The sequence below is a fragment of the Geodermatophilus sp. URMC 64 genome (genome assembly GCF_053502555.1).
Window position 1 is genome coordinate 4049713 of record NZ_CP199955.1, and the last position, 55199, is coordinate 4104911.

At 70.5% G+C, this 55199-nt stretch carries 58 protein-coding genes, 1 tRNA gene and 3 pseudogenes (2 of these 62 only partly in view); 26 read left to right on the forward strand and 36 right to left on the reverse strand.

The window, feature by feature from the left end; all coding sequences use genetic code 11:
- The 12 genes and pseudogenes from ACWIYF_RS19680 to ACWIYF_RS19735 all read left to right on the forward strand — a co-directional run.
- Nucleotides 1-1266, forward strand: the 3' portion of a protein-coding gene (locus tag ACWIYF_RS19680) for a 2-oxoacid:acceptor oxidoreductase subunit alpha (RefSeq protein ID WP_448624517.1). Its footprint begins 615 nt before the window's first position; 1266 of the gene's 1881 nt are visible here — the last part of the coding sequence; its start codon lies beyond the left edge, outside the window; it ends in the stop codon at nt 1264-1266.
- Complete coding sequence (locus tag ACWIYF_RS19685) at nt 1263-2345, forward strand: 2-oxoacid:ferredoxin oxidoreductase subunit beta (protein ID WP_448624518.1); 1083 nt, start codon at nt 1263-1265, stop codon at nt 2343-2345. The genes ACWIYF_RS19680 and ACWIYF_RS19685 overlap by 4 nt, the downstream gene beginning before the upstream one ends.
- A 35-nt stretch (nt 2346-2380) precedes the next feature.
- A complete protein-coding gene (locus tag ACWIYF_RS19690; protein WP_448624519.1) occupies nt 2381-2614 on the forward strand; it encodes a hypothetical protein in 234 nt (77 codons plus the stop codon).
- Nucleotides 2615-2682: 68 nt separating this feature from the next.
- Complete coding sequence (locus ACWIYF_RS19695; protein ID WP_448624520.1) at nt 2683-2904, forward strand: hypothetical protein; 222 nt, start codon at nt 2683-2685, stop codon at nt 2902-2904.
- Nucleotides 2905-2983: 79 nt separating this feature from the next.
- Nucleotides 2984-3310: a ferredoxin gene (gene fdxA, locus ACWIYF_RS19700; RefSeq protein ID WP_448624521.1), complete on the forward strand. Its 327-nt coding sequence runs from the start codon at nt 2984-2986 to the stop codon at nt 3308-3310.
- Between the two features lie 293 nt (nt 3311-3603).
- Nucleotides 3604-4956: a 3,4-dihydroxy-2-butanone-4-phosphate synthase gene (ribB, locus tag ACWIYF_RS19705; protein ID WP_448624522.1), complete on the forward strand. Its 1353-nt coding sequence runs from the start codon at nt 3604-3606 to the stop codon at nt 4954-4956.
- 114 nt (nt 4957-5070) lie between these two features.
- Complete coding sequence (locus ACWIYF_RS19710) at nt 5071-5283, forward strand: dodecin (RefSeq protein WP_448624523.1); 213 nt, start codon at nt 5071-5073, stop codon at nt 5281-5283.
- A gap of 151 nt (nt 5284-5434) precedes the next feature.
- On the forward strand, nt 5435-5896 hold the full coding sequence (locus ACWIYF_RS19715; protein ID WP_448624524.1) for a Zn-ribbon domain-containing OB-fold protein: 462 nt from the start codon (nt 5435-5437) through the stop codon (nt 5894-5896).
- Complete coding sequence (locus ACWIYF_RS19720) at nt 5896-7077, forward strand: thiolase C-terminal domain-containing protein (protein ID WP_448624525.1); 1182 nt, start codon at nt 5896-5898, stop codon at nt 7075-7077. The genes ACWIYF_RS19715 and ACWIYF_RS19720 overlap by 1 nt, the downstream gene beginning before the upstream one ends.
- A 65-nt stretch (nt 7078-7142) precedes the next feature.
- Entirely contained in the window at nt 7143-7292 is a 150-nt protein-coding gene (locus tag ACWIYF_RS19725) for an MFS transporter (RefSeq protein ID WP_448624526.1), read from the forward strand.
- A pseudogene (locus ACWIYF_RS19730) lies at nt 7264-7998 on the forward strand (MFS transporter); the annotation flags it as partial. The gene ACWIYF_RS19725 and the pseudogene ACWIYF_RS19730, both read left to right, overlap by 29 nt.
- 73 nt (nt 7999-8071) lie before the next feature.
- Nucleotides 8072-8320, forward strand: coding sequence for an MFS transporter (locus ACWIYF_RS19735; protein WP_448628774.1), 249 nt, complete (start codon nt 8072-8074; stop codon nt 8318-8320).
- Here the strand turns inward: ACWIYF_RS19735 and ACWIYF_RS19740 are convergent.
- The 7 genes from ACWIYF_RS19740 to ACWIYF_RS19770 all read right to left on the reverse strand — a co-directional run bounded on the left by ACWIYF_RS19740 (nt 8252) and on the right by ACWIYF_RS19770 (nt 15710).
- Nucleotides 8252-9226, reverse strand: coding sequence for a FadR/GntR family transcriptional regulator (locus tag ACWIYF_RS19740; protein WP_448624527.1), 975 nt, complete (start codon nt 9224-9226; stop codon nt 8252-8254). The genes ACWIYF_RS19735 and ACWIYF_RS19740 overlap by 69 nt on opposite strands.
- A gap of 279 nt (nt 9227-9505) precedes the next feature.
- A complete protein-coding gene (locus ACWIYF_RS19745) occupies nt 9506-9796 on the reverse strand; it encodes a hypothetical protein (protein ID WP_448624528.1) in 291 nt (96 codons plus the stop codon).
- Between the two features lie 440 nt (nt 9797-10236).
- The gene (locus tag ACWIYF_RS19750) at nt 10237-11922 is read right to left on the reverse strand and encodes a CocE/NonD family hydrolase (RefSeq protein ID WP_448628775.1); all 1686 of its coding nucleotides are present in this window, start codon (nt 11920-11922) and stop codon (nt 10237-10239) included.
- 1339 nt (nt 11923-13261) lie between these two features.
- Nucleotides 13262-13936 carry an SDR family oxidoreductase gene (locus ACWIYF_RS19755; protein ID WP_448624529.1) on the reverse strand — a complete coding sequence of 225 codons (675 nt, stop codon included), beginning with the start codon at nt 13934-13936 and terminating at the stop codon, nt 13262-13264.
- Nucleotides 13937-13982: 46 nt separating this feature from the next.
- On the reverse strand, nt 13983-14135 hold the full coding sequence (locus tag ACWIYF_RS19760; RefSeq protein WP_448624530.1) for a zinc-binding dehydrogenase: 153 nt from the start codon (nt 14133-14135) through the stop codon (nt 13983-13985).
- A gap of 620 nt (nt 14136-14755) precedes the next feature.
- Nucleotides 14756-15262: a cupin domain-containing protein gene (locus tag ACWIYF_RS19765; protein WP_448624531.1), complete on the reverse strand. Its 507-nt coding sequence runs from the start codon at nt 15260-15262 to the stop codon at nt 14756-14758.
- Nucleotides 15263-15509: 247 nt separating this feature from the next.
- On the reverse strand, nt 15510-15710 hold the full coding sequence (locus ACWIYF_RS19770) for a hypothetical protein (protein ID WP_448624532.1): 201 nt from the start codon (nt 15708-15710) through the stop codon (nt 15510-15512).
- 11 nt (nt 15711-15721) lie between these two features.
- Here ACWIYF_RS19770 and ACWIYF_RS19775 point away from each other — a divergent pair, with 11 nt between their 5' ends.
- Nucleotides 15722-16339 carry a transposase gene (locus ACWIYF_RS19775; RefSeq protein ID WP_448628776.1) on the forward strand — a complete coding sequence of 206 codons (618 nt, stop codon included), beginning with the start codon at nt 15722-15724 and terminating at the stop codon, nt 16337-16339.
- Between the two features lie 75 nt (nt 16340-16414).
- Here ACWIYF_RS19775 and ACWIYF_RS19780 read toward each other — a convergent pair whose 3' ends face one another.
- The 3 genes and pseudogenes from ACWIYF_RS19780 to ACWIYF_RS19790 form a co-directional block, all read right to left on the reverse strand.
- Complete coding sequence (locus ACWIYF_RS19780) at nt 16415-17224, reverse strand: HpcH/HpaI aldolase family protein (RefSeq protein WP_448624533.1); 810 nt, start codon at nt 17222-17224, stop codon at nt 16415-16417.
- Between the two features lie 183 nt (nt 17225-17407).
- A pseudogene (locus ACWIYF_RS19785) lies at nt 17408-18522 on the reverse strand (IS630 family transposase).
- Nucleotides 18523-18576: 54 nt separating this feature from the next.
- A complete protein-coding gene (locus ACWIYF_RS19790) occupies nt 18577-18867 on the reverse strand; it encodes a hypothetical protein (RefSeq protein ID WP_448624534.1) in 291 nt (96 codons plus the stop codon).
- Nucleotides 18868-18943: 76 nt separating this feature from the next.
- Between ACWIYF_RS19790 and ACWIYF_RS19795 the strand changes: the two are divergent.
- From ACWIYF_RS19795 to ACWIYF_RS19805, 3 genes and pseudogenes are all read left to right on the forward strand, one after another.
- Nucleotides 18944-19276: pseudogene (locus tag ACWIYF_RS19795) on the forward strand (transposase family protein); the annotation flags it as partial.
- 286 nt (nt 19277-19562) lie between these two features.
- Nucleotides 19563-20372 (forward strand): FadR/GntR family transcriptional regulator, encoded by an 810-nt coding sequence (locus ACWIYF_RS19800; protein ID WP_448624535.1) that lies wholly within the window; start codon nt 19563-19565, stop codon nt 20370-20372.
- Between the two features lie 199 nt (nt 20373-20571).
- A complete protein-coding gene (locus ACWIYF_RS19805) occupies nt 20572-21621 on the forward strand; it encodes a glycerate kinase family protein (RefSeq protein ID WP_448624536.1) in 1050 nt (349 codons plus the stop codon).
- Nucleotides 21622-22027: 406 nt separating this feature from the next.
- On the opposite strand, the gene ACWIYF_RS19810 is transcribed toward ACWIYF_RS19805, so the two are convergent.
- Nucleotides 22028-23269: an NAD(P)/FAD-dependent oxidoreductase gene (locus ACWIYF_RS19810; RefSeq protein WP_448624537.1), complete on the reverse strand. Its 1242-nt coding sequence runs from the start codon at nt 23267-23269 to the stop codon at nt 22028-22030.
- 783 nt (nt 23270-24052) lie between these two features.
- Between ACWIYF_RS19810 and ACWIYF_RS19815 the strand changes: the two genes are divergently transcribed.
- Nucleotides 24053-24583, forward strand: coding sequence for an HtaA domain-containing protein (locus tag ACWIYF_RS19815; protein ID WP_448624538.1), 531 nt, complete (start codon nt 24053-24055; stop codon nt 24581-24583).
- Nucleotides 24584-25399: 816 nt separating this feature from the next.
- Here ACWIYF_RS19815 and ACWIYF_RS19820 read toward each other — a convergent pair.
- From ACWIYF_RS19820 to ACWIYF_RS19835, 4 genes are all read right to left on the reverse strand, one after another.
- Nucleotides 25400-25609: a hypothetical protein gene (locus ACWIYF_RS19820; protein ID WP_448624539.1), complete on the reverse strand. Its 210-nt coding sequence runs from the start codon at nt 25607-25609 to the stop codon at nt 25400-25402.
- Nucleotides 25610-25620: 11 nt separating this feature from the next.
- Complete coding sequence (locus tag ACWIYF_RS19825) at nt 25621-26256, reverse strand: antibiotic biosynthesis monooxygenase (protein WP_448624540.1); 636 nt, start codon at nt 26254-26256, stop codon at nt 25621-25623.
- A gap of 951 nt (nt 26257-27207) precedes the next feature.
- Nucleotides 27208-27495, reverse strand: coding sequence for an STAS domain-containing protein (locus ACWIYF_RS19830; RefSeq protein WP_448624541.1), 288 nt, complete (start codon nt 27493-27495; stop codon nt 27208-27210).
- 256 nt (nt 27496-27751) lie between these two features.
- The gene (locus ACWIYF_RS19835; RefSeq protein ID WP_448624542.1) at nt 27752-28201 is read right to left on the reverse strand and encodes a helix-turn-helix domain-containing protein; all 450 of its coding nucleotides are present in this window, start codon (nt 28199-28201) and stop codon (nt 27752-27754) included.
- Nucleotides 28202-28724: 523 nt separating this feature from the next.
- Here ACWIYF_RS19835 and ACWIYF_RS19840 point away from each other — a divergent pair.
- Nucleotides 28725-28946, forward strand: a complete 222-nt coding sequence (locus ACWIYF_RS19840; RefSeq protein ID WP_448624543.1) for a helix-turn-helix domain-containing protein — start codon at nt 28725-28727, stop codon at nt 28944-28946.
- A 566-nt stretch (nt 28947-29512) separates the two neighbouring features.
- Here ACWIYF_RS19840 and ACWIYF_RS19845 read toward each other — a convergent pair.
- Nucleotides 29513-29585, reverse strand: a tRNA-Asn gene (locus ACWIYF_RS19845).
- A gap of 134 nt (nt 29586-29719) precedes the next feature.
- Here ACWIYF_RS19845 and ACWIYF_RS19850 point away from each other — a divergent pair.
- On the forward strand, nt 29720-29929 hold the full coding sequence (locus ACWIYF_RS19850) for a hypothetical protein (RefSeq protein WP_448624544.1): 210 nt from the start codon (nt 29720-29722) through the stop codon (nt 29927-29929).
- Between the two features lies 1 nt (nt 29930).
- Here ACWIYF_RS19850 and ACWIYF_RS19855 read toward each other — a convergent pair whose 3' ends face one another.
- The 6 genes from ACWIYF_RS19855 to ACWIYF_RS19880 are packed head-to-tail and all read right to left on the reverse strand — an operon-like array spanning nt 29931 to nt 35873.
- On the reverse strand, nt 29931-30509 hold the full coding sequence (locus ACWIYF_RS19855; protein WP_448624545.1) for a hypothetical protein: 579 nt from the start codon (nt 30507-30509) through the stop codon (nt 29931-29933).
- Nucleotides 30506-32395 carry a DNA primase gene (gene dnaG / locus ACWIYF_RS19860; protein WP_448624546.1) on the reverse strand — a complete coding sequence of 630 codons (1890 nt, stop codon included), beginning with the start codon at nt 32393-32395 and terminating at the stop codon, nt 30506-30508. Before dnaG ends, ACWIYF_RS19855 begins: the two co-directional genes overlap by 4 nt.
- Complete coding sequence (locus ACWIYF_RS19865; protein ID WP_448624547.1) at nt 32395-32898, reverse strand: hypothetical protein; 504 nt, start codon at nt 32896-32898, stop codon at nt 32395-32397. The genes dnaG and ACWIYF_RS19865 overlap by 1 nt, the downstream gene beginning before the upstream one ends.
- A 10-nt stretch (nt 32899-32908) precedes the next feature.
- On the reverse strand, nt 32909-33538 hold the full coding sequence (locus tag ACWIYF_RS19870) for a YdcF family protein (RefSeq protein WP_448624548.1): 630 nt from the start codon (nt 33536-33538) through the stop codon (nt 32909-32911).
- A 56-nt stretch (nt 33539-33594) separates the two neighbouring features.
- Nucleotides 33595-34266, reverse strand: coding sequence for a response regulator (locus ACWIYF_RS19875; protein ID WP_448624549.1), 672 nt, complete (start codon nt 34264-34266; stop codon nt 33595-33597).
- Nucleotides 34263-35873 carry a sensor histidine kinase gene (locus ACWIYF_RS19880; protein WP_448624550.1) on the reverse strand — a complete coding sequence of 537 codons (1611 nt, stop codon included), beginning with the start codon at nt 35871-35873 and terminating at the stop codon, nt 34263-34265. The genes ACWIYF_RS19875 and ACWIYF_RS19880 overlap by 4 nt, the downstream gene beginning before the upstream one ends.
- 173 nt (nt 35874-36046) lie before the next feature.
- On the opposite strand from ACWIYF_RS19880, the gene ACWIYF_RS19885 reads away from it, so the two are divergent.
- Complete coding sequence (locus tag ACWIYF_RS19885) at nt 36047-36640, forward strand: hypothetical protein (RefSeq protein ID WP_448624551.1); 594 nt, start codon at nt 36047-36049, stop codon at nt 36638-36640.
- Between the two features lie 49 nt (nt 36641-36689).
- Here the strand turns inward: ACWIYF_RS19885 and ppdK are convergent, their stop codons facing one another.
- The 6 genes from ppdK to ACWIYF_RS19915 all read right to left on the reverse strand — a co-directional run bounded on the left by ppdK (nt 36690) and on the right by ACWIYF_RS19915 (nt 43436).
- Complete coding sequence (gene ppdK / locus ACWIYF_RS19890) at nt 36690-39407, reverse strand: pyruvate, phosphate dikinase (RefSeq protein ID WP_448624552.1); 2718 nt, start codon at nt 39405-39407, stop codon at nt 36690-36692.
- Nucleotides 39408-39638: 231 nt separating this feature from the next.
- Entirely contained in the window at nt 39639-40085 is a 447-nt protein-coding gene (locus tag ACWIYF_RS19895) for an Rv0361 family membrane protein (RefSeq protein ID WP_448624553.1), read from the reverse strand.
- 76 nt (nt 40086-40161) lie between these two features.
- Nucleotides 40162-41319, reverse strand: coding sequence for a tRNA dihydrouridine synthase DusB (dusB, locus tag ACWIYF_RS19900; RefSeq protein WP_448624554.1), 1158 nt, complete (start codon nt 41317-41319; stop codon nt 40162-40164).
- Between the two features lie 78 nt (nt 41320-41397).
- A complete protein-coding gene (locus ACWIYF_RS19905; RefSeq protein WP_448624555.1) occupies nt 41398-42813 on the reverse strand; it encodes a glycine--tRNA ligase in 1416 nt (471 codons plus the stop codon).
- Between the two features lie 81 nt (nt 42814-42894).
- Nucleotides 42895-43161: a hypothetical protein gene (locus tag ACWIYF_RS19910; protein WP_448624556.1), complete on the reverse strand. Its 267-nt coding sequence runs from the start codon at nt 43159-43161 to the stop codon at nt 42895-42897.
- On the reverse strand, nt 43158-43436 hold the full coding sequence (locus tag ACWIYF_RS19915; RefSeq protein WP_448624557.1) for an antibiotic biosynthesis monooxygenase: 279 nt from the start codon (nt 43434-43436) through the stop codon (nt 43158-43160). Before ACWIYF_RS19915 ends, ACWIYF_RS19910 begins: the two co-directional genes overlap by 4 nt.
- A 65-nt stretch (nt 43437-43501) precedes the next feature.
- On the opposite strand from ACWIYF_RS19915, the gene ACWIYF_RS19920 reads away from it, so the two are divergent.
- The 3 genes from ACWIYF_RS19920 (at nt 43502) to ACWIYF_RS19930 (ending at nt 45350) form a co-directional block, all read left to right on the forward strand.
- Nucleotides 43502-43930 (forward strand): Fur family transcriptional regulator, encoded by a 429-nt coding sequence (locus tag ACWIYF_RS19920; protein ID WP_448624558.1) that lies wholly within the window; start codon nt 43502-43504, stop codon nt 43928-43930.
- The gene (locus ACWIYF_RS19925; protein WP_448624559.1) at nt 43927-44670 is read left to right on the forward strand and encodes a hypothetical protein; all 744 of its coding nucleotides are present in this window, start codon (nt 43927-43929) and stop codon (nt 44668-44670) included. The genes ACWIYF_RS19920 and ACWIYF_RS19925 overlap by 4 nt, the downstream gene beginning before the upstream one ends.
- Nucleotides 44671-44888: 218 nt before the next feature.
- Nucleotides 44889-45350, forward strand: a complete 462-nt coding sequence (locus ACWIYF_RS19930) for an ester cyclase (RefSeq protein ID WP_448624560.1) — start codon at nt 44889-44891, stop codon at nt 45348-45350.
- 137 nt (nt 45351-45487) lie between these two features.
- On the opposite strand, the gene ACWIYF_RS19935 is transcribed toward ACWIYF_RS19930, so the two are convergent.
- The 3 genes from ACWIYF_RS19935 to era are packed head-to-tail and all read right to left on the reverse strand — an operon-like array spanning nt 45488 to nt 47912.
- Nucleotides 45488-46252 carry an isoprenyl transferase gene (locus tag ACWIYF_RS19935; protein ID WP_448624561.1) on the reverse strand — a complete coding sequence of 255 codons (765 nt, stop codon included), beginning with the start codon at nt 46250-46252 and terminating at the stop codon, nt 45488-45490.
- On the reverse strand, nt 46249-46995 hold the full coding sequence (recO, locus tag ACWIYF_RS19940) for a DNA repair protein RecO (RefSeq protein WP_448624562.1): 747 nt from the start codon (nt 46993-46995) through the stop codon (nt 46249-46251). The genes ACWIYF_RS19935 and recO overlap by 4 nt, the downstream gene beginning before the upstream one ends.
- On the reverse strand, nt 46995-47912 hold the full coding sequence (gene era / locus ACWIYF_RS19945; protein ID WP_448624563.1) for a GTPase Era: 918 nt from the start codon (nt 47910-47912) through the stop codon (nt 46995-46997). The genes recO and era overlap by 1 nt, the downstream gene beginning before the upstream one ends.
- A gap of 61 nt (nt 47913-47973) precedes the next feature.
- Here era and ACWIYF_RS19950 point away from each other — a divergent pair, with 61 nt between their 5' ends.
- Together ACWIYF_RS19950 and ACWIYF_RS19955 are read left to right on the forward strand one after the other, a co-directional pair.
- On the forward strand, nt 47974-48567 hold the full coding sequence (locus ACWIYF_RS19950) for a hypothetical protein (protein ID WP_448624564.1): 594 nt from the start codon (nt 47974-47976) through the stop codon (nt 48565-48567).
- 215 nt (nt 48568-48782) lie between these two features.
- Nucleotides 48783-49193: a DUF1801 domain-containing protein gene (locus tag ACWIYF_RS19955; RefSeq protein ID WP_448624565.1), complete on the forward strand. Its 411-nt coding sequence runs from the start codon at nt 48783-48785 to the stop codon at nt 49191-49193.
- Nucleotides 49194-49243: 50 nt separating this feature from the next.
- Here ACWIYF_RS19955 and ACWIYF_RS19960 read toward each other — a convergent pair whose 3' ends face one another.
- The 5 genes from ACWIYF_RS19960 to ACWIYF_RS19980 form a co-directional block, all read right to left on the reverse strand.
- A complete protein-coding gene (locus ACWIYF_RS19960; RefSeq protein ID WP_448624566.1) occupies nt 49244-49576 on the reverse strand; it encodes a cytidine deaminase in 333 nt (110 codons plus the stop codon).
- Between the two features lie 6 nt (nt 49577-49582).
- Entirely contained in the window at nt 49583-50917 is a 1335-nt protein-coding gene (locus ACWIYF_RS19965; protein ID WP_448624567.1) for a hemolysin family protein, read from the reverse strand.
- Nucleotides 50914-51417: an rRNA maturation RNase YbeY gene (ybeY, locus tag ACWIYF_RS19970; protein WP_448624568.1), complete on the reverse strand. Its 504-nt coding sequence runs from the start codon at nt 51415-51417 to the stop codon at nt 50914-50916. Before ybeY ends, ACWIYF_RS19965 begins: the two co-directional genes overlap by 4 nt.
- 5 nt (nt 51418-51422) lie before the next feature.
- Nucleotides 51423-53471 (reverse strand): PhoH family protein, encoded by a 2049-nt coding sequence (locus tag ACWIYF_RS19975; RefSeq protein ID WP_448624569.1) that lies wholly within the window; start codon nt 53469-53471, stop codon nt 51423-51425.
- Nucleotides 53472-53738: 267 nt separating this feature from the next.
- Complete coding sequence (locus ACWIYF_RS19980) at nt 53739-54560, reverse strand: enoyl-CoA hydratase/isomerase family protein (RefSeq protein ID WP_448624570.1); 822 nt, start codon at nt 54558-54560, stop codon at nt 53739-53741.
- A 222-nt stretch (nt 54561-54782) separates the two neighbouring features.
- On the opposite strand from ACWIYF_RS19980, the gene ACWIYF_RS19985 reads away from it, so the two are divergent.
- Nucleotides 54783-55199 carry the 5' portion of a hypothetical protein gene (locus ACWIYF_RS19985; RefSeq protein WP_448624571.1) on the forward strand. 90 nt of this gene lie beyond the right edge of the window, so the window shows 417 of its 507 coding nt (coding positions 1-417); the start codon lies at nt 54783-54785; its stop codon lies off the right edge, out of view.

Below are 55199 nucleotides of genomic sequence, written 5' to 3' on the forward strand. Positions count from 1 at the left end.
GAGGCCAACATCGTGGCCTTCCGCACCGGGCACGCCTACGCCGAGACGACCGAGTCGTTCGCGGTGACCTACGAGGTCGCGCCGGCCGCGCTGCCGGACGGCACCTATCGGCAGATCACCGGCAATACCGCACTCGCCTACGGCATCGTGGCGTCCGGCCGGAGGTTCGGGCTGCCCGTCTTCCTCGGCAGCTACCCGATCACGCCCGCCTCGGACATCCTGCACGAGCTGTCGAAGCTCAAGCGGTTCGGCGTGACGACGTTCCAGGCCGAGGACGAGATCGCCGGCGTGGGTGCGGCGATCGGCGCGGCCTACGGCGGCGCACTGGGGGTGACGACGACGTCGGGCCCCGGCATCTCGCTGAAGTCCGAGGCGATCGGGTTGGCGGTGATGACGGAGTTGCCGCTGCTGGTCGTCGACGTGCAGCGCGGCGGCCCCTCCACCGGCCTGCCGACGAAGACCGAGCAGTCGGACCTGCTGCAGGCGATGTTCGGCCGCAACGGTGAGGCTCCGCTGCCGATCGTGGCGCCGCGGTCCCCGTCCGACGCCTTCGACGCCGCGCTGGACGCCGTCCGGATCGCAGTCACGTACCAGACGCCGGTTCTGCTGCTCTCCGACGGAGCGATCGCCAACGGCTCCGAGCCGTGGAGGCTGCCCGAGGACGGTGACCTGCCCGAAACGCCGGTGCGGTTCGCCACCGAGCCGAACGGCCCGGACGGCAGCTTCCTGCCCTACCTGCGCGACTCCGACACCCTCGCGGTCCCGTGGGCGGTCCCCGGCACACCCGGGCTAGCGCACCGCATCGGCGGGCTGGAGAAGGCCGACGGCACCGGCAACATCTCCTACGACCCGGCCAATCACGAGTTCATGGTGCGGGTGCGCCAGGCCAAGATCGACGGCGTCACGGTGCCCGACCTGGAGGTCGAGGACCCGGACGGCGACGCCGACGTCCTCGTCCTCGGCTGGGGCTCGACCTACGGCCCGATCGGCGCCGCGGTCCGCCGGCTGCGAGCTCGCGGGCACTCGGTGGCGCAGGCGCACCTACGGCACCTCAACCCGTTCCCGGCCAACACCGCGGACGTACTGGGCCGGTACCGGAAGGTCGTCGTCCCCGAGATGAACCTGGGCCAGTTGGCCTTCCTGCTCCAGGGACGGTTCTGCGTCCCCGTCGAGTCGATCACCAAGGTCGCCGGCATGCCGTTCGGAGCAGCCGAGCTCGCCGAGCTCCTGGCACCGCTGATGACGAAGGAAGGGGTGTTGGCATGACCGCGATCGACCTGGGGCTGCCGGTGCTCGGCGGACTGGACCGCGTGCCCACTGAGGACGAGGTGCAGCGGGCAAAGGACTTCACCAGCGACCAGGAGGTGCGGTGGTGCCCCGGTTGCGGTGACTACGCGGTGCTGGCCGCCGTCCGCTCGTTCCTGCCGACGCTGCACATCAAGCGGGAGAACATCGTCTTCGTGTCGGGCATCGGGTGCTCCTCCCGGTTCCCGTACTACCTGGACACCTACGGCATGCACTCGATCCACGGCCGCGCGCCCGCGATCGCGACCGGGCTGGCCGTCTCCCGCCCGGACCTGTCGGTGTTCGTGGTGACTGGGGACGGCGATGCCCTGTCGATCGGCGGCAACCACCTGATCCATGCGCTGCGCCGCAACGTGAACCTGACGATCCTGCTGTTCAACAACCGGATCTACGGGCTGACCAAGGGCCAGTACTCGCCCACCTCCGAGGTCGGGAAGGTCACCAAGTCCACGCCGCTGGGCTCGCTGGACCACCCGTTCAACCCGGTGTCGCTGGCGCTCGGCGCCGAGGCGACGTTCGTGGGGCGGGCGATGGACTCCGACCGAGCCGGCCTGACGGAGGTGCTCGATGCCGCGACGCGGCACCGCGGCGCCTCGTTGGTCGAGATCTACCAGGACTGCCCGATCTTCAACGACGGCTCCTTCGACGTGTTGCGCAAGCCCGACCAGTCCGAGTCGCGGGTGATCACCGTGCGGCACGGCGAGCCGATCCTTTTCGGCAACGAGGGCGGCTATGCCGTCGTCCGGAAGGGCTTCGGGCTGGCCGTGGCGCCGACCGCGGAGGTCGCGCCGGAGGACGTCGTCGTCCACGACGCCACCGACACCGAGCTCGCGTTCGCGCTGTCCCGGCTGTCCGACCAGGACCTGCAGCACGCCGTCTTCGGCGTGCTGCGGCAGGTGCAACGGCCCACGTACGACGACCTCGCACGAGCCCAGGTGCAGCAAGCGGTACAGGCCGGGACCGCCGACCTGCACTCCCTCCTGCACGGCAGCGACACGTGGGCTGTCCAGGGCGGCGTCGTGCAGCTCCCGCACGGTTGAGCGCTCGCTGGAGCGAGAGAGTGAGAGGAGCCGACGTGTCCGAGGAGGGTTCCGTTTCTGCGGACCTGTTCCAGTGGCTCTGCCGGGAGCTGGGACACACGGCGGACGAGGTCGTGAGCGTCCGGATCAACCGCGAGCGCGTCGTGGTGGTGGAGGACCCCCCGGCAGGGTCGCTCCAGATGTTCACGTACAAGCCTCACGGCGGTCGGCTCAGGCTCGTCGACCCGGAACCGACCACCGGCCGGGACGAAGAACGCAGGCGGCGATGAGGACTCCCGCCGGCGATCAGGGGCGTGAGCCCCTGCGGTCGTTCCACCCCATCTCGATCGGAGCTGTCGTGCCCCGGTATCGCCATATCTCCCCCTGGCCGGAGGTCTTCTCGGACCTGGAAGTCGGCCGTGACGCCCGGGTGCTCCCGACCGATGGCCGGGCCCTGCCTCCCGCCGGATCGACGGTCATCCTCGTCCCCGGGGACGAGATCGAACTCAAGCAGCCGTACACCCACCCTCACCTCAGGGAGGTGGCCGGACCCCCGGATGGCGATCAGGAGATCCGCTGACCGGTCCAGATCTGCTCGTCAGCAGTCCGCGGCGCCGCACGCACCAGGGGGCGGTCCCGCTGTCGAAGAAGGAGCCGTCATGCCATACGTCATCGCCGAGCCGTGCGTCGATGTCCTCGACAAACGGTGCATCGACGAGTGCCCTGTGGATTGCATCTACGAGGGTGATCGGATGCTGTACATCCATCCGGACGAGTGCGTCGACTGTGGCGCCTGCGAGCCGGTCTGCCCGGTGGAGGCCATCTACTACGACACGGACCTCCCGGACAAGTGGAGCGACTTCCAGGGTGCCAACGCCGAGTTCTTCTCGGCGCTCGGCACCCCAGGAGGCGCAGCCAAGATCGGCCGGATCGGCCGTGATCATCCGATGGTCACCGCTCTCCCCCCGCGGAGCGCGAGTCACTGATCGGAGACGACGGTTTCCTGGCGCCTACGGACCGGTGTTCGTCCCGCTTGCGGCGGGGCCGGGCCTGCACGACTCGCAGCATTTCGACCATTAGTCCGTCAAGCAGTTCCCGGGGCGGCAGCGGTGGGTTGCAAAGGAAAGATCATGATGAATACGATGTCGCCGTGAAACTCCACAACCGACCGTCCCCGTCCGGAGGGGAGGCAGCTCACACGCCTGTGAACGCGCCTCGTGCGCAGCCCGGGACGGTGCCGCCCCACCGTGGCTCAGGCCCGACCCGGACGGAGCCGGCCATGCTCGTCGAAAATGGATCCCTTGATCTCCCAGCGCCCGCCCCGCGGGTGTCGCTCGACACCGTGGAGGCGGCGCTCGCGGAGATTGCTGCGGGTCGCCCGGTGATCGTCGTGGATGACGAGGACCGCGAGAACGAGAGCGACCTGATCATGGCCGCGGATGCCGTGACCCCGGAGTGGATGGCCTTCATCGTCCGGCACACGTCAGGTCTGGTGTGCCTGCCGATGACCGGAGCGGTTCTGGACCGCCTGGGCATCCCAGCCATGGTGCACGAGAACGAGGACGGGATGCAGACCGCCTTCGCGGTCAGCGTCGATGCGAGATCCGGTGTCACGACGGGCATCTCTGCGCGGGACCGAGCCCGCACGGCGCGGCTGCTGGCCGATCCGCGAACTGAGCCCGGGGACCTGACCCGACCGGGTCATCTTCTCCCCCTGCGGGCGAGGGAAGGTGGCGTCCTGGTTCGCCCGGGGCACACCGAGGCGGCTGTGGACCTGGCCCGGCTGGCCGGTCGGCAGCCGGCCGGCGTGATCGCCGAGATGGTCGAGGACGACGGCAGCATGCGGCGTGCCGACAGCTGCCGGGCGTTCGCCGACGAGCACCACCTGGCGATGATCTCGATCCAGGACCTCCGCGACCACCGCCTTCGGGAGGAAGGAATCGTCCGTCGGGTGGTCTCCACCCGGATGCCGACTCGTCACGGAGTGCTCACCGCCGTGGGCTACGTTGACCGGCAGTCTGGGACCGAACACCTCGCACTGGTCGCCGGACTGGACGCAGACGGACACATTCCCGACGGGGACGACGTTCTGGTCAGGATCCATTCTGAATGCCTGACCGGTGAGTCCCTGGGCTCGAGCCGCTGCGACTGCGGCCCGCAGCTGGATGCGTGCATCGAGAAGATCGCAACCGCGGGGCGCGGCGTGGTGATTTATCTGCGTGGCCGCGAGGGAAGAGGGACTGGTCTGCTCGCCACACTGATGGCCTGTTCCCAGCAGGACCAAGGACTCGACACCGTCGAGGCGGGCACCGAACAGGGACTACCCGTCGACGCCAGACACCGCCAGGCGGCTGCCGACATCCTGACCGACCTCGCCGCCCCGAGGATACGACTGCTCACGAACAACCCCGCCGAGGTGGCGGCCATGAGTCGTCACGGCATTCACGTGTCTGCACGGCTACCCCTCACCGTCGGGGCACCTCGGGAAAACGTCCGGTCTCTCGGGACGAAGCGGGACCGGACGGGACACCACCTCGTGGAGGTGGTCACCGGTGACCCGCCCCTCAGGGCGGGCAGACTGCCCCTCCCCACGTGGAGCCGCCCCGACGATGCGGTTCCGGGACTCGGATGAACGGGGCCACCCCTGCCAGAGTCATGCCCGAGCAGGGCTCCTGGAGATCTCCACCGAGGACTGCGTCCCCCACAGGGTGATGCAGGACAGTGTCTGCCCAGATAGGAGCAATGGATGAGTGACCACGTATACGGCCTCAGCGAGATCGTCGGTAGCAGCAGGACCAGCGTCGAGGACGCCATCCGGACGGCCATCCGACAAGCGGCGCAGACCGTGCGCCACATCGAGTGGTTCGAGACGGGAGAGATCCGGGGGCACGTGGTCGACGGCGATGTCGCGTACTTCCAGGTGAAGCTGAAGCTGGGGTTCCGCATCGAGGATCGGTAGCCGAACGGCCTCGTGTTGAGGCGGTGAGAGCCGGCGTCGCACACCACGCTGTTTCTGCAGAGGGCCGCTCTGGCTCACGGACCATTCTTCCCGTAATCCCGAGCAAGGAAGGGTCCAGCATGGGCACAGTTCAGTCAGCGCGCGGACAGTCATGACGACCATCGAATCCTTGTCGGACACTTTCGTCGCTGCTCCAAGCCTTTCGACTTGGACAGGTCCTGTGCCTGTTCCAGATCGGGATTCCGCGTTCTATTGGTCCGGCCTGAGTGAGCGGCGACTGCTGGTATCGGCTTGCAATACCTGCTCCTATCTGATCCATCCGCCAGTGGCCGGTTGCCCCAGGTGCTCGGGTACGGATCTAGGTCAACACCAGCTCGCTGGGACCGGAATCGTCTACTCATTTACGGTAGTGAATCGAGAATTCGCACCTGGGATCAAGCCGCCATTCATCGTCGCCATCGTCCAGATGGACGAGCAAGCCGATCTTAGAATGCTCACGAATTTGGTTGACGTGAAGATCGGTGACGTTCGCGTGAATCAGCGCGTACGGGTTGTCTTTCAACAGGTCAGTTCGGACGCCGTTCTCGCGTTCTTCACGCCAGAGGAGCCTTAGTGCCTTCCAGGACCAACGCTGTCGACGGCAAGGTCGCCCTGGCCGGCGTGGGGTACAGCCAGATTGCGCGTAGTACGGGGCGGAGTGAAGGGTCGCTGGCAGTCGAGGCGTGCAAGAACGCCCTGGCGGACGCGGGCCTCACGATCGACGACGTGGACGGCATCTCCGTGTGGCCCGACCGGATCTCCAGCGCCTTCGAAGGGCCGTCCATTGCATATATGCACAGAGCGCTTGGCATGAAGAACACCAGGTTCTGGCAGGCCTATGGCGCTGGACCTGCACAGCTGTCGTCAATTGTCGGGGCAGCGTATGCCATCGTCGCTGGCGCAGCATCGACCGTCGTGTGCTTCCGCGCGCATCTACGGCAGGAGCAACGGTTCTATGTTGCAGGGGGAACGGGCGCGAGCGGCAATCACGCCACGGGCGATCAGGCTTTCAAGGCACCTTATGGAGTGCCGGCCGGTGCGCCGCGTTTCGCACTCTGGGCTCAGCGCCAAGCCCATGAATTCGGCGTGTCGGATGAAGACCGAGGTGAACTGGTGCTGCTCACCCGAGAGCATGCGCAGCTGAATCCCCGGGCTGTATGGCGCGGAAGCCCTCTTACGATGGACGATTACCTCTCCTCAGATCTGATCTCCAGCCCTTTGCGGATCCTGGATTGCGATATGCCGGTAGACGGTGCCGTCGCCGTCGTCCTTACTCAGGCCGAGCGAGCGCCAGATCTGCGCGCTGCGCCCGCAATCATCCGCAGCATGGGTCACGCCACAGGACCGACCATCGACTTCGACATCTGGCCGGACATGAGTCACATGGGGTCGCGCTACGCCGCTGAGCAGCTCTGGGCTGGGACTGATCTGAAGCCGGCTGATGTGGATGTCGCTCAGGTATACGACGGTTTCTCCACGCTCGCCCTCGCCTGGTTGCAGGACATGGGCTTTGTCGACCAACGCGACGTGGGCGATTGGCTCCGGGAGGGAAACGGCCGGCTGGGAAGCGCAATGCCCATCTGTACTGACGGTGGCCAACTCGGGGGCGGGCGCCTCCACGGCTTCGGAAAAGTCGCCGAGGCAGTGCAGCAACTGCGGGGAGAGTGCGGCCCAAGACAAGTCCCGGGCGCCGAGGTGAGCCTGGTCTGCGCCGGGGGTGGTCCGATGGCTACAACATTGCTCCTGTCGAAGTAGCGCGACTGCTCGTGCTGCTACCCATGGCAACGCTCATGGCTGCGCGGGCTTTCTAGGAGGGCGCGATGAGTGACACGCCCGCCGCACAAGTGACGTCGTTGTGGGCGCCGCTGCGCGTGCGTGCGTTCACGGCGATGTGGCTGGCGCAGTTGGTCAGCATGCTGGGCATCTGGATGCAGACTGCGGGTGCGCAGTGGTTGCGGATACGAACCTGACTCGTCGGCCCTGGTCGCGCTCGTCCAGGTGGCGTCGATCCTGCCGATGTTGCTTTTCGCCCTTCCGGCCGGTGCGCTGGCCGACATCCTCGACCGGCGCAGGCTGCTCATCGGCGTGCAGCTCTTCCAACTGGTCGTAGGTAGCTCGCTCAGCATCCTGACGGCCGTGGATCTGATGCCGCCCGCGCTGCTGCTCTTCTTCACCTTCCTGCTCGGTACGTGCATGACCGCGTCCCTGCCCGCCTACCAGGCCCTGATCCAGTCGTTCGTGCCGCGCGAGCAGGTGCGGATGGTGGCCGCGCTCGGTGGCGTGGCCGTGAACGGAGCGAGAGCCGTCGGTCCGGCGCTGGCAGGGGCGTTGTTGTCCCAATCCGCGCCGGCCGTCGTGTTCGGGTTCACGGCCGTGTCGGCTTTCGCCTTCCTCGTCGTGCTGGGTGTCGTGCGCCGTCCACCGGTCCCGACCGGCATGCCGCCCGAGCGGTTCGCGAGCGCCATGCGGGCGGGTGGGCGATACGTGCGCAACTCGCCCGCCGTGCGCCGGTGGCTGCTGCGGGTCTTCCTCTTCGTGCTGCCTGGCGCCGCGATGTGGGCGTTGTTGCCGCTGGTTGCCTCCGAGCTGCTCTCCAGCGGTTCCACGGGCTTCGGCGTGCTGCTCGGTAGCCTCGGGGCGGGTGCGGTTGCCGGCGCCGCGGTGCTGCCGCGCCTGACTTCCCAGCTGCCGGGCCAATCGGCTGCTGGTCCTGTCGACGGTGCTCTTCGCCGTCTCGCTCGTAGCTTGCGTGACGGTCCCGGTCCTGGCCGTGGTCGCGGTGCTCCTGGTACCTGGCGGCATGGCGTGGCTGTGGGTGCTCATGGGCGTCAGCGGGGCGTTGCGGGTGCTCTTGCCCCAATGGGTGCGCGCCCGCGGTCTGTCCACATTCAACATGGTCTTCGCGGCCTCGCAGGCGACGGGCTCGCGGTCACAGCCAGCCGACCGGTCCCTCGAGCAGGGAGCCAAGTTCGCCCCGGTTGATGCCGATGCCCTCTGAGAGGTGCTCGTCCATGAGTGTCGAGGCGGCCTCGCCGTCGCCGTCGACGATGGCCTGAGCGACCTTGAGGTGGTCCTCGACCAGCAGCTTGTGGAGCTTGCGGACGTCCCCGACGGTGGAGAGGCGGTGTGCGACCAACTGACCGTACGCGCGGAACGTGAGCTGGAAGACCCGGTTGCCGGCCAGCCCGGACACCGCACCGTGGAAACCCTCATGGCCGGTCACGTAGACGTCGAGGTCGACGTGCTCGTCCGCCTCGACGTCACCGGACAGATACGGGGCCATCACCTGCTCGCGCAGCGCAGCGTCGGGATTCCTCGCGGCCATCCGGGCGAGCGTCGACTCCGCGAACACCCACGCCTCGAACAGCTCGTCATACGTCGCCCCCGCGAGGTGGAAGAACAGCGCCTCCATCCGGCCCAGATTGGCGGAGTCGACGGTGCCGACCACCGGGCCGCCGCCGGGGCCACGACGGATGCTGATCATCCCCTGGACCTCCAGGAGTCGCAGCCCCTCGCGCAGGGACTCGCGGCTGACGCCGTACTGCTGGAGCATCTGGGCTTCCAAGGGCAGGCTGTCCCCAGGCTGGAGCCCGGCGGCGGTGATGCTGCGCACGACGTCCCGAGCCACGACCTCCGCGGCCTTGAGCGGCCGGAGAACCGAACCTCCGGCGGCAATCGGGATGCCCTTCACCGGACTTTCCGACGTCGCGATGCGCGCGCCGGTCTGCTTCTTCCTCGTCATCCTTGCCCTCACTCTCCTGTCATGGACGGGACAGCCCCGTTGGTTGACTGCGACCGCGTCGAGGCCCAGCCCTCGGCTCGTGGTCGACTTGACGAGTGCCAGAGCCCCGTCGGGGCTGAAGGCCTGGGGATGACGCCGCATCTGCCAATCGACGGACCCCATCTCTGGGGGACCCCATGGGCCATCGGAGCCGGCGGGGGGAGGGCCGGCGGTCTGGGGACGGCAGCCGAAGGACTCGGCGGGCGTTGCTGCCCGGTCGGCACGACGACCACGCCCTGCATCTGCTCGCACTCGCCGCTGCAACGATCTCCGTTGCAGACCCGGACGACGTGCGCGCGCTGGGCGGAAGGGCTTCGACGCCCGCACGCTCGGGCGGCAGCTGAGCGGTGTCCGATGGCCGCCACCGCACGACCGGTCTCATGGCTGCCTCGAGGCCGGCCTTCAAGACCTGATGAGCAGCGCGCCGGTTCGCCCCACGCCGACGGCTACGCAGCCGAGGGGTGCGGGCCAGCCGAATACGTCGAGGCTGAGTGCGTGCTCGAGCGACAAGCTGCCCGCCCCTGCAGTGCAGGGGAACAGACCGGCGGCGGTGCTGGTCATGACGCACTCGCAGCTCTCGCCGGGCCGGAAGATGAAGAAGCCGTCGCTGCGGTGGTTCGTGCCCCGCGCAACTGCCATGACCTCCACGACCACCGCACCGACCAAGGGCGTCAGCAGACCGAGCAGCAGCACACCTGCCCCCACCTAGGGGACCGACGCCGTCCATGCGTGCAGCCAACCTGGCCTCATCCCAGACTCTCGAACTACCGAGCGGTGCCGTGCACCTCCCCGCCGCCCCACATGTGGTTGCCGCCGTACGCCGGCATCACGAGACCCATGGCCAGGCACAGGATCAGGAGACCAGCGTCGATCGATTCCATGTCAGGCGTCCTCTTCGGATCTGCGGATCATGTGGAGATGACGACGTCGGGCTGTCCGGCAGCGCGGTAGGCATGAAACGCCCATCGAAGATCGAGCCATCCTGAGGGTTCGGACGTCCGGCTCGATCGGCGTGCGAGACCGCACCGGCCGCCGGGCCTGCCACACCCTGCCTCGAGCCACTGGACGCGCATGCCGGAGGCGCGTGCGGCACTCCGACCTGCCACCCAGCTGCCCTGTCAGCTCGAGGAGCGTCACATCGAGGCGTCCGATGCAGCCGGCACGACCGGCAACACGATGCGACTGCCGTCCGAGCCACCGAAGTGCACCTGCTGGCGAGCCTTGACGACCTCGTCGCTGTCCCAAGCCCGCCCGCCGGTATTCAGGTTCACGTCGAACCGTGGGCTGTTACTACTCGACACTTGGACGCGAATCCGATGCCCCTTCAAGAAGACGTAGGACGTCGCGCCGAGCGCCACCCTGACGGCCAAGCCGGCATCCGGCTCACAACGAACCCGACGGATACCGTCGCAGACGCTCAAGGACTTGCCGTCGGGATGAACGTCGCACAGTCGAACCGTGAAGTCAGTCGAAACCGCGCTGGAGGACACTCGGAGATCGGCGTTCACCCAGCCCGTCACTTCCAGATCCTGCTCCACCGGATCCGATGTGAACGTCAGGACGTCATCGCGCGCCTCAATGGCATTCTGGATTACTGGTCCTTGCAGCACCGCCGAGTCCAGCACCAAGTGCGCACCGCCGGTGGTGGGCACAGGATTCATCGGATCGTATTCGTAAGAGGCGGTCTGCTGCTCGTGCAACTGGGCCCATTCCAGGCGCCCCGAGTCGTCGGCCCTACGCATGAAGAGCGGCGTTTCGACTGCTCGGGCGAGTGGCCAGTCGTCTTCGTCACGCCAGACGTTTCGACCCATCACGAACAGCTTCACCCGCTTGCGCTGACGAAATGCACGGTCGTCGCCCTCGAGTTGCTTCCGGAACCAGCCGAGCTGCACGCCGTCGAGATAGAGCTTTGACTGGCGGCCGAAGTCCACGTCCCCGACGCGGATACTCCCCTGGCCACCGGTTCTGGGGGGATAGTGGTTCCACGGACCAATAATGAGGTATTGGCCGTCCCGGGCGGCGTCGGTGGCTGCCCCTCTGCGAAGCCCCTGGTAGTTCCTGAGCGTACCGACGTGGAACTGATCGAACCAACTCGTGACGTGCAGAGCCGGCACATCGATATCGGCGTACCGATTCTCGAGTGAGATCGCCTCCCAGTAGGGATCATCAGGCGTCGCCTTCTCGACCCAGTCCATGAACCACGGCGTCAGGACAGCCAGGGCACCGTCGGGCCGACCCAACTGGTTCCTCAAAGGGAGATCGAGAGCCGCCTGCGGCAGATTGGCGAGGACTTCTTCGATCTCGGCGCGAAGGCGACCGAGCTCACTGCTGTCGAGGTCAGCGAAGCGGAACGAACCGTAGGCCGTCGTTCCCAGCGAGATCGTCAACAGGGCGCCCAGCTCAAACGCACCACCGAAGTACGACCGACCCTCGTAGTAGTCCGAACTGGCCTGGATCGGACTGATGACGCGCAGGTGAGGAGGCCGCGCCGAAGCTGCCGCCATCGCGGTCGCCCCGTGATACGAGCTACCGAACATCCCGACGTCGCCGTTGCACCACGGCTGTGCCGCGCACCACTCGACGGTGTCGTAGCCGTCGTCGCGCTCGACGAACGGTTGGTGCTGCCCTTCCGAGCTCGCCCGGCCCCGCACATCTTGGATCACGACTGCGAAACCTTTTATCACCGCCGAGATCTGGTCGAGATCGACCAGGGTCCCGAATGGCATGTTCTTGTCGTAGGGCGTTCGCTTGAGCAGGACCGGCCAGCGCCCCTCCCCCGGTCTGTAAACGTCCGCCCTGAGAGTCGTCCCGTCTCGCATCGGGACCTCGACGTCCCGCTCGACGACCAGGCTCCTGAACACGTCCTCTGTCCGGCTCACTGCGAACAATTCCTTTCACGTGTCTTCACCGAATGCGGCGCTGAAGGCCCTGACCGACTGACGGAAAGAGCGTCCAGCTCAGAGTGCTGTCCAGAGGCGGGTACGGACTGCATCTCGCCCACAACCGCGCAATGGCCATCGTGATCGAAGGTCCGTGCGGAGGACGACCAGAAGGTGGCGGGCAGGCCGGTCATGTCGACGGGGGCCGGCGCCATCTCTGCGGAATCACGATCTGGGCCTGCCACGCCTCCCTTCCCGGCGCGACAGTCGGCCGGACGGCCACGAGACCGCCCGCCCCGTGACTCAGATCATCATGACGATTTGACCGTAACGCAACACAGCTGCGACGTCCAGCACCGGTCCCGGACACCCGCCCGACCCCCGCACCGCCGACGCGGGCGGCGAACATGGGCCGGTGGCGCGCTCTACCCCTCGCCCCTGCCGCAGCACCCGGGCTGCGCCAGGAGCGAGGGGCTGCGGCTCGTGCGACGCACGCACCGTGCCGCGATCGGGCACGGCACTCCGGGATCGCGGTCGCCGTTGCTCTCGGCCGCGATCGCCTGGGCAACCTCGTCACGTGGCACCGTCGGCGAGCCCAGGCGCTTCTCGCCGCGCTCTGGGCCTGCAGTAGTCCCGGGGAGTCCTGCGCGCCGTGCCTGGGATGAGGGCGAGGTGTCACCGAGGAGGCCTTCGCCGCCGGCGCCACGGCCGCGCGACGGCGAGCTGGTGTCGGTGCCCACCAAGCGCGGTGCGGGCACCTCACGCCTGCTGTTCGGGACGGCCGAAGAGACGGCCCCGCTCCTCGAGGCCAACACTGTGCGCTCTGGCGCGGCGGGGACTCCGAGTGGTCACCCAGTCGGCCTTCCTGCGCTCACGGGGCGAGTGGCATCTGAGAGATGTCGAGGCGGCCGCGCTCCCGTACCCCTACCCCTGTACCAGCCTCGTGGTTCTCGGGAGTCTGACGTGGCGTCGAGTGACGCACCGTTCGGCGAGGTCAATACGTGACGGATCATCGCCGGTGCGGCTCGCCGAACGACGCCTGGGGCGGGGCTGGTTGTCGGTGCCGAGGAGCAGGTCCTTGCGCTGGCGGGCCTGCACGATCACTGGGGTCCGGCGGACGAGCCGGGCGTACCGGCGCGCTGCCCGAGGGGCAGTGACCGGGCTGACCTCGTGCTGCTCGATGTCCCCCTCGCCGACGCGCGCTGGCCGAGCCGGGTGCCGAGCACGTCCGCCGCAGCGTGCCGGGGACCAGCGTCGTACGACGAGCATCAGACCTCGGTCAGCCGGTGTAATCGACCTCGGTCCGCCACTGCGCCGGGTCCTGATGGGCGGCCGCGAAGATCGCCGCGGCAACCCGGTCCGGGGTGAACGGGCCCTCTCGGCCCAGCACACCGCGGACGGTGACCGAGACCGCCCTGATGCCCTGCTCCGCCAGGGCGCCGTCGATGCTCTTCACCAGGTTCCGCAGGCCTGCCTTCTGGACCCCGAGCGAGGCGGCGCCGCTCGAGGGCTCGTCCGCTGCCATCGACCCGGTTGCGGTAACCCGCGCGCCTGGGCGCAGGGACGGCCGGAGGGCCTGGAGTGCGGTCAGAAGGGCGCCGACGCCGAGGGCGACGTCGGCAAGCAGATCGGGGACGCTCAGGGTGAGCGGGTCAGCCGCCCGGAAAATGCTGGGATTGAAATGAAGGACGGCGACCGGACCGAGCTCGGTGGCCAGCTGGCCCAGCGCCGTCCGCGCGGCACCGTCGTCGGTGACATCGACCGTAACGGTGCGCACCCTCGCACCCCGGGCTCCGAGGTCATCAGCCAGGACGGCGAGCTGGTCCTGCTCGGTTCCGGCGAGCCCGACGGGGTGCCCGGCGTCGGCCCACAGGCGGGCGAGTGACCCGCTGACGCCCGGCCCGGCTCCGACGATGATCACCGAACCTTTGTCGTCTGCCTTGGCCTGATCCATTCTCTCTCCTCGTCATCCGTGCGCCGGTCTCGTGCGGCTGGGCCCGTCAGGTGAACAGCACGATCGTTCCGATGTGCTTGCTCGGCTCCAGCATTCGGTGGGCCGCGTCAGCCTGCGTCAGAGGCAGCGTGCTGTGGATGACCGGCCGGACCGCGTTTTCCCCATTAGCAGCCACACGTGGTCCTCGACGTCTACGCACACCGGCGCCTTCTCCTCGACCAGATGCGGGCGTCGGGCCGCGGCCATCGCGCTGGCCCGCTTCTGCATCAGTCGTCCGACGATCAGCTCCCCGCGCATCCTACGCAGATGCGCATGCCACCCATGTCCGCACTGTTCATCTGCTCCTCGTGGACGCACGACCGATGCTGCTCAGAGCGCAGGGTGGGGCTGTCCGCTTGAGTCGACCGCATGAGTTCCATGACGGTCATGCCGCGCAGCTGCTGGACCTGAGCGAGGTGCTCGTCCAGCTGCACAACGATCCGCGCGGTCCGCGCTGCCGGACGCGCTTCAGGTCGATCGTGCGCCCTGGAGGGCTGCCGCTCTGATCAGCTGCGGTGTCCCCACTGGTTGAGGGTCCGCGGTATATGCCGGCGCGGTGGGCGTCGGCATCTTGCTGTTCAGGGCGCCAGGCACGCTGGTGTCCATTCGATCCTGGCCCTGGACCCAGTGATCCTTTCCCGGTAGCGGGAAAGGCTCAATCCCTCAAAGTCGATCGGTAGAACGAGCCCAAGAGCCTTGTAGCGTCTGAGTCAAAGATGATGCGACACGCGGGAGGGAGAAGCGCGGTGGCCGACGCTGACCCCCCTGATGAGAGGATCCTCAGCTGTTGAAACCGATGTTCACGACAAGGAAGACGCAGTCCTCGTCGTAGTGGTTCTTCCAGGCGTGCGGGACGCCCGCGTCGACGAGGAGATCCCCGGGGACAAGCGTGTGAACCTTGCCGCCGGGCAGTTCCAGATCGATCTTGCCGCACAGCACGATGTTGTAGTCGATGGTATCGCTTGCGTGCATCGCGGCGTCACCGTCCTGGCCGGCTTCCACTGTGATCCCAGCGGATGCCATGTCGAGCTTTCCGGCTGAGTTCGCGAGGAAACGCGTCACACCGAAAGTGGATCCGTTCGGGCCTGCTATATCGAAGATCTTCGGTACGCCTCCGGGCGTCTCTCTCGAGTGCCCGTTGTCTGCTCGCCAGTACCAGGCGCCCTGGACAACGCCGGGCAGGTCGAGTACCGCCTCGGGCTTTGCGCCGACGAAGAAGTCCGGCTCGCCGACTTCATTCAGCCTTGCCACAACAAGGTTCCAGTCCTGTGGGTTAGGAAATGACATGGCTTCTCCATCGTGCCGGGACGATCGGCGTCGCCTGAGACGCATGCGATCGCGAGGACTCCGGAGTCTATTAGGCGCTCTACAGTTGAGCAGAACGGCGCCGCCTTCGGGGCGCACCGTAGTCCGCGAAGCTTCGGGGCCGAGGCGGTTGCGGGCGACGGGTCTCGGTGCGATCTGAAGCCACCGATGGACTTGTCGAGGACGGGTGGTCGGAGCTGCTCGGCGTGCCCGGCTGGTGTGCGATGGCTCATCTGGCCAGTGCCGGATGCAGGTCAAGATCCCGCAGCTCACGGAAGCGCTGGTCGGCCGCGTCAACGAGCACCACGCGTTCCTTGCCAGGGTTCACCTCGACCTCATCGATCAGAACGCCCGTAGTAATCAACCAGCTGACCGAACGGATCGAGGCAATGATGGTGCCTTTCATGGCTTCCGCGACCTGGATCTGCACGATCCCCCCGGATCGGCACCGTCACAGCCGACGTCGTTGTGGCCGAGACGGGCACCGACATGAGTTTCCCGACCGGAAAGCACCTCGCCTCCTGGGCCGGCACGACCCCGGGGCTCAACGAGCTCGCAAGCAAGGTGGAATTCAACCGGACCCGTTCGGGCAACCCCTATCCCCAGAGGGCTCTCGGGGCTCGGCCATGTCGATCGCCCGAACGGCTGGCACCCACCTCAACGCGAAAGCAGAAGGATCGCAACCCGCCGCGGACCACAGAAGGCCAACGTCGCCTCCAAACGCGCTGCTCGTCGCGATCTGGCACATGGGAGTCGCCGGCACCCTCTACGAAGATCCCGGAGCCGACTACCACACCCAACGTTGACCAGACAGAGCCAGGCAGCGGGCCATCCACCAGCTTGGAGCCATGGGCTACCGCGTCACGCTCGACGAAGCCTCGTAGCGCTCAGCGCCGCGCAGTCTCGCCATACGCGGATCATCGCGTCAGCCTCTCGACATTGCGTAGTAGCGACGGCCTCGCCCGGGGACTCCATCGCTGCCCCGCCCGTGCACTCCTGCTGCCCCGCTGGCCTGCCCATGCACACGTCCCCAAAATCGTGGTGTTGCGACGCCCATGAAATCCGCCCAGTACACATCGGCAGCGTTCACCGCTGGGTTCCTCGAAGCGGCAATTGCTGCGTGAGACCGACCCCTTACATGTCTTTCTCGCGGGTCTCGGCCATGCACGCGTCGAACGCCGACTGAGCGGACTCCCTCATGAAGTAGACGTCGTAGTGGTGGAAAACGATGTCCGCACCGGCGTTGGGCGTCTGCTTTCCACCGTGTACCCATGGAGTCATCGTCCACAGACCATTCGCGGCGGCAGCCGCCTTCGTTCGCTCCCATGCCTCGCGGATGGTGGGCGAGTTCATCTCCATCAGCGAGAGACCCAGGTCCTGAGCAAGGTCCCCCGGTCCGAAGATGACGGCTCCGACGCCATCGACGGCGCAAATCTCTTCCACATTCTGGAGCCCCCTCCTGGACTCGATCTGGGGGATCATCATCGTATTCCTGGTCGCCCAGGCTTTGATGTCCTCCCACTCCGGCACGGAAGAGTAGCCGGCCATGTAGGATCCAGGCCCGGAACCTCTACTCCCCTCGGGCGAGAATCGCGATACAGAGACGGCTGCGGCCATCTGCTCAGCTGTCTCCATATGGGGAAGAATGATTCCGTCGACGCCGACGTCCATGAACCTCCGAATCGTGGTCGGCAAGCTGTCGGGGAGCCGCGCAAATGAAAGCATGCCACGCGATGTTGCCGCCCGCACGTGACCAAGGGCATCTTTCGGTTCCATGGGAGTGTGTTCGCTATCTACAATCACGAAATGAAATCCAACAGATCCCAGGATGTCCGTCACGGCCGGGTCGAAGAGCGTCGCGAAGACCCCGGTGGGCCGGACTCCTTCCCGAATCAGCGCGCTGATCCGGTCCCGCGCCGGAATGCTGACCTTGTACGTGCCCATAGCGATGTCCTTAGTATCGGCTTCCAGAATAGTGCGCCTGAGCCGCTCTCTTCCAGGACGCGTCCTGGAAGACGCAGTTCGGCCCAGAATTCGTCATTCGATGCCTGCTCACACTCCTCCCCATCGATGGCCACATATCAGATTCCCGCAACGCGAGAATTGAGGAGACACTCTCATCGTCAGCTAGTGCTCCGTATCTGACGTCGTTGATGTCTTGCGGCGGCGTGGGTCGGTGGCCTTGGCAATGACGGTGTCGGGATCCTTGGTCCAGGTGAAGGGCCGGCAGCGGTCGTTCCAGGCGAGGATGAACCGTTCGATGGCGGCGATCAGATCGGCCACGGTCGGAAAGCTGCCCCGGCGCAGCGCCTGGCGGGTGATGATCGAGAAGAAGGCCTCGACCAGGTTCAGCCAGGATCCCGAGGTCGGCGTGAAGTGCAGCCGCACCCGCGGGTGGCGCTGCAGCCAGGCGCGCACCGCCGGATGCGAGTGGGTGGACAGGTTGTCGACCACGACGTGCAACTGCCGGCGCGGATAGGCGCGCGCCACCCGGCGCAGGAAGGCCAGAAACTCCTGGTGCCGATGCCGCTGGGTGCAGGCCTCGGTCACCCGGCCGGTGGCCACCTCCCGTGCGGCGAACAGCGCGTGGTGGTGCCGTGCCGGACGTAATCGAAGCTGGCCACCTCGGGATGTCCGGGCCGCACCGGCAGGATCGGCGCGGTGCGCTCCCGCGCCTGGATCTGCGGCTTCTCGTCCACGCAGAGCACCACCGCCTTCGCCGGCGGATGCAGGTACAACCCGACGACGTCGCAGATCTTGGCTTCCAACTGAGGGTCGGTGGAGAACTTGAACGTCTGCGCCCGCCACGGCTGGACCCCGAAGCGGTGCCAGATCCGGGCCACCGTGGCATGCGAGATCGGCGTCCCCTCGCCGGCCAGCGCGCTGGCCAGCAGCCGGGAGGACCAGTGCGTCGCCCCCAACTGATCCGGCGGCTCGGTCAGCGTCAGCTCCAGCACCCGATCCCGCAGCGACTCGGGCAACTGCGCCGGCTTGCCCGGCCGCGGCAGATCCTCCAGCCCGGCCAGGCCGTGCTCGGCGTAGCGCCCGCGCCAGGTCACCACCGTCCCCTCGGCGCAGCCGACGATCGCCGCGATCTCCCTACCGGGCACCTCGTCGGCGGCCAGCAGCACGATCCGGGCCCGCTCGACCACCCGCGCCGGCGCGCCCTTGTCCCGAACCCGCCGCTGCAGCTCCCGCCGATCGGCGTCCGGTACCTCGACCGTCCGCACGTGCGCAGGCATACGAAATGGTCGACCCCGCGCCATGATCCCATCAAGAAGCACCGTGACGGAGCACTAGGGGACGCAGGGCCCCAGCTCGCCGTCGAGGAAGCGTACGAAGCCGTGGGCCGCGGACGCCACCGGCCGCCCGACCGGGGCGACCAACCGCCATTGGCGCCTGTTCACCTCATGGCGCGTTGCAGTCGTTGTGCGAGGAGCCGTTGTCCACGAATAGAACACTCGCTGCGCCGAGGCGTAGGGCTCGGTGGTCATCACCTGCTCGACCAGCTGCCCGAACGGCTCGAGTCCGGCGGTCGGGGCGCAGCGGCCGAACACCTCGGCGGCGTGCACGTCGTAGGCGGCCAAGTGGGCCAGAGTGCCGCCGCGGCGGTTGTCCTGAGGTCGACCACTCGGAACTGACGCGGCGACGGTCGTCACCGCTACCACCGCGCTGCGCGCCCACGCCGAGGCCCTTCCGGTGCTGGCCGAGTGGACCGACACCGACCATGCCGTCCTCGGCGACCTCGGCTACGAAGGCGAGCGGGACGCCCTCACCGTGCCGGTCAAGAAATCCGACGGCCACCAGCTGACCGACGACGAGCGCACCATCAACGCCTTGCACGCGGCCACCCGAGCCCTGGCTGAACGCGGCAACTCCCTGCTCAAGACCGCCATCAAGGGTCTGCGTCGAGTCAGCCTCTGCCCCTGGCGCATCGGCGCGATCGTCGCGGCCGCGCTCGTCCTGCTCCACCACGAGAACGACCGAACCACATGATCAACAACCACGTCAGCCCGCCACTGGGAACGGCTCAGTCCCCGACAAACGGGACCAGGCACTGACGTTCGGCGCGACACACAACACCAAGGACTCCGACGAGGCGATGGAAGCCCTGGCGCGGTTGACCGACGGTCGGACGTAGCTCACTTTCACCGCATCATCTCGTGTCAGGAGGTCGCGACGCACATTTCCCACAGGATGAAGATGTACATGCCCCAGTCGTAGTGCATGGAATAGCGTCCTCGGCACAGCGAGCCATGACAGAAGAGTGAGAGCAAGGGTGATGAGGAAGAAGCAGGCCGAGGCCCAGACCCCGGAGTCGGCGACTCCGGGGAAAGGCATCCCCATTGCCGCCGGAGGTTCGGTTCTCCGGCCGCTCAAGGCCGCGGAGGTCGTGGCTCGGGACGTCGTGCGCAGCATCACCGCCGCCGGGCTCCAGCCTGGGGACAGCTTGCCCTCGGAAGCCCAGATGCTCCAGCAGTACGGCGTCAGCCGCGAGTCCCTGCGCGAGGGGCTGCGACTCCTGGAGGTCCAGGGGATGATCAGCATCCGTCGCGGCCCCGGCGGCGGCCCGGTGGTCGGCACCGTCGACACCGCCAATCTGGGCAGGATGGAGGCGCTGTTCTTCCACCTCGCGGGGGCGACGTATGACGAGCTGTTCGAGGCGTGGGTGTTCGCGGAGTCGACGCTCGCCCGGATGGCCGCGATGAACCCCGACGCTGCGCTGCGCGAGCAGGTGATGGCCCCGTATCTGTCCGGCGACGTCGAAGCGGACGAGCACGTCGACCTCGACGTCTACGTGACCGGCCACGAGGGTTTCCACGGTGCGGTGTCCGGGCTGGCCGGCAACCGGGTCTTCCAGATCACGTTCCGCGCATACGGTCAGTTGGTCGCACACCACTTCTCCACCGTCGGGAACGTCCGCAAGCTCCACAAGCTGCTGGTCGAGGACCACCTCAAAGTGGCTCAGGCCATCGTCGACGGCGACGAGGAGGCCGCCTCGACACTCATGAACGAGCACCTCTCAGAGGTCATCGGCATCAACCGGGGCGAACTTGGCTCCCTGCTCGAGGAACCGGTCGGCTGGCTGTGACCGCGCCTCGGTCGTGGGGGCCGGCGGATACGGCGTGACGAACGGCCACGACGTCTGGGGTGCGGCCGACCCCCGCAAGATGGTGGGGGCTCTGCGCGCCGTCGTTCTCGAGGCGAAGCGCCCGGAGACCGCGGTGCATCTGCTGCACTGAGCGCCGGAGCGGCACCAGGGCAGTGGACCGTCACGAAGGGCGACGCACATGACAGCCGAAGTTGCAGCGGCGGGAGACACGCGCGGCCCTGAGGTCCTCCTCTGCCCCGACTCGTTCAAGGGCACCTTTTCAGCGCGGGAGGTCGCAGCTGCCCTCGCGCGCGGGGTGCACGAGGCCGGCGGCCAGCCTGTCGTGCTGCCCCTTGCCGACGGCGGGGAGGGCACCGCACAGGCCCTGCTGGACGCCGTCGGAGGCGCCTGGATCGAGGCCACGGCCACCGGTCCCCTTGGCGAGCCGGTGCCGGCGCGTCTGGCCCTCTTGGCCGACGGCCGGACGGCGGTGGTGGACGTCGCTGCGGCGAGCGGGCTGCCACTCGTCGCTCCGGAGGACCGGGACGCCGAGCGCGCCACCAGTTACGGCACGGGGGAACTCCTCACGCGGGCGGTTCGCGAGGGGGCCCGCACGGTGTACGTCGCCTGCGGCGGGAGCGCGACGACGGACGGCGGTCACGGCGCCGTCCAGGCCGTCCTCGCCGGCGGTGGCCTCCAGGGAGCACGGCTGGTGGTGCTCAGCGACGTCACGACGCCGTTCGAGGAGGCCGCGACGGTCTTCGGTCCTCAGAAGGGCGCCGCGCCCCATGCGGTCGGGCGGCTCACCGAGCATCTGCACCGGCTCGCCGCCGGCTTTCCTCGGGATCCTCGCGGCCTGGCCCGGGCCGGCGCAGCCGGCGGCCTGGCCGGCGGCCTCTGGGCCTTCTTCGACGCGGAGCTCACGTCGGGCATAGACGCCGTGATGGACGCGGTGGGTTTCGACGACGCCAGCCGTCGCGCCGCCGTCGTCGTGACGGGCGAGGGACGCCTGGACGACCAGAGCATGCGGGGCAAGGTCGTGTCGGGGGTCGTGCGCCGCGCCGTGGGCCGCCCCGTCTACGTGTGCGCCGGCCAGGTCGCTCTCCCGGACCGTGCCGTGCGGGAGGCCGGCCTCCGCGCGGCGCTGGTCACGCCCGATCTGGAGGACCTCGTGCGAGCGGGCGCGCGCATCACCCGCATGCACGTCGGAGCGCACAGCGACGGGACGGAGCAGGGAGCGACTGCTTGAGGGACCACATCCCGGTGGGGAGTTGGTGTGTCAGCCCGTGAGATCGCGATGCCGCACCGTCGGTCCGCCTCGACGACGCCGGGCCGGCCACATCCAGGCCTGGGCGTGGTACCTGGACGGGAAGCCGGCCGGCTGCAGCGTGGACCACGTCTGCCTGAGCCGACGCCTCAGCCCTGGTGCCATGCACGCGGCGGCCTCTTCGGCCGTCCGCTGGTCGTCCACGACGAGGGACGTGCGTGCTGGAGCGACGATCTGTCCGAAGACGCGAGCGCCGTCAGCATGCCGCCGCTATCCCAATTCCGTGGATGTCCCCCCTTGATCACACTCGTTGATCCCCGGGAATCAGCGACCGTAGCGAAGGGCGCGACTTCACCTGTCCGCTGCTTCTCGAAGCGGGATCCTGATCTCAGCGTGCTGTGAGGGCCTGGACAGAGGTTGCGGCGTCGGTCGTGGTCGTCGCTGAGGCCAGGGACCGCCGGAGGGCGACAGTGGCTCTGGGCCAGGAGACGATGACCGCGCCGACGATGGACTCGTCTGATGCGCCGTAGATGGCGGCGAAGCGCGGACGGGGGGCCGCGCCGTCGCTGACGACGGGCTGGTTCTCGATGATGTCGGTCAGCTCGCCGTGAGCGGGGTCTCCGAGGACCTGGATGTGCCAGTCGTACTGATCGCTCCACACGTACGTGCGGGGCCGGTGCTCGGGGGCATCGCCGTGCACGATGACCTTTGCCACGATCGCTGCTTGGTCGACAGCGTTGTTCCAATGCTCGTGTCGGCGTTGAACGCCGTCATGGGGATCGAGCCAGCGCGCAGCATCGCCGACGGCGTAGATCCCAGCGACGTCGGTCGCTCTTCCTCGGGCGTCGCATGCGACACCGTTCGTCACGTCGAGACGGGACCCGGACAGCCACTCCGTGTTGGGCAGGGTTCCGATCCCGACGACCACGACGTCGCAGGTGAGGACTGTCGAGTCAGACAGGGACAGCTGAATGCCCGAGGTGTTCTTCTGGATCGACTCGACGCGGGTGCTCAACAGGAGCTGCACGCCTCGGTCCTGGTGCAGCTTGATGAATCGCTCGGCGAGCGTGCCTCCCAGCACGCGCGCCATCGGGTGCGGGAGCGGGTCGATCATCGTGACGTCCACGCCCAGGCCCCGGGCTGTGGCGGCTACCTCGGCGCCGACGAATCCTGCACCGACGACCGCGATGCTGGTTGCGCTCTCGAGCGCGCGTCGGAGCTGATCGGCGTCCTGAAGATCCCGGAGAGAGAGCACCCCCTCGACGGTGTCCCACGGGGTGGCTCGGGGGCTGCTGCCGGTCGCAATGACCAAATGCTCGTAAGTGATCCGCGAACCGTCCGCGAGTTCCACCACGTCCCAGTCGGGGTCGACGCCAACCGCTCGGGCCCCGAGCATCATCTCCACGTCGAGGTCGCTTGCTGCCTCCTGCGTGAGGAGGGTGAACTGGTCCAAGGACCTACTGCCGGCCAGATATTGCTTCGACAAGGGTGGCCTGTCGTAGGGCTCGACGAGTTCGTCGGTCAGCAGACGGATCCGACCTCCGTAGCCTTCATTCCGCAACGCCTGGACCGTTCGGACTGCACCGATGGAGCCACCGACAACCACGACGCCTGCTGGTGCTTCGCTCATCGCTCACGCTGCCCAAGTCGGATCCGGCGAGGGCCCGCCGGATGTCGAGTCAGGCTATCGTCCGTCCCGGCGCCGGACGCGCTGCTGCTCGTCAACACCGAGGTCAACCGGTCTGTCGGTCCTGCGATCGCGGGACTGGTCATCGGCTCGCTGAGCTGCGGCACGGCTGTGGTGTTCTTGCCCCTGGGGTCCTCGCTTGGTCGGTCTGCTGTTCACCGCGGCGCTGCGCGGCCAGGCGCCGTGGGCGGACAAGGCGCCTGCTGCAGCTTCGGTTGACGGTGGATAGGAGGCCGGCGGCGGTTGTAGGTTTGCTCGATCCAGGCACGTCTGCGGCGTGGAGTTCGTCGCGGGTGCGCCAGCGCCGGCGGTCGAGGACGATCTTCTGCAGCAGCGCGTGCCTGGCCTCCGTGTCAGCGTTGTGACCCGCGGAGGCGACGCGGCCCATCGATACCTGGAGCCCGGCGGCTGTCAGTACCGCCCGGAAGGATGGTGCTTCTCATTCAGGGAGCCGGCCGCGAAGTAGGCCGCGGCCCGTCGCAGGATCTCGTTCTCCATCCAGCCGTCGCTTCTCCCGGCGCAGCTGCACGATCTCGCTCTGCTCGGCGCTGGTCTGCCCATCGACGACGCCGTCATCGAGGTCGGCCTTTGCTCAGCTTGGTCCAGTCGACCGCCTCGCAGGACCGGCGGCTGCCTGGGCGCGATACCTTCGGTCGCTCGCTGCTCCGAGGCCTGTCCTTCGTGCCCAATCAGGCGCCGCCGTCCGCCCCCACCCTGGAGTGCCCCGTGACCGAGCCCTCGCCTCCTGCGTCGGCGCAACCCGAATTCGGTCTGCGCTGGGGCATCAAGGGATCGTTCCTCGAGTACCTCCAGCGGATGCCGGATGGCAGAGGCTGGTTGGGCGATGGCGCCGTGGCGGTCGGGACGAACGAGATCCTCTTCCCGCCGGAGCAATCAGGGTGGCGGTCCTCCCCCGATGGCGTCCCGGACAGGTTCTGGGCCTTCCGCGGCGACGTCCGCTTCAGTGGTCACTTCGGGATGCTCTTCGTCCGCGTGGCGTTCCCCGTGCTGACCCTCCGCGGCGAGCTTGCCGAGCTCACCGTCGCACCCCTCGAGGACACGGAGGGCGCGGAGCGGTTGACGCTGGTCACGCTTCGTCTCGCGCAGCAGCCTTCGCCGGAGGGGATCGAGATCTGGCGCGGCACGGAGGTCCGGCTGACCGGGACCGGTGCCGGGTTGTTCAACGACGTCTATCCGCCCGGGGAGGGGTTCGAGCCGCTCACGGTGACTGTGCCCCTGCTCGACGCGGGTGGGTGACCAGTGCGACGCCGCCGCCAGCCCGACGTTCGAGGCCAGAGTTGCTCTCCGGCCCCCGCTAATCGACAGCCGAGAACAGGCGGGGAGAGGTAACCAAGATCAGCCGAGACGGTGTCAAGGATCAGCCGGGCTCGCACTCGCCCCCACACCCGGGGAAGCCTGTCCGACTGCGCCGGCGGCCGGAAGGGCGCTTCCCGTCCCTCCGGGATGGGCCTGCGGCCCACCCTTCCACCGGCGCTGCGCAGTCGGAGGGGAGCTGGTTTGTGGGGAAGCGGGGTGGACTCCCGGCTGACCACCCCGCATCCCGCCTCGCCGCGGGAGGGCCCGGCGTCACCGGCCACCCGCCGGCGGTGACGGGTCCTCGGACCAAGATCGTTACAGCTGGTGAATCCTGTCGGACTCAGCCAGCACGGTGCGCTACTGGGCGTTCTGCGCTCTGCTCCCATCTCGCTGCACCAGTGCATCGGAGACTCGAGGGGTCTGCCGGGCGTGGGGAAGCACCCGTCGGGGGCGGCGCGCGTACAGGTGTAGGTGCGGGAAGGTGGCGTGGCTCTTGCCGGCCGGATACCAGTGCACCGCCCAAACCTTCGCGTTGTCTGGAGTCCTGAACTCATACAGGTACGCCGACGTGGCGACCCGCCGGCGCTCCTGCTGGATGTCGTACTTCTCGGGGTCGGTCGGGATGATCCGGTAGTGCATGGAAGCCAGGAACCGGCAGCCGGCCGCGTCACCATGCAAGTACGAGGCCGTCTCCCGCCGTTCAGGCTCCAGCCGGGCGTTTGCCCGTGGTCGCCCGACCGGCGAGCAAGACGACGATCAGCCCGTGCCCAGGAAGGCCGCCGCTCGTTCGAGAGGAGCCAGGAACGCTTCGACCGCTTGATACGGCGACGCTCCCAGCACGAGGCTTCGGCGTACGAAAAGTAGCGCCATGAGCACGTCGAGCAGCCCGGGGTGGGCATCGGGGTCGACGTCTTCGCACTTTCCACCGTCGAGTGCCGCGAGGAACTCTTCGCCGCTCAGGTCCAAGGCGGCGCGGGTCAGACCACCATCTCGATCTCGATCTCGGGGACGCGCGGGAGGGCCAGGACCAGCTCGAACTCCGCCATGTCGGTGATCAACACCTCCATGGCCGAGACGAAGGTGTCACGCATGCGCTGGGCGTCGTCCCGGCTCGCCTCCATCGCCTCACGGCTGTCGAACGTGACCGCGGACGCCGCCCGCCCCTTGGCGCGGTCGATCAGCAGGCTGACGCTGCAGAAGCCCGGCATGTCCTCCAGCTGCGGCACGAGCGTCAACCGATAGGCGTCGAGGACCCGGTCGACGTGGTCGACGTCCATCTTGCTCCACACCACACGGGTGCAGGCGCCCTCAGGCGCCTCGTACATGCGGGGCATGACGGCGACCTCCCACTCCTGCACCTCCTCCGTCTCGTTGCCCATGATCCCCCGCGTCTGGACGCGCGTGCTGGCGAGGCTCTGAGCGGTGGCGCGCATCGCCGCATGGTCGTCCCAGGCCGTGGTCGCGATGCAGAGGCCCGATGCACGGTCGACCAGCAGCGACAAGCTCACACAACCGCGCATCCCGAGGATGGCGGGCGCCACTTCGCGGATGTGCGCGATCCCGTCGTCCACGCGCCGCGGGTCGGCGTGGATGGTCGTCGTGCGTGCGTACATGCCGGTTCTCCTCACGCTTGGCGGCGCCCCCACGGCCCCACCGCACGAGCCACCGTCCTCGCGCCCTCGGGCCGGGAACAGGGACCTTCGACCCTGTTCGGATCAGGCCGGGCGGAGGTCCAGTCCCGTGACGACCAGGCACAGGTCGGCCCGGCCGGCGGTGGCCCGGACGGCAGCGTGATCACCCGAGCAGCAGGTGCTTGGCGGCACGGGCGATTTCGGGGTGCGTCCAAGCTCGGATCATCGAGAAGCGTTGACACTCGTTGATGATTGGAATCACGGGTGCGGCAGCGACCTCTCCTCCGCTCCCCGTAGCCAGCCAATGCCTGCTGCCGCCGGGTCGAGGCAAGGGTGGGCCGAAGGCCCATCGCCAAGCGACGCGCCAGCGCCCTTGCCTCGACCTAGACGGTATGGGGGCTGGGGCCCCCGCCACGGACGATCGTGGGTTGCCGCTCAGGGGCGGGCCCTGGCGGTAGAGCCAGAGGCGTGGGGAGGCCCCAGTGATCGGTCAGCGTACGAGTGTCGGCCTGGATGTTCATGCCCGTCCGCTGTCTCTCTCGTGACCTTGCCTGCCGGCAGGTACCGACCCGATCCGACACGAGGGGTGATCTCGGTCCCCCCAGCAAACCGAAGCCGGAACGGCGCTGACCGCAGCCGCGGACGGGGCCAATTCGCCCGACTGGACGCCGAACAAAACCGAGCCATGTCGACGCCAGCCTCACTGGAGAACGCGCAAGATCAGGTGCCACACACCTTTAGCACCGCCGGACCAGGACGTTCCTGGGCAGCGCACCGGCCGCCATTGCCGACCACCGTCTGGTCGCGGCCGCCCAGTCCGGAGACCGAACAGGGCCTCTCCTGTGGATCATGTGCGCGGCGACTGCCGCCGATGTCCTGACACGACCCACTGCGGGAGGCCTGTTCGCGGTGCCAGCCGTTGTCGGGCAGCGCTCAGGCCGCGAGTTGGAACAGGGATGAGACGCCAGTGAGGTCGAGCACCCGGCGAGCGGATCGGGCCAGTCCACGCAGAGCGGGAGGCTGCCCAAGCTCGCGGGAGTTCTTGGTGTGCCGGAGAAGGAAGCCGACCCCGGCGGAGCCGAGGTGCGTCACCCCGGCCAGATCGACCACATCGATCACCGGGGCGTGCAGAGCGGAGTGGTGGGTCTCGTAGGCGGCGATCGCAGCGTCGTCGATATCCCCGACCAAGCGCAGGACCTGTGACCCGTTGTCAGATTCCATCGTGATGCGACCGGACGGCCGTAACGGAACGAGGACTGGCATATCACCTATGTTCCTTACGCGGCGAGATCAAATCAACACCCTACGCACCCCTTTGCTGGGGGCGACCCCTTCGCGTGGGCCCGCTTCGCTCGCGCTCGGCTGTCGTTGCTGTGCCAGGACGCCGGGCAGCACACCTGGGCATCGCAAACCTCAGCCGTCTCCCGGCGACGTCGTGACCGTCGCCGTCAAGCCGCCGGTAGTGAAGGTGACGGGCTCAAGGCCTGGAGTGGCCGACAGGCGACTGCCGCATCGGGTCGTCGGCTATCGCGCACGGATGAGACCCCACCGTCGAGTCGTACTGGAGAAGTTCGCCGGTCGAACTGGAGGTCGTGTTCCTACGGTCCGCGGCCGTGATGTCGCTGCACAAGCTGACCGCCGGCACCCCAGGAGCGGTCACCTCGTTTGTCGCGAGCCCAGCCGCCAGGCGAAGAGCCGACAAGGGCGGGTCATCGGAGTCGACGTCGAGCAGATACAACGGGTCGACGCCCAGCGCGGCCGCGAGCCGGGGCACGAACCGAGGCCGCGGACGTTCGAGCCCTAATTCCCAAACCCGGATGCGCGCTGGGCTCGAGAGTTCCAGTCTCGTCGCCAGCTCTTCCCTGGTAAGCCCTTTGGCCTCGCGGGCAGCGTGCAGGCGGTCGCCTCGAAGCAGCGGCCGCGCCACGGCAGCCCCCCATGACCGTTCGGTGAACACCCGCCCGTGGCGCTGCACCCTAGCGGCCACCGTGGCCTCACAAGACCTACTCGCCAGCACGACACACGGGCACGCAGTCGGATAGGCACTGGAGCGAACCAAAGGATGTGCGTCAGCTGGGCGCCGGAGCGCTCCGCCGTCGTTCAGCGACCGTTCGTCCACTGGAGAACTTCCGCAGGGATCACGACAAGCGGTGCAGTGCCTTACGAACAGGGACTGGAGAAGAACTGGAGGACGGCGTGCTGGGCGACGGCGCAACCGCGAGAGGGCTATCGAAAGCGCCTGAGTCGTCGTAATGAAGCAACCGAGCCGAGGTGCCAAGACTGCAGGAAAACCGGAAGCGCCCTCCCCAGACTCTCGGCCATGAGACCTGCAGCCCCACTCCGGCCGCGGCGTCCTCTATGGCGGCCAAGGTGCAACCCGGTCGTCGACACCGGCCCCGACTCCGCGGAGTCCGCGGACGAGCGGTCATCCCCTTGCAGGACGGCTCCTGATGTCTAGGACGGCCACGGCACAGGCATCCCTGAACGAACGGCACGATCCGCTGCCGACCGTCGCCCAGGCCGGGGATTACCTGGGAACCGGAGAACGGTTCATCCGCCGGCTGATCGCTCAAAGGCGGATCCCCTACGTCAAGCTCGGCAAGTACGTCCGGCTCCAGCGCTCGGCCCTCGACGCCTTCATCGACGCGGGGCGGGTCGCGAGCGAGCCCTGATCGGCGGGCGCCCCACACCGTGGGAGCCATGCACGCCGCGCGGCGCGCACCACCTGGGGCCGGCGCACCGACCCCGGGCCCGGAACGGGCGCGCGCGATGGGCAGGCCGAGGCACTCCTCCCCCGGCTGCCGGAGGTCTGCACAGGTGTCGGGGTGTCGGAGGCGCTTCCTCGGCCACGCCCGCGCCAGCGAACAACATCGGGTGGGTTCGGCGAACGCCACTCCACCCGAGCGAGGCCTGCGGAACCCGACCCAGACACGCCCGAGCCCCTCTCGCGTCACGGCCGAGGCGGCCGTCGACCCCGGCGCTGAAAGTCGCCCCCGTATCCCGCAAAAGGGGTCACGGGTTCATGACCACGGTGGCGGCCCCGCTGCGGCCGCCACCGCGCATCGCGGCGGCGGCGTGCCGCCCTGCCGGCCTCCCGACGGGATTCCCACCTTGCGCAGGAACCGGCCAAAAGATCCGCGCCCACCAGCCACCGGCCGGCGGCGGCCAGGAAAACTGTGGGTAAAGCGTGGGGCCAGACCCTTGAGCGGGCGACCACACCGCGTTGAGCTGGAGCTTGCTCCCCCGATTGGACTCGAACCAATAACCCTGCGATTAACAGTCGCATGCTCTGCCAATTGAGCTACGGGGGACGGGCGGGCGTCGCCCGCGCGCCCGCCCAGGTTACCTCACGCCGGCCAGGCGACCGGGACCGCCCCGCTGGGCCGCGAGTGCGCGTCGCCACAGGTAGCGTGATCGCCGACGTTCCCAGTCCCCGGAGGTCTTCGTGGCGAAGCTGTCCTTCCTCGCCGGTTTCGGCGCCGGCTACGTGCTCGGTGCGCGCGCCGGGCGCGAGCGGTACGAGCAGATCCGCCGGGCGTGGGAGCACGCCAAGGATGACCCGCGGCTGCAGAGCGTCGCTGGCATGGCCCAGGCCCGCGCCGACGCGGTCGCGCAGTCCGTCAAAGCGAAGATGGGCAGCGACGCCCCGCGCTGAGCTACTCCGGGGAGTCCGCGGCGACGGCGTCGGCGAGTTTCTGCCGCGCCACCTCGCGCGCCTCGGGGTCGCTGCGGTCGGCGTCGTCGTCGAACACGACGGTCCACTCCCGCACGGCCTGACCGGGCACGCGACGGGCCACGAGGATCACCCCTCCCCCGCCGGGCAGCGGGGCGCGGCGGCTGGCGACGACGGTCTGGTCGACCCGACGGCGGACGACGGCGGGCAGATCGCCGGCGTCGCTGAGCGCGTGCCGCTCGACCGGCAGCCGCGCCTGCACACCAGGCTCCACCTCGGTCAGCGGGGTGACGGCGAACGTGCCGCCGGTGCCGGCCGCCGTCCACGCCGCGTGCCCGACCTCGTGCCACGGGAGCAGGCCCACCTCCCCCGCCCGGTCCAGGCCGAGATCGGCCGGCACGCGGCGCAGGCCCCGCGACGTCGCCACCAGCCAGCCCGCGTCGCGCGCCAGCACGCCCCAGGCCAGGACCCGCTCGTCGGCGTCGGGCGAGGCCTGCACCACCGCGCGCACCGGCTCGGGTGGCCGCGTCCAGCGGCGCCGGACGCGGTCGAGCAGGCTCACGGGGTCAGCCCGCCCATGGCCCGCTCGCGCAGCGACCGCGCCTGCTGCTCCAGCGCCAGCAGCTTCATGAACGCCTTGTTGTAGGCGTCGGCCTCCTCGACCGGGTTCATCCGCTGCAGCCGGCCCTTGAGCGCGGCCACCTGGCGGACGGTGGCCATCTCCTGCAGCCGGGCGAGGATCGCGTTGACGTACACGGTGTCGGACTCGCCCCCGACCGAGCGCATCGGCTCGACGGCCAGCGCGGTCAGCTGCGCCCGCGCGGTCTCCCGGTCGCAGTGCCGCGCCACCTCCTCCAGCCACTCCGGGCCGGTCACCCGCGCACTCGCCGCTCCCCCGGCGGCGGCCACCGCCGAGGCCACCGCGGCGTAGTCCGGATCGGTGTACGAGGCAGGCTCGATCGCGTCGAACGACGGCCCGGCGATCTCCGGCACCTGCAGCGCAGCCTTCACCGCCTCGCGCTCCACCCCGACCGCGACGTCGTCCGGGCTGCGCCTCGGCAGCCGCGCCCGGCCGCGGGACGGCGTCGGCACGTCGCCGCCGGCGATCCGGCGCACCCGGTCGAGCACCTCGGCCTCGTCGGTGTTGCCGATCAGCCCGGCCAGCCGCCGGGCGTAGGCCGGACGCAGCGCGTGGTCCTTGATCTGGGCGAGCAGCGGCGCGGTGCGCTCCAGCGCGGCGACACGGCCCTCGACGGTGTCGAGGTCGTACTCGCCGAGCGTGGTCTTGAGGACGAACTCGATCAGCGGCGACCGCCGGGCGACCAGGTCACGGACGGCGGCGTCGCCGTGGGCCTGCCGCAGCTCGCAGGGATCCCGTCCGTCGGGCTCGACCGCGACGAAGGTCTGCGCGACGAAGCGCTGGTCCTCCTTGAACGTCTTCATCGCCGCCGCCTGGCCGGCCGCGTCGCCGTCGAAGGTGTAGACGACCTCGCCGCGGAACTCGTCCTGGTCCATGAGCAGCCGGCGCAGCACGCTGATGTGCTCGGGGCCGAACGCGGTGCCGCAGGAGGCGACCGCCGTCGTCACCCCGGCCAGGTGGCAGGCCATGACGTCGGTGTAGCCCTCGACCACCACCGCCTGGTGCCGCCGAGCGATGTCCCGCTTGGCCCGCTCGATGCCGTAGAGCACCGAGCTCTTCTTGTACAGCGGCGTCTCGGGGGTGTTGAGGTACTTCGGGCCCTGGTCGTCGTCCATGAGCTTGCGCGCGCCGAAGCCGATGACGTCGCCGGTGATGTCGCGGATCGGCCAGATCAGCCGGCGGTGGAACCGGTCGATGAGCGACCCGCGGCTGGACTCCTTCGCCAGCCCCGCGGTGACCAGCTCCTGCTGGCTGAAGCCCTTGCCGCGCAGGTGCCGGGTGAGGGCGTCCCAGCCGCCCGGGGCGAAGCCGCAGCCGAAGTCGAGCGCGACCTGCCGGTCGAAGCCGCGGTCGGCGAGGAACTGCCGGGCCGGCGCGGCCTCGGGGCTCTTCAGCTGCTCGGCGTAGAACTCGGCGGCCGCGGTGTTCGCGGCGACCAGCCGGGCCCGCTGGCCGGCCTGAGCCCGGTCGGGCGCGCCGGTGGGCCGCCCCCCGTCGTCCTCGTAGTGGAGCTGCACACCTGCCTTGCCGGCCAAGTGCTCGACCGCCTCGGAGAAAGAGAGGTGATCGACCTTCTGGATGAAGGCGATGACGTCTCCGCCTTCCCCGCAGCCGAAGCAGTGGTAGAGCCCGCGCGAGGGCGTGACGTGGAACGACGGCGACTTCTCGTCGTGGAAGGGGCAGAGCCCCTTCAGGCTGCCGCCGCCGGCGCGCTTGAGCTGCAGGTGCTCGCCCACGATCTCGTCGATCCGGCTGCGCTCGCGCACCAGCGCGATGTCTGCGGCCCGGATGCGTCCCCGCCCGGCCATCAGCTGCTTCCTCCCGCCACGGCCGCGCCGGCCCCCGCCGCGACCGCGGTGTTGCGCCGGTTGATCACCAGTTCGGCCCACAGCAGGAACACCTGCTGCTCGATCGTCAGCCCCTCGGCAGAGAGCGTCGGCCGCGGCGACCAGCGGCCGGTCGACCCGCTCTCGGCGACCTGCCGGCCACCGGAGAGGTAGCTGTGGGTGCCCTTCCAGAGCGACGCCGACCGCAGCTCCACCGGCGTCCCCTCGAGGTCCAGCGACCAGGCGCCCTTCCAGGACGACGTCTGCCGGGCCGTCAGGCGCACCGTCCCGTCCGGATCCGCCGCGCGGCGCGCGGTGAGCTCTCCCTTCCGCTTGGCGTAGACCCACTCCTGATCGCCGATGACCGCCGTGGCGGCCTCCTTCCAGTTCGACGCGCGCAGCGTCGCCACCACGGCACCGTCGCGGAGCACCGGCACCGTGCCCTTCTCCGCACCGGCCGAGCCGGCCTTGCCCAGTTCGAGCACCGGTGCCTCCTCAGCCGATCCCGGGCGCGCCGGCGACGCTCTCGCCGGTCGCGCGGTAGAGGAGGTAAGCCGCCGTCTCGCGCAGGATGTAGCGGAACTGGGTCGCGCGGGTCTGCACCGCCGGCCCCTGCCGGGTCGGCGAGCTCTCCGCCTCGATGCCCAAGTCCTCCGCCATCCGCTCGGCGCGCATGGCGTGCCACGGATCGGTGACCAGCACCGCGGAGGTCCACCCGCGGTCGGCGAACGCCGTCCCCACGACCCGCATGCTCTCCAGCGTGTCGACGCCCTCCGGCACGGCCAGCAGCGAGTCGACCGGGATGCCGGCGTTCGCCAGGTAGTCGCGCCCGGCCTCGGCCTCGGTGAACTGGTCACCGGCCTTCTTGCCGCCGACGGTCACCACCACCGGCGCGACGCCGTCCTCGTAGAGCGCCAGCGCGTGCTCCAGCCGGGCCTCGAAGATCGACGAGGGCACGCCGTTGTACTGCGCCGAGCCCAGGACGACGATCGCGTCGGACTGCGGGCGCGAGTCCTGGCGGGCGGTGTACCAGATGGCCAGGGCGGTGGAGGTCACGAACAGCACGAGGGCCAGCACGACGGCCGCGACCACCCTGCCCACCAGACTGCCGAGCCGCACCCCCACGCGTCATGGGTACCACGCGACACCGACGCCGTGAGGCGCCTGGGGACGGTGTGCCGTCAGGACCCCGAGCCGACGAGCCCGGTCTCGTAGGCGAGGATCACCGCCTGCACCCGGTCCCGCAGGCCCAGCTTGGCCAGGATGCGGGTGACGTGCGTCTTCACGGTCGTCTCCGCCAGGTACAGCTCGGCGCCGATCTCGGCGTTGGACAGCCCCCGGGCCATCGCGCGCAGGACGTCCAGCTCGCGTTCGGTCAGGCCCGTCAGCTCCGCCGGCACCGTCCCGGCCCGGGACGGCGGCGGACGGCGGACGAAGCTCTCGACGAGCCGGCGGGTGACGCTGGGCGCCAGCAGCGTCTCCCCCGCCGCGCACGCGCGCACCGCCTCGGCCAGCCGGCCCGACGGCGTGGTCTTGAGCAGGAAGCCGGAGGCGCCCGCACGCAGGGCCTCGAGCACGTACTCGTCCAGGTCGAACATGGTCAGGACGAGGACGCGCGTCCCCGGGCAGGAGTCGAGCACCTCCCGGGTGGCCCGCAGGCCGTCGCCGCCGGGCATCTCGACGTCCATCAGGACGACGTCCGGCGCCAGGGCGCGCGCCGCGGCGACCGCCGACGGGCCACTGGAGGCCTCCCCCACCACCTCGATCGCCGGGTCCGCGCCGAGGATCGCCGCCACGCCGTCCCGCAGCAGGTCGTGGTCGTCGGCGATCAGCACCCGGATCCGGTCGCTCATGCGCCGCTCGCCGCCAGAGCCGGAAGCCAGGCCCGCACGCGGAAGCCCGTCCCGTCGGGCCGGGGGCCGGCGTCGAACTCGCCGCCGAGCCGGTGCACCCGCTCGGCGAGGCCGACCAGGCCGTAGCCGCGGCGCGACTCCCGCGCCGGGCCGGGCCCGTCGTCGGCGACCTCCACGGTGACCCCCGCCCCCTGCGCCCGGACCAGCACGGTGACGGCGGCGCCGGGCGCGTGCCGGACGACGTTGGTCAGGGACTCCTGGACGATCCGGTAGACGACCGGGGCCGCCTCGCCCGCCGGCGTCCCCTCCACGACGAGCCGGACCGCCAGCCCCCCGCCGCGCATGCGGTCGACGAGCGCGGTCAGCGCGTCCTCCTCGCCGCCCGTGGACACGGGGGCGCCGAGGGCGCCGGTGTCGATCACCGCCAGGAGCCGCGCCAGCTCCCGCGAGGTTTCGTCCGCCGTGCGCCGCACCACGTCCAGGGCCCGCTGTGCCCGTGCCGGATCGGTGTACCGGGTCGCGAGCGCCGCGCCCGCCTGCATCACCATCACCCCGATCGCGTGCGACACGACGTCGTGCAGCTCGCGTGCGACGGCCAGCCGTTCCTGGCGCACCGCGGCCTGCGCCGCCGCGTCGAGCTCGGCGGCCCGCCGGTCGGCACGGGCCCGCGCCGACCGGCCCCACGCGTCACTGGCCCGGACGACGGCCCCGCCCGCGGTGGCGACCCCGAGCAGCACGAGCGTGAACGGCAGGTTGTCCGGGTCCTGGATGCCGATACCGGCCGCGGCACCCGCCCAGAGCAGCACCAGCCCGGTCGCACCGGGAAGGGGACGCGCGGCCGCCGCGGTCGCCCACGCCAGCACCCCGAGGGTCGCGATGATCCAGAAGCCGCTGGCGATCGGCCGGGTGAGGGCGCTGACCGCGAAGACCAGCCCGCACGCGGCCGCGCCGGCCGCGGGCGCGGGTCGGCGCAGCACGACCGTCGCTGCCGCTGCAGCTGCCAGCGTCACCGACAGCGGGTCGTCACCGACGCCCGGCCGCACCTCGGCGCCGTAGGCGAACTGCTCCGCGATCGCCAGCGCCGTGACGGCGGCGGCGGGCACGACGTCCCCGCGGGCGATCCGCGGGCCGGGCGCGGGCGGGAGCTGCTCGGCGGCGGAGGCGGCGTCGGCCTCCCGCAGCAGGCCGAGCAGCCGCCGCAGCTCGACACCCGCGCGCTCGCCCTCCTCCTGCACCGCGAGCAGCGCCGGTGTCGGGTCGTCGTCCCACCGGCGGGCCGCGGTCTCGGCGGCGTCGCCCATCCGGCCGGCCGCCGTCCGGACCACTTCGTGGATGTCGGCCGCCAGGCGGGACCGCTCCCCGGCCACCGCGGCCGCCGCGACGGCGTCGACCGGCGTCCCCGCGAGCCGGGTGGCCCGCGCGCGCTCGCCGACCGCCCGCCGTCCCGCCCGTCCCGCCAGCCGGACGGCGGCCAGCAGGGTCAGCGCCAGCACGCTGAGGAACAGCAGCTCCGGCCAGCCGGCGTCCTCGCTCAGCAGGACCGCGAGCGCCGCTGCGCCGACCGCCGGGACGGCGGCTGCGGCGGTGAGCACGCGGGAGCGCGACACACGAGGACCGTAGCCATTCCCGGCGGCCCGGGACGTCGTCCGAACGTCGTACCCGGGTCGTCCGCAGGTCGGCTCGGGCACGGTCCCGCGGGTGGACGACCGCCCGGGCCGGCGTTCCTAGCGTCCGTGGTGCCGCGCATCGACAGCCGGTGCGCCCGACGAAGGAGCGATCCATGAACCAGTTGACTCGAGCGGCGCTGGGCGTCGCGGTGGCGGCGTCGGTCTTCTCGGTCGCCGACGCGGTGCTGCGGGCCACGACCGACGTCGTCCCGCCCTGGGACGCCGACCACGGGACGGCGTGGGGCTACGCCGGGGCCGCGATCCTCCTGTCGGTGACCTTCGTGGTGCTGGCCGCGGTTCTCGTCCGGGCTGCCGACTCCATCGATGCCGGCAGCGCCGCACGCCGCTGGATCCGCCGCGTGCTCGCCGCCGATCTGGTCGTCCTGGCCGTGGGGGGCGCGGTGTCGACCGCCACCGCTGCATCGGTTCTCGGCGCGGTCGCCGGGGTGAGCTTCCTCCTGATGTTCGTGCTCGCGGTCGTCCTGGGCGCCACACTGCTGCGCCGCCCGGAGACGCGGGGACCGGCCACCGTGCTGGTGGCCACGCTGCCGGTGATCGGCCTGACCTTCCTGGTGGAGGCCCTCGCCCCGGGCTGGGGTCACCCCGCGTACGCGGAGACGGCGGTGTACGTCGGGCTCGCCCTGCTCGGCCGCAGCGCCGTGGCCGCGCCGGTCCCGACCGGGCCCTTGGCGGCGGCCCGCGGCTGATCGGGGGGCGGGGTGCGGGGCGAGGTGGTCGTCCCGCACCCCGTGCTGGTCACGAGCCGACGTGCTCCGCGCCCAGCGCCGCCCGGCCGGCCTCCAGCCGCGCCACCGGCACCCGGAACGGCGAGCAGGAGACGTAGTCGAGGCCGACCTCGTGGAAGAAGTGCACGGAGTCCGGGTCGCCGCCGTGCTCGCCGCAGACGCCCAGCTTGAGCTCGGGGCGCCCGCGGCGGCCCCGCTCGACGGCGAACGAGACCAGCCGGCCGACGCCGTCGCGGTCCAGCGACTCGAACGGCGAGACGCCGAAGATCCCCTTGTCCAGGTAGGCGTGGAAGAACGCCGCCTCGACGTCGTCCCGCGAGAACCCCCACGTCATCTGGGTCAGGTCGTTGGTGCCGAACGAGAAGAACTCCGCCGACTGCGCGATCTCCTCCGCCGTCAGAGCCGCGCGCGGGACCTCGACCATCGTGCCGATCGGGACCTTCATGTCGACGCCGTGCTCCTTGCACACCTCGGTGATGACCCGCTCGGCCTCCTCGCGGATCGCCTCGAGCTCCTGCACCGCGCCCACCAGCGGGATCATGATCTCCGGCCGCGGGTCGCCGCCGGCTTTCATCCGCTCGCAGGTGGCCTCGACGATCGCCCGCACCTGCATGTTGAACAGGCCCGGCACGACCAGGCCCAGCCGCACACCGCGCAGCCCCAGCATCGGGTTCTGCTCGTGCAGCCGGCGGACGGCGGCCAGCAGGCGCAGGTTCCCCTCGTCCGGGTGGCCCTGCGCCTCGGCCACGGCCACCCGCACCGACAGCTCGGTGAGGTCGGGGAGGAACTCGTGCAGCGGCGGGTCGAGCAGCCGCACGGTCACCGGCAGCCCGTCCATGGCCTCGAAGATCTCGGTGAAGTCCTGCTTCTGCAGCGGCTCCAGCGCGTCGAGCGCGGCCTGCCGCTCCTCGTCGCCCTCGGCGAGGATCAGCTTCTCCACCAGCTGCCGCCGGTCGCCCAGGAACATGTGCTCGGTCCGGCACAGGCCGATGCCCTGCGCGCCGAAGCGCCGGGCCCGGGCGGAGTCCTCCGGGGTGTCGGCGTTGGTGCGCACGCCCAGCCGGCGCACCTCGTCGGCGTGGGTGAGGATCCGGTGCACGGCCTTCACCAGGTCGTCGGCGTCCGCGGCGTCGGGGTCCAGCTCGCCCTCGAAGTAGCGGACGACGGACGACGGCTCGACCGGCACCTCACCCAGCCAGACGCGGCCGGTGGAGCCGTCGATGGAGAGGACGTCGCCCTCGTTCACGACCGTGCCGTCGGGCGCGGTGAACTTGCGCGCCTTGGTGTCGACCTGCAGCTCCTCGGCGCCGCAGACGCAGGTCTTGCCCATGCCGCGGGCGACCACGGCGGCGTGCGAGGTCTTGCCGCCGCGGCTGGTGAGCACGCCCTGGGCGGCGATCATCCCGGAGAGGTCGTCGGGGTTGGTCTCCCGGCGGACCAGGACGACCTTCTCCCCCGACTGCGCCCAGCGGACGGCGGTCTCGGAGTCGAACACCGCCTTGCCGACGGCGGCGCCGGGTGAGGCGTTCATGCCCTGGGTGAGCTGCTGGGCGTCCCCGCCGGAGACGAACCGCGGGAACATCAGCTGCGCGAGCTGGTCGCCGGTGACCCGCCGGACCGCCTCGTCCATGTCGATGAGGCCCTCGTCGACCAGTTGGGTGGCGATGCGGAAGGCCGCGCCGGCGGTGCGCTTGCCCACGCGGGTCTGCAGCATCCAGAGCTTGTTGCGCTCGACGGTGAACTCGATGTCGCACAGGTCGCGGTAGTGGCCCTCGAGCCGGGCCATGATCGACATGAGCTCGTCGTAGGCGCCCTTGTCGATCGTCTCCAGCTCGGTGAGCGGCACGGTGTTGCGGATGCCGGCGACGACGTCCTCACCCTGGGCGTTCTGCAGGTAGTCGCCGTAGACGCCCTGCTCGCCGCTGCCCGGGTCACGGGTGAACGCGACACCGGTGCCGGAGTCCATGCCGAGGTTGCCGAACACCATCGCGACGACGTTGACCGCGGTGCCGGCGTCGCCGGGGATGCGCTCGCGGCGCCGGTAGAGGATCGCCCGATCGGCGTTCCACGAGTCGAAGACGGCGTTGATCGCGAGGTCCATCTGCTCGCGCGGGTCCTGCGGGAAGTCGCGGCCGGCGTGCTCCCGGACGATCGCCTTGTACCGGCCGACGACGTCCCGGAGGTGCTCGGTGTCGAGGTCGAGGTCCAGCTCGGTGCCCTGCTCGCGCTTGACGGCGTCGAGGGCCTCGTCGAACAGCTCGCCCTCGATGCCGAGGACGGTCTTGCCGAACATCTGGATCAGCCGGCGGTAGGAGTCCCAGGCGAAGCGCTCGCTGCCGGACTGCGCGGCCAGCCCCTGCACCGACTCGTCGTTGAGGCCGACGTTGAGGACGGTCTCCATCATCCCGGGCATGGAGGCGGCGGCGCCGGAGCGCACCGACACCAGCAGCGGGTCGGCCGGGTCGCCGAGGGTCTTGCCCATCGCCTTCTCGAGCGCGGTCAGGTGGTCGGTGACCTGGTCGGCGAGGTCGGGCGGGGTGTCGCCGTGCTCCAGGTAGTACCGGCACGCGTCGGTGGTGATCGTGAAGCCGGGTGGGACGGGCAGGCCCAGGTTGGTCATCTCGGCGAGGTTCGCGCCCTTGCCGCCGAGGAGGTCCTTCTGGTCCTTGTTGCCCTCGCTGAAGTCGTAGACCCACTTCGCGGTCGACGACTGCCCGCTTCCACCCACCGTGCACCTCCGCGCTCGCCAGCCCCCGCCCGATGTCCGTCCATCGTGGTGCAGGACGGGCGAGAACAGCAGACGTCTGGGACGTCCGTTCGAGAATGTTGGTGGTGATCGTGGCGGACGGCGGGCGGCACCGCGAGCCCTGGGGCGGGTGACACGGGTCACCGGGCGCCGGCGGCCCGCCGGCGCGTGGCAGGCGCACCCGCTGCTCAGAAGGGATCTCGCGGCGAGGGCTCAGCCGGCCGCCGCAGTGCCGCAGACGCGCGCGCCGCCCTCGTTCACGAGGGTGAGGACGGTGCTGCTCACGGCGTCGCCGTCGGTCCAGCGGACCTCCACCTGCTGCGCGTCGCCGTCCTCCGTGGTGTCCCCGATCCGGGGCGTGCCCGGGCGCAGGTACTCGGCGGCGACGTCCGCCGGCTGCAGGCGGGCCCGCTCGTCGGCGCACAGCAGGCCGTAGGCGGTCTCGACGTCGTCCTGCTGGAGGGCGGCGAGGAAGACGCCGGCCGCCTCGGTGGCCTGCTCCCCCGCCGATCCGCGGACCACCAGCAGGGCGACGGCGGCGGCCACCGCGACCAGCACCGTGCCGCCGAAGATCGCGACCAGCAGGCCGCGCCGGCTGCGGCCGGTGCCGGTGTGCAGGTCCTCCGGGCCCTCGTCGTAGAGATAAGGCCCGGTGCTCATGGCTCGACTCCGGTCTCGATCCGCTCCTCGCTCGTTCCTCGCTGCGATGCTCCCTCGACCGTCATCTTCGCGTCGGTCATCCGCCGCTGACCCCCAGCTCGGCGCCGGCCGGCGGGCGCGGGTCGTCGCGGTCGGCGAGCCATCCCTCGGGCAGGGCGACCGGCCGCGGCGGGCTGGTCCGCCCGCGCGGGGCGCCGAGGACCTCCACCGGGTAGGGCTGGTCGGGGATCCGGTCGAGCAGCCCGGCCAGCTCGTCGAGGCCGCTCACCATCGCCAGCGCCCGGCGGACGTCGGAGCCGACCGAGAAGCCCTTGAGGTACCAGGCGACGTGCTTGCGGAAGTCGGTGCAGCCGTGCCGCTCCCCCTGCTCCTCGCTGAGCAGCTCGGCGTGCCGGTACATGACCGCGGCCACTTCCCGGAGGGTGGGCAGGCGGCGGGACGGCTCACCGGCGAAGGCGGCGGCCAGGTCGCCGAACAGCCACGGGCGGCCGAGGCAGCCGCGGCCGATCACCACGCCGGCGCACCCCGTCTCGGCGATCATGCGCAGCGCGTCGTCCGCCTCCCAGATGTCGCCGTTGCCGAGCACCGGGATGCCGACCGCCTCGACCAGGCGGGCGATGGGCGACCAGTCGGCGGTGCCGCTGTAGAGCTGGTCGGCGGTGCGGCCGTGCAGCGTGATCGCGGCGGCGCCGGCGTCCTCGGCGATCCGGCCGGCCTCCAGGTACGTGTGGTGCTCGTCGTCGATGCCGATCCGCGTCTTCACCGTGACCGGGACGTCGCCGGCTGCCCGCACCGCGGCCCGGACGATGTTGCCGAACAGCACCCGGCGCCACGGCAGCGCCGAGCCGCCGCCCTTGCGGGTCACCTTGGGCACCGGGCAGCCGAAGTTGAGGTCGATGTGCGCGGGGCGGGTGCCGGCGACGCCCTCGTCGACCAGCATCTCCACCGCGCGGCCGACCGTCGCCGGGTCGACGCCGTAGAGCTGGACGGAGAACGCGTCCTTCTCGTCCGGCGTCGCGCGGACCATCTGCAGCGTCTTCTCGTTGCGCTCGACCAGCGCCCGCGTGGTGATCATCTCGCAGACGTAGAGGCCGGCCCCGAACTCGCGGCACAGCGTGCGGAACGCGGGGTTGGTGATGCCGGCCATCGGGGCGAGGACGACGGCCGGGTCGACGGTGAGCTCGCCCAGCCACAGCGGCGCGATCGCCGTCGCCGGCTCGAGCGTGCTGGTCATGCAACCCAGGGTAGGCGGCGCCGTCGGTGCGCTTTGTCGCGATGAAGCACGCGTGGTTCATCGCGACAAAGCGCACCGTCAGCAGACGGGGAGGCGTTCCTTGAGGTAGGCCTCCACGCGGTCCAGGCCGATGCGCTCCTGGGCCATCGAGTCCCGCTCCCGCACGGTCACCGCGTCGTCCTCGAGGGTGTCGAAATCGACGGTGAGGCAGAACGGCGTGCCGATCTCGTCCTGCCGGCGGTACCGGCGGCCGATCGCGCCGGCGTCGTCGAAGTCGACGTTCCAGCTCTGCCGCAGCGTCGCCGCGAGGTCGCGGGCCTTCGGTGACAGGTCGGCGTTGCGCGACAGCGGCAGGACGGCGGCCTTGACCGGCGCCAGCCGCGGGTCCAGCCGCAGCACCGTGCGGACGTCGACACCGCCCTTGGTGTTGGGCGCCTCGTCCTCGGAGTAGGCCTCGATCAGGAAGGCCATCAGCGAGCGGGTGAGCCCGGCCGCCGGCTCGATCACGTACGGCGTCCAGCGGGTGTTGCTGGCCTGGTCGAAGTAGATCAGGTCGACGCCGGAGTGCTCGGAGTGCGTCTTGAGGTCGAAGTCGGTGCGATTGGCGATGCCCTCGAGCTCACCCCACTCCGAGCCCTGGAAGCCGAAGCGGTACTCGATGTCGACGGTGCGCGTCGAGTAGTGCGACAGCTTCTCCTTCGGGTGCTCGTAGTGGCGCAGGTTGTCCCGGGCGATGCCGAGGTCGGTGTACCAGCGGGTGCGCTCGTCGATCCAGTACTGGTGCCACTCCTCGTCGGTGCCGGGCTCGACGAAGAACTCCATCTCCATCTGCTCGAACTCGCGGGTCCGGAAGATGAAGTTGCCCGGGGTGATCTCGTTGCGGAAGGACTTGCCGATCTGGCCGATGCCGAACGGCGGCTTCTTGCGCGCGGCGCCGCTGACGTTGGCGAAGTTGACGAAGATCCCCTGCGCGGTCTCCGGCCGCAGGTAGTGCAGCCCCGACTCGTCCTCGACCGGGCCGAGGTAGGTCTTCAGCATCATGTTGAAGTCGCGCGGCTCGGTCCACGCGCCCTTCGTGCCGCAGTTCGGGCAGCTGATGTCGACCAGCCCGGCGGCCGGCGGCCGGCCCTTCTTCGCCTCGAAGTCCTCCTCGAGGTGGTCTGCCCGGAACCGGTGGTGGCAGCTCTGGCACTCGGTCAGCGGGTCGGAGAAGACGCCGACGTGGCCGGAGGCCACCCACACCTGCCGCGGCAGGATCACCGAGGAGTCCAGGCCGACGATGTCGTCCCGGCTCTGGACGACGGTGCGCCACCACTGCCGCTTGATGTTCTCCTTGAGCTCGACGCCCAGGGGCCCGTAGTCCCAGGCGGAGCGGGTGCCGCCGTAGATCTCACCGGACGGGAAGACGAAGCCCCGTCGCTTGCAGAGGTTGACCACCTTGTCGAGGCGGGCGGGGTCGTGCTGGGACGTGCTGGCGTTCGCGGGCGCTGCCACGGGGGCTCCATCCGGCTGGCGGTCGGCGGGTTGACCCGTCCACGGTAGTTGGCGCCCTCCGGCGGCCCGGCGGACGGCTGGCTAGCCCCAGAGCACGACGGCGACCACACCGACGGCGACGACCAGCAGCACCAGCACGGCGATGACGTACGGCGTGCGGCTGCGCCGGCGCGGCGCCACCACCGGCAGCGGCTCGGCGGGATCCAGCGGGGTGGTCGGATCGGGCGCCTCCGGCGGCCTGAGCTGCTCGGTGGGCTGGTCGGTGAGGGGCTCGCCCGGCGGCGGCACCGGGAGGCGCCGCTCGCGGGTGGGCTCGGGCTCGTCGGGGTGCTCGGGTGGCCGTGTCACGCCGGGTCCTCGGCGGCCACGTAGACGCCCGGCTCGTCGACCGCGTGCACCCACACCGGCGCCCCGGCGATCTTCACCTCGGCGGCGGAGAGGGCGCGGCGGTAGGAGCCGACGCCGTCCCAGCGGGTGAGCAGCGCCCACAGCTCGCCGTCCTCGGTCGAGCGGCCGACCTCCCCGCCGACGAAGCCCGGCCGCGCGGCCAGCGCGGCCAGCAGCGCCGACGCCGCCGCGGCGAGCTCGCCTCCCCCGCTCTCGGGCACTCGCAGGCGCGTCACCGCGAACACGGTCGTCGTCCTCTCGTAGGTCCGCTGGTCACCGAACCGAATGGCACCATGGCCGCATGGCTCGCACCACCCGACAGCGCGCTGCGGTCCGGGCGGTCTTCCAGGACCTGGAGGGCTTCCACAGCGCCCAGGAGGTGCACGCCCGGCTGCGCTCGACCGGCGACCCGGTCGGCCTGTCGACGGTCTACCGCGCGGTGCAGTCACTGGCCGACGACGGCGAGCTCGACTCCATCCGGACCGACTCCGGTGAGGCGCTCTACCGCCGCTGCAGCCCCCAGCACCACCACCACCTGGTCTGCCGCGAGTGCGGGCGGACGGTGGAGGTGGCCGGGCCGCCCGCCTTCGAGCGCTGGGCCGACACGGTCGCCGACGAGCACGGCTTCGCCGACGTCAGCCACACGCTGGAGATCTTCGGCACCTGCGTCGACTGCCGCCTCGCGCCGCCGGCGTCCGGCCCGGCGCGGGAGGAGCAGACGCGGGCGTGAACGCCGACTCCAACCCGGGCCGGCCGGGGAACGGGCAGGGCGCGTCCGCCTACCCGCCGCCCGGGCAGGCCGGTCCCCCGCTCGGGCCGACAGTGGGCGGGCCCGATGGCCCGTCGGCCTCCGGGGGCCGCAAGCGGCTGCTCCAGGTGCTGCTCGGTATCGGCGCGCTCGTGGTGGTCGGCATCGTCGTGCTCGTTGTCGTCCTCACGGGTGGGGACGGCGCCGGCGGCGACAACCCGCCAGTGACCTCCCCGCCGACGACCGCACCGTCGACAGCGGCGCCGACGGACGAGGAGACGCTGATCGCGCGGGTCCCGGGCGGCTTCGACCCGGAGAGCTGCCGCACCAACGAGCCGGCCGGCGACGGCGACCTCGCCTCGGTCGACTGCGGCGGCGCCGCGACCCAGCCCGGCCCGACCGCCTCGGTGTTCTACCTGTACCCGGACAGCGACACCCTCGACAGCGTGTTCCTCCGGGACGTGCGGGCCGAGGGGCTCGCCCAGCTCGACGACACCGACTGCCCCGACGCCCAGGGGTATCGGTTCTACAGCGGCGACGACGACCAGCGCGCCGGGCGGGTCGCCTGCCACATCGATCCGGACTCGCAGGACGCGCTGGTGGTGTGGACACAGGACGACGCCAACGCCGAGGCGATCATCATCACCCAGGGCGGCCAGGAGGGCCTGGCCACGCTGTGGAAGTGGTGGAACGACCCGGACAACAGCGACTTCCGGGTCTGAGGACGGCGGTTCCGCCCCGCGACGATCGGGGGGCGGGGCCGTCCGTCGTTCGAGGCGTGCGCCAGCTGGTGCGCAGCCAGGGCCTCGAGCCGCTGAGCGATGTCATCCGCGGTCGCGGGCCGCGGGACCCTTCCCGCGGCTGCTGGCCGGGAGTAGTTTCCGCCGGTCCCACGGGGGCGTCAGGGGGACGAGCCACAGCTCACCGAGGAGTGGGAATGATGGCGGAGAACGCGGCAGGCTCCGGGATCCCCAGCTGGTTGACTGCCTACCTCGAGGCGTGGAACAGCCACGACCCGGCGCAGGTGGTGGCGTGCGTGACCGACGACGTCGTCTTCGACGACAAGGGGCTCGGTGAACGCTTCGAGGGCACGGATGCGATGCGCGACATGCTCGTCGACATGACGGAGAGCTTCTCCAGCGACTTCCGCCTGGAAGCGGGAGACCTTCTCTTCGCCACGGGCGACATGTGGGCCGCGGAGTGGGTGATGACCGGCACGAACGACCGGGAGGACCGGACGCACGGCCTGCCGAACACCGGCCGCTCCTTCCGGATCCAGGGCCTGTCCATCGGCCGGGTCCGCGACGGCAAGGTCTCGGAGGAGCACCTCTACTGGAACATGGCCGACTACCTGCAGCAGGTCGGCCTGATGCCGGAGGCGCCGCAGCCCGCCACGGCCTGACGGCTGCCCGGAGAGCCGGCGCCCGCGTCCTGTTCCGGGGACGCGGGCGCCGCACTGTCAGGGGGCGCCGTGCGGCGGCTCGAAGGTGAACTGCCGGTTACCCATGCTGGCCCGGACCGCGTGGACGCGGCGTGCGCTCAGGCGCTCCCGAACCGACGCTGCCGTGAGGCGTACTCCTCGCACGCCGCCCACAGGTGCCGTCGGTCGAAGTCGGGCCACAGCGTGTCGAGGAAGACGAACTCGGCGTAGGCCGACTGCCAGAGCAGGAAGTTGCTGGTCCGGTTCTCCCCGGAGCTGCGCACGAAGAGGTCGACGTCGGGCATGTCCGGCTCGTCCAGGAACCGGGCCACGGTCGACTCGTCGACCTTGTCCGGGTCCAGCCGCCCGGCGGCCACCTCGCGGGCGATCGCGGCCGCGGCGTCGGCGATCTCGGCCCGCCCGCCGTAGTTCACGCACATCGTCAGGGTGAGGACGTCGTTGTCCCGGGTGAGCTCCTCGGCGATCTCGAGCTCCTTGATCACGCTGCGCCACAGCCGCGGCCGCCGCCCGGCCCAGCGCACCCGCACCCCGAGGGCGTGCATCTCGTCGCGGCGGCGGCGGATCACGTCGCGGTTGAAGCCCATGAGGAAGCGGACCTCCTCCGGGCTGCGCCGCCAGTTCTCCGTGGAGAAGGCGTAGGCGCTGATGGCCTGGATGCCGAGCTCGATCGCGCCCTCGACGCAGTCGAACAGCGAGGACTCCCCCGCTTCGTGGCCGGCGGTGCGCGGCAGGCCGCGCTGCTTGGCCCAGCGCCCGTTGCCGTCCATGACGATCGCGACGTGCCGCGGCACCTTGTCGCGCGGGATCTCCGGCGGGCGGGCTCCGGACGGGTGCGGGTTCGGGGCCTGGGCCGGTCGGGTCACGTGCGGTCCACCAGGGACAGCGAGCGCAGCCCCCGCTCCAGGTGCCACTGCAGCAGCGCGGCGACCAGGCCGCTGCCCTCCCGGCGCTGGGCGCCCTGGCTGGCCTCGGCGCGGTCCCAGTTGCCGGACAGCAGCGCCTCCATGTGCTCGATGGTGACCGGGTTGGGCATGGCTGCGCCGGTGGGCCGGCACGACGGGCACACGGTGCCGCCGGCCGGGACGGAGAAGTGCCGGTGCGGGCCCTGCTCGCCGCAGCGGGCGCAGTCGCCGAGCGCCGGTTCCCAACCGGCCACCGACATCGCCCGCAGCAGGAAGGCGTCGAGCACCAGGCCGGCCGGGTGCGCCTGCTCCTCCAGGGCCCGCAGTGCGCCGATGACCAGCAGGAACAGCCGCAGCGACGGCTCCTTCTCCTCGGCGGTGAGCCGGTCGGCGGTCTCGAGCACCGCGGTGCCGGCGGTGTAGGCGGGGTAGTCGCCGGCGATCACCTGGCCGTAGGAGCGGATCGACTCCGCCTGGTTCACGATGTCGAGGTTGCGGCCCGTGTAGAACTGCAGGTCGACGTGGCTGAACGGCTCCAGCCGGGCGCCGAACTTGCTCTTCGTGCGCCGCACGCCCTTGGCCACCGCGCGGACCTTGCCGTTCCGGCGGGTCAGCACGGTGACGATCCGGTCGGCCTCGCCCAGCTTCTGGGTGCGGAGGACGACCCCCTCGTCGCGGTACAGCGACTTCGGCGTGGTGGACATCAGTACCCGAGCCGGTTCAGCTTCTTGGGGTCGTCCTGCCACTCGCCGAGGACGGTGACGTGCAGGTCGAGGTGCACCCGGGCGCCGAGCAGTTGCTCGAGGCCGGCCCGTGCCTCGGTGCCGATCCGCTTGATCATCTCGCCGCCGCGGCCGAGCAGCATCGGCTTCTGGCTGGCCCGCTCGACGTGCAGCAGCGCGTGCACCTCGACCAGCTCGGCACCCGGCTTCTTCGGGTCCGGACGGCGGATCAGCTCCTCGACGGTCACCGCGAGCGAGTGCGGCACCTCCTCGTACACCTTCTCCAGCGCCGCCTCGCGGATCAGCTCGGCGATCTGCCGCTCGACGTCGTCGTCGGTCTGCTGCTCCTCCGGGTACATGGCCGGGCCCTCGGGCAGCAGGCCCACCAGGAGGTCCTCGAGCAGCTCGACCTGGTCGCCCTTCACCGCGCTGACCGGCACCACCTCGGCGGCGTCGACGAGTTGGCTCGCCGCCATCAGCTGCTCGGCGATCTGCTTCTTGCTCGCGGCATCGGTCTTGGTGACCACGACGACGACCGGTGCCCGGAACTCCTTGAGCTGGCGGGCGATGAACCGGTCGCCGGCGCCCACCGGCTGGTCGGCGGGGATGCAGAAGACGATCACGTCGACGTCGGCGAGGGTGTCGCGGACGACGTCGTTGAGCCGGCGGCCCAGCAGGCTGCGCGGCTTGTGCAGCCCAGGGGTGTCGACCAGCACCAGCTGTCCGCCCGGGCGGGTGACCACGCCGCGGATCGCGTGGCGGGTGGTCTGCGGCCGGTTGCTGACGATGCCCACCTTGGTGCCGACCATCGCGTTGGTCAGCGTCGTCTTGCCGGCGTTGGGGCGGCCCACCAGGCAGGCGAAGCCGCTGCGGTACGGCTGCTCCTCCGGTGCGCTCACGGCGCCCAGTCTCCCACCCCGGAGCGACACCGCCGCGCAGCGCGGTTGGGAGGATGGCGACATGGCGGGACGGGCGCAGCGGGGGCACGACGAACCACCGGCGGTGCGGGCCGCCCGGGACCGGGAACGGCACATCTCCCAGGTCACCGCGTTCGGCTTCTTCGCCCCGGGCCGGCCGAAGCGCTCGGTCACCGTCACGCCGTCGCCGCTGCGCTACTGGCAGTACGACCTGGCCCGCTGGGTCGTCGTCGTCCTGGTCGTACTCGCGGCCGCCGCGTGGCTGGCCTTCCTCGGCTGGCGGGACGGCGCCGCGGCGGTGACCGACGAGGTCCCGCTCGTGCTCGTGCTCTCGGCGCTCGTCCTGGCCTTCTCCACCGGCCGGCTGACGGTGTCGGACTTCGCGGTGTCGACCGACATCGCGGGGTTGCGCCAGTCGTCGTCGTTCGGGGTGGTGACGCTCGGCCTCGTGCGCGACGTCGTCCGCGGCGCTCCCCCGGCCGGCTGGCCGCGCGCCAAGCGCCGCGGGGGCTGGTGGCCGGGGCGCACGCGGGTCGCCGTCCGCCACCTCGGGCCGGACGGCGAGACCGACCGGGCGTTCACCGTCTGGGTGCGCGACCCCGCGGCCTTCGCCGAGGCGCTCGACCGCCCGCTCTGAGAAAGAACCCTGCTGCAGGGCCATCATCGATGCGGTGGGCATGATGCACGATCGGTACGAGGAGTGCCTGGACACCGCCAACCCGGTGGACGCCGAGCACCTGGCCTACGCGATGCGCTGCAAGGAGCCCGGCTGGGAGGAGCTGCGGCCGGTGCTGCTGCTCGCGCCCCGGCCGATCCGGGCGGCGATGCGGGCCTGGGCCCGGGATGGCGAGCGTGAGCGCGCTCAACGAGTACCTGACCCGCTACGACGCGGCCGCCGGCGCGCGGATGCGGGAGCTGGACGCGGCGATCCGCGCCGCCGCCCCCGAGCTGGAGTCGGCGGTCAAGTGGCGGGTGTTCGTCTACACCGTCGACGGCGACTGGAAGCACTGGATCGTCGGCCTCAATGCCACGAAGGACGCCGTCCACCTGCGGTTCCTCTACGGCGTACTGCTGGCCGACCCGCTGCACGTGCTCCGGCCCGGCAGCTCCTTGCTGACCAGCTGGGACGTCCCGCGCGACGGCGCCGTCGACACCGCGGCCGTCGGCGCCTACGTCACCGAGGCGGTCGGGCTGCACGACCGCTACCGGGCCGACGCCCGGGCGATCGCCGCCGAGGCCCGCGCCCGCGCGAAGCGGCCCTGACTGCGCTTCATCGCGACAAGTCGCGCGTGCTTTGTCGCGATGAAGCGCGGTCAGGCGCTGGTGCGGACGGCGCCGTCGGGTCCGGCGAGGAACACCGGGGCAGACGGCGTCAGGTCGTGGACGGCGGCCAGCCCCTCCTGCTCGATCGCGTCCGCCTCGGACACAATGGCTGCCGCCTCCAGGGCGGTCACCCCGCTGGACACCGCGGCCGCGACGGCCGCCTGCAGCGCGGAGAGCTGCAGCGACGGCAGCGCGACGCTGGCGGCGAGGTAGGTCCGGCCGTCGGTGTCGCGGACCGCCGCTCCCTCGGGCGCGCCGGTGCGGCCGCGGGCGGAGCGGGCGAGGGTGACGAGTTTGGCGTCCTCGGGGTGGAGTTCCGGCACGGGGCGTCAGCCTTCCACGCCGGCCGGCTCCTCCGCGCGGGCGGGTTCGGCCGGCTCCCCCTCCTCCGCCTCGGGCACCCGGCAGACCACCAGGGTGTCGATGCGGTTGCGCCGGCCGCCGGTGCTCTCCGCGACCAGCCGCAGCCCGGCCACCTCGGCCGCGGACCCCTCGATCGGCACTCGCCCCAGCGAGCGGGCGAGCAGTCCCCCGACGGTCTCGACGTCGTCGTCCTCGGGCACCTCGACGCCGGGGAAGAGCTCGGCGAGGTCCTGCACGGGCAGCCGGGCGGTGATCCGCATCGAGCCGTCGGGGAGCTGCTCGACCGGCGGGCGCTGGAAGGCGTCGTGCTCGTCGGCGATCTCACCGACGATCTCCTCGAGGATGTCCTCGATGGTGACCAGGCCGGCGAAGCCGCCGTACTCGTCGACCACGATCGCGATGTGGATGCGCTGCGCCTGCATGTCGCGCAGCAGCTCGTCGACCGGCTTGGACTCCGGCACGAAGGTCGGCGGCCGCATGAGCTCCTCGACCTTGGGCCCGTTGCGCTCCGGCATGTTCTGCGACCGGCGGACGAGGTCCTTGAGGTAGACCACCCCGACGACGTCGTCGACGTTCTCGCCGATGACCGGGATCCGGCTGAACCCGCTGCGCAGCGCCAGCGCCAGCGCCTGGCGGACGGTCTTGGTGCGCTCGATCCACACCACGTCGGTGCGCGGGACCATGACCTCGCGGGCGATGGTGTCGCCCAGCTCGAACACCGAGTGGATCATGTTGCGCTCGCCGGACTCCACGACGCCGCGCTCCTCGGCCATGTCGACCAGCTCGCGCAGCTCGACCTCGGTGGAGAACGGCCCGTCGCGGAAGCCGCGGCCCGGGGTGATCGCGTTGCCGACCAGGATGAGCAGCGTGGCGATGGGGCCGAGCACCCGGCCGAGCAGCTTCACCAGCCCGGCGGTGGCCAGCGCGATCCCGTAGGCGTGCTGCCGGCCCAGGGTGCGCGGCCCGACGCCGACCAGCACGTAGCTGACCACGATCATCACGCCGGCGGCGGTGAGCACGGCCCGCCAGCCGCTGCCCCACACGTCGTAGAGGACGACGGTCACCAGCACCGCGGCGAGGGTCTCGCAGACGATCCGCAGCAGCAGGAGCAGCGCGACGTGCCGGGCCCGCTCGGAGAGGACCTCCTCCAGGGAACGGGACCGCTTGACGCCCTCCCGGCGCATCTCCTCGACCCGCGCCTTGGAGACCCGTTGCAGGGCGGCGTCCATGGCGCCGAAGAGCCCGGCCAGCGGGACCAGGCAGACCGCGATCACCAGCAGGGTGATCGCACCGGTGCTCATCGGGGCCCCGTCTCCCGGGTCGCCGGCTCACCGGTCACCGGTTCGCGGGGGGCGGAGCGCCAGCCGTCGAGCAGCTTCTGCTGCAGGCCGAACATCTCCTTCTCCTCCTCGGGCTCCATGTGGTCGTACCCGAGCAGGTGCAGCACGCCGTGGGTGGCCAGCAGCAGGAGCTCGTCGTCCATCGAGTGCCCGGCGGCGCGCGCCTGGCGCACCGCGACCGTGGGGCACAGGACGACGTCGCCGAGCAGCGCCGGACCCGGTTCCGGGTCGTCGGGCCGTGCGGTGTCCAGCTCGTCCATCGGGAAGGCGAGCACGTCGGTCGGGCCCTTCTCGCCCATCCACCGCTCGTGCAGCGTGCTCATGTAGTCGGTGTCGACGCAGAGCACCGACAGCTCCGCCATCGGGTTGACCTTCATCTGGGCGAGCACGTACCGGCAGACGCCGGCAAGCTCGGCCTCGTCGACCGCGATCTCGCTCTCGTTGGCGACCTCGACGGGCACGCCGCTCAGCTCCCCTGCCGCCGCGGACGCGGGCCGCGCACCGGCGGGCCGGCCGTGGGTCGCGTCTGCTGGTTGGCCGCGTCCCACCGCTCGTAGGCGTCGACGATGTCGCCGACCAGCCGGTGACGGACGACGTCGGAGCTGGTCAGGTTCGCGAAGTGGACGTCGTCGATCCCGTCGAGGATCTCGCGGACGATCTTCAACCCGCTCTGCGCGCCGCCGGGCAGGTCGATCTGCGTGATGTCACCCGTGACGACGATCTTCGAGCCGAAGCCGAGCCGGGTGAGGAACATCTTCATCTGCTCGGCAGTGGTGTTCTGCGCCTCGTCGAGGATGACGAACGCATCGTTCAGCGTGTTGTGTGTGACGAGGAAGTCATCTGTCACGTAGAGCGAGTCCTGGGCGGCCACCTGGATGCACACGGTGTCCATCTCGCCCACAGGTTCGATGCTGTCGATGAACCGCATCGGCCGGCCACCGCCTGCTAGCTCATACGCCCGCTTCTTCCGCGAGAGCCGGAACGGTTCGATGCCCTTCGGCAGGCGGATGTCGAGGATGTAGGAGTCCTCCCAGTGCTCGACTGCGCGTCCGTTCGCGAAGCCCGGAGGACGCCCCGCGGCCTCGCGCAAGCGGCAGTAGACGACTCCGCCCAGCGACCGGACCAGGTGTGTGACGCCATCCTTGAGCCCTGGGGAAGTCGTTGTGTATTGGATTCTGCAGGTTCGCCCGGCTTGCGTCACCGGGCCACCGTCCGAATCGAGCAGCCCCTGCAGGACGGCCATGCGCACGGTTGTCGAGTTGAACAGGTAGTCATCAGGGACGAACTTGGTGGCGGACGTCGTCCCATCCAGCTCGAGCTTGCGCAAGGCCTCCGTCACCGGGTTCGCGATACGCAGGCCCCCACGTCCGCCGTCCCGGTGCTGCAGCACATAGTCGTAGCCCGCCTTGTGCTGCACCCAGATACCGTCGAGAGCCGCCTCAAGCGCCACGACCAGTTGTGGGTCCGCGGTCGCGAAGGTCGGCGTCGTAGACGTCGTGAGGCAGCCGTCACCCAAGAGCAAGCCGAGAGCGTAGGGGTCGAGCGGCACCTTCCTGGGCTCGAAGTGCACCGCCTGCACCAGAGGCAGTTCGTAGCGGCGGATCGCCCCGCGCCGCAGCTTTCCGACCATCTCCTGCGTCTCGAGCGTCCGCGTCTTTCCGCGGCGCTTGTCCTCTGGGGTAGCGACCGTCCACAGGTGCTCGCCGCAGGCGAGCGTCCAGGCGCCGTCCTGGGTTGCCACCCGGTAGACCTGCTTGACGCCCTGGGGGTAGACACCCAGGACAGGGGTCGGGGTGCCGTCGGATCCGATGACGAGGTCGCCGACCTGCAGGGTGCCGATCGGGAGAAAACCGTCCGGGGTGAGTACCTGAGCGTCGTAGGGCTGCGCGCGGCCACGCATGTAGGCCAGCGGCGCGACCTCGATGGTGCCGGCCGCCATCAGTCGCGGAATGGATTCGGGGTCGACCATGTCGTGCAGCGCGTCGTAGAGCGGCCGCAGGTACGGATCGATCTTCTCCGAGAGCGTGCCGGGCAGGTAGCCCAGCCGCTCACCGGCCTCGACCGCCGGGCGGGTCAGGATGATCCGGTTGACCTGCTTGGTCTGCAGCGCCTGCACGGCCTTGGCCATGGCCAGGTAGGTCTTGCCGGTGCCGGCCGGTCCGATGCCGAAGACGATCGTGTGCGCGTCGATCGCGTCGACGTAGCGCTTCTGGTTCAGCGTCTTGGGCCGGATCGTGCGCCCGCGGCGGCTGATGATGTCGAGCGAGAGGACGTCGGCCGGCCGCTCGGAGCCGCCGCTGCGCAGCATGCCGATGACCCGGCGGACGGAGTCCGGCCGCAGCTGCTGGCCGGTGCCGAGCAGCGCGATCAGCTCGTCGAAGACGCGGACGGCGAACGCGTTGTCGGCCGGCTGCCCGGTGACGGCGATCTCGTTGCCGCGCACGTGGACGTCGGCGTCGAGCTCGGTCTCCACCAGCCGGAGCAGCTCGTCGCCGGAGCCCAGCAGGGCGACCATGGACACGGAGTCGGGAACGGTGATCGTGGTGCGGACGGCGGCCGGCTGCTGCGGGAGTGGACCGGTGGCGGCGTCGTCCGCGGCGGCGGCCTGCGCCGAGGCCTCACGGGACGTGGGCGGACCAGCGGCGGGGGCGCCTGGGGCGGTGTCGGGCAAGAACCCTCGACCCTGCCTTCCTGAAACGGAACTACGGACCCCCGCGAGTCTACCCGCGGGGCCCGACACGAACCCCTGCTCTGACTCCTCCGGGGCAGCGCTTCCGGCAGGTCAGCGCCCCGAGTAGGTGGCCTTGCCCGGACCGTCGGCGAGGAAGGACCGCACGGCGCCGCGCAGGTCCTCGGTGGCGAACAGCGCCCCCGACAGCGAGGGCACGAGGCCGTCGGCCGCCCGGACACCCTCCCGGACCGCCGTGGTGACCAGCCCCTTCGTGGCGGCGTGGGCGACCGTGGGCCCGGCGGCGACCCGGCGGGCGTAGTCACGGGCCGCCTCGGCGAACCCCTCGTCGGGCAGCACCCGGTTGACCACGTTCCACTGCGCCATCACGGCCGCCGGGTAGCGCTCGCCGGTGAAGATGAACTCCTTCGCGCGCGCCGGCCCGGCCCGCTCCGCCAGCCGCTGCGGCCCGCCCATCGACGGCGTCAGCCCGACCACGATCTCCACGAGGCCGAACGACGCCCGCTCGGCGGCCAGGAGGATGTCGCAGGCCAGCGAGATCTCGAAGGCGGCCGTGAGGCACAGCCCGTGCGCGGCGAACACGGTGGGCACCGGCAGGTCCTCGAGGGTCTGCGCGATGCGCAGCAGCCGGGTCCACAGGGCGCTGCCCCGGGCGACGGCGTCCGGCGAGGACGCGATCGCGTCGAACTCGTGCACGTCCACCCCGCCGGAAACCACCTTGCCGCGCGCCTCGAGCAGGACGGCGCGGGCGCGGTCGGCCTGGGCGGGGTCGGTGAGCGTCACGAGCTCGGCCACCGCCGCCTCGAAGCCGGCGAACACCGCCTCGTCGAAGAGGTTCAGCGGCGGCTTGTCGAGGACGACGACGGCGACGTCACCGTCCCGCTCGATCCGGACGGGGCTCGCGGCGTCGGTCATGCCCCGATCCTGGCAGGGCCCGCCGGGGGCCGCGCGCGTCCCGGCCGACGACGGTTCCGGCACCCGGGGTTACCGCGGGTCACGCCCCGCCCGACGACCCGGCCCACGCGCCCGGGCGCGCCCCGCCGGACGGGGGTTGTGAGGCGTCTGTGAGGTGGCCAGGGTCGTCGGGTCGGCGCCAGGAAGCGGCTTCGACGACCGATCCACGAAGGGGTTGTCCCCATGAACCGTTCCCGTCTGCTCCTCGTCTTCCCCGCGACGACGGCACTCGTCTTCACCGGGTTGTCCCCCGCATGGGCGCACGGTGACTACGACCACCACGGACCCTCTGCCGAGGTCCTCAGCATCGACGACGACGTACGCGCCAACGACGACGGCGACAAGGCATGGGTGTCGTTCGACTACCGCTGCCGCGGTGAGGAGAAGGACATCGACGTCGAGGTCGACCTGAGGCAGGGCGACGCGCACCTCGAGGCGGACTTCAACGGCAAGGGTGTGCTCGACTGCGACGGCGACCGGCACACGCTGACGGTCACGGTGCGGGACCGCGGCGATGACCTGCGCAACGACGACGCCGACGTGAGAGTGCGCTTCGAGGAAGCGGACGACGGTGACCTCCTCGACGAGCTGACCGACGAC

What these genes read in the sequence shown, in the direction of transcription:
- ACWIYF_RS19840 (WP_448624543.1), top strand. Translation starts at nt 28,725, where the DNA reads ATGTCTAGGACGGCCACGGCACAGGCATCCCTGAACGAACGGCACGAT.
- ACWIYF_RS19685 (WP_448624518.1), top strand. Translation starts at nt 1,263, where the DNA reads ATGACCGCGATCGACCTGGGGCTGCCGGTGCTCGGCGGACTGGACCGC.
- ACWIYF_RS19950 (WP_448624564.1), top strand. Translation starts at nt 47,974, where the DNA reads ATGGCGGGACGGGCGCAGCGGGGGCACGACGAACCACCGGCGGTGCGG.
- ACWIYF_RS19975 (WP_448624569.1), bottom strand. Translation starts at nt 53,471, where the DNA reads ATGGTCGCCCTGCTGGGCTCCGGCGACGAGCTGCTCCGGCTGGTGGAG.
- ACWIYF_RS19715 (WP_448624524.1), top strand. Translation starts at nt 5,435, where the DNA reads ATGACGACCATCGAATCCTTGTCGGACACTTTCGTCGCTGCTCCAAGC.
- ACWIYF_RS19980 (WP_448624570.1), bottom strand. Translation starts at nt 54,560, where the DNA reads ATGACCGACGCCGCGAGCCCCGTCCGGATCGAGCGGGACGGTGACGTC.
- recO (WP_448624562.1), bottom strand. Translation starts at nt 46,995, where the DNA reads ATGTCCACCACGCCGAAGTCGCTGTACCGCGACGAGGGGGTCGTCCTC.
- ACWIYF_RS19895 (WP_448624553.1), bottom strand. Translation starts at nt 40,085, where the DNA reads ATGAGCACCGGGCCTTATCTCTACGACGAGGGCCCGGAGGACCTGCAC.
- ACWIYF_RS19750 (WP_448628775.1), bottom strand. Translation starts at nt 11,922, where the DNA reads ATGCGAGACGGGACGACTCTCAGGGCGGACGTTTACAGACCGGGGGAG.
- ACWIYF_RS19875 (WP_448624549.1), bottom strand. Translation starts at nt 34,266, where the DNA reads ATGAGCGACCGGATCCGGGTGCTGATCGCCGACGACCACGACCTGCTG.
- ACWIYF_RS19800 (WP_448624535.1), top strand. Translation starts at nt 19,563, where the DNA reads ATGAGGAAGAAGCAGGCCGAGGCCCAGACCCCGGAGTCGGCGACTCCG.
- ACWIYF_RS19805 (WP_448624536.1), top strand. Translation starts at nt 20,572, where the DNA reads ATGACAGCCGAAGTTGCAGCGGCGGGAGACACGCGCGGCCCTGAGGTC.
- dnaG (WP_448624546.1), bottom strand. Translation starts at nt 32,395, where the DNA reads ATGGCCGGGCGGGGACGCATCCGGGCCGCAGACATCGCGCTGGTGCGC.
- ACWIYF_RS19830 (WP_448624541.1), bottom strand. Translation starts at nt 27,495, where the DNA reads ATGGAATCTGACAACGGGTCACAGGTCCTGCGCTTGGTCGGGGATATC.
- ACWIYF_RS19810 (WP_448624537.1), bottom strand. Translation starts at nt 23,269, where the DNA reads ATGAGCGAAGCACCAGCAGGCGTCGTGGTTGTCGGTGGCTCCATCGGT.
- ACWIYF_RS19710 (WP_448624523.1), top strand. Translation starts at nt 5,071, where the DNA reads ATGAGTGACCACGTATACGGCCTCAGCGAGATCGTCGGTAGCAGCAGG.
- ACWIYF_RS19755 (WP_448624529.1), bottom strand. Translation starts at nt 13,936, where the DNA reads ATGGATCAGGCCAAGGCAGACGACAAAGGTTCGGTGATCATCGTCGGA.
- ACWIYF_RS19780 (WP_448624533.1), bottom strand. Translation starts at nt 17,224, where the DNA reads ATGGGCACGTACAAGGTCAGCATTCCGGCGCGGGACCGGATCAGCGCG.
- ACWIYF_RS19825 (WP_448624540.1), bottom strand. Translation starts at nt 26,256, where the DNA reads ATGTACGCACGCACGACGACCATCCACGCCGACCCGCGGCGCGTGGAC.
- fdxA (WP_448624521.1), top strand. Translation starts at nt 2,984, where the DNA reads ATGCCATACGTCATCGCCGAGCCGTGCGTCGATGTCCTCGACAAACGG.
- dusB (WP_448624554.1), bottom strand. Translation starts at nt 41,319, where the DNA reads ATGACCAGCACGCTCGAGCCGGCGACGGCGATCGCGCCGCTGTGGCTG.
- ACWIYF_RS19930 (WP_448624560.1), top strand. Translation starts at nt 44,889, where the DNA reads ATGGCGGAGAACGCGGCAGGCTCCGGGATCCCCAGCTGGTTGACTGCC.
- ACWIYF_RS19725 (WP_448624526.1), top strand. Translation starts at nt 7,143, where the DNA reads ATGAGTGACACGCCCGCCGCACAAGTGACGTCGTTGTGGGCGCCGCTG.
- ACWIYF_RS19885 (WP_448624551.1), top strand. Translation starts at nt 36,047, where the DNA reads ATGAACCAGTTGACTCGAGCGGCGCTGGGCGTCGCGGTGGCGGCGTCG.
- ACWIYF_RS19765 (WP_448624531.1), bottom strand. Translation starts at nt 15,262, where the DNA reads ATGTCATTTCCTAACCCACAGGACTGGAACCTTGTTGTGGCAAGGCTG.
- ACWIYF_RS19965 (WP_448624567.1), bottom strand. Translation starts at nt 50,917, where the DNA reads ATGAGCACCGGTGCGATCACCCTGCTGGTGATCGCGGTCTGCCTGGTC.
- ACWIYF_RS19740 (WP_448624527.1), bottom strand. Translation starts at nt 9,226, where the DNA reads ATGGGGTCCGTCGATTGGCAGATGCGGCGTCATCCCCAGGCCTTCAGC.
- ACWIYF_RS19920 (WP_448624558.1), top strand. Translation starts at nt 43,502, where the DNA reads ATGGCTCGCACCACCCGACAGCGCGCTGCGGTCCGGGCGGTCTTCCAG.
- ribB (WP_448624522.1), top strand. Translation starts at nt 3,604, where the DNA reads ATGCTCGTCGAAAATGGATCCCTTGATCTCCCAGCGCCCGCCCCGCGG.